Here is a 57349-nt window from a genome sequence, read left to right on the forward strand (position 1 = left end):
CACCTTCTCCTGCAGGGCGCGCAAGGCATCGAGCCGGGCCGAGAGCTCGGACTGGCGCCGGCCTTGGGCATTGGCATCGGCCTGGGCATGGCGTCGCTGCTCGTCTTCCAGCGGCACCTGCTCCTGCAGCTCTTGCAGGCGGGCGTCGGCCATGTCGCGGGCTTCGTCGGCCGCCTCGCTCTGGCGCTTCAGCTCGGCCAGGCGATCGGCATCGGGCACGGCCAGGCCCTGGCGCTCGGCCGCCAGGCGCTCGCGCCGGGTGCGCAGCTGGCGGGCCTGCTCTTCGATGCTGCGGCTCTCGGCCGCCAGCACCTGGATCTGCTGCTGCACCTGCACGACCAGGGCGCGCTGCTCATTGGCCCGGCCTTGGGCGGCGCGCACCGCGTCTTCGCCATTGGGCAGATTGGCAGCTTGCTCCTCGGCCTGGGCGGCCAGGATCTCGCTTTGCTCCTCGGCCGTGGCGATCTGCTCGGCGATGGTTTCCAGCTCCTCCTGGGCCTGGACCGAGCGCTCCTGCCACTGGGTGTTCTGGGCCTGCAGCTCGATCAGGCGCGATTCCACCCGCTGGCGGCCCTCGACCACATAGCGGATGCGCTCCTCCAGGCGGCTGACTTCCAGCTGCGCCTCGGCATAACGGCCTTGTGAAGCGTGCAGCTCGTCACCTGCAGCGTAATGGGCCTGGCGCACGGTCTCCAGCTCCGCCTCGACCTGGCGCAGCTCGGCCATGCGCGATTCCAGCGCATTGACGGCCTCCAGGTGCTCGGCCTTGACCCGGCCTTGCTCGGAGGTGGCGTCGCGGTGCTTGAGGAACCAGAGCTGGTGCAGCTTGAGCGTGCCAGCGTCTTGCAGGGCGCGGTAGCTGGCCGCCACCTCGGCCTGCTTTTCCAGCTTTTCGAGGTTGTTGTTGAGCTCGCGCAGGATGTCGTCGACGCGGGTCAGGTTTTCGCGCGTGTCCTTGAGCCGGTTCTCGGTCTCTCGGCGGCGTTCCTTGTACTTGGAGACGCCGGCCGCCTCCTCCAGGAACATGCGCATCTCTTCCGGCTTGGATTCGATGATGCGGCTGATGGTGCCCTGGCCGATGATGGCGTAGGCGCGCGGACCCAGGCCGGTGCCCAGGAACACGTCCTGCACATCGCGGCGGCGCACCGGCTGGTTGTTGATGAAGTAGCTGGAGGTCCCGTCGCGTGTCAGCACGCGCTTGACGGCGATTTCCGAGAACTGGTTCCACTGGCCACCGGCGCGGCCGTCTTCATTGGCGAACACCAGCTCCACGCTGGAGCGGCTGGCCGGCTTGCGGTTGCCCGAGCCGTTGAAGATCACGTCCTGCATGGACTCGCCGCGCAGCTCGCTGGCCTTGCTCTCGCCCAGCACCCAGCGCACTGCGTCCATGATGTTGGACTTGCCACAGCCATTGGGCCCGACCACGCCGACCAGCTGCCCGGGCAGCTGAAACACCGTGGGATCGGCGAAGGACTTGAAGCCCGAGAGCTTGATCGAGTTCAGACGCATGGGCGCAAGACCATTCTTACCCGCCGGGCGCGGCCGCTCGATTTGCACCGGCAGCGGCTCCCGACGAGCCTCCTAAGCTGTTGATTTATTTGAACAAAAGCCCTTAAACCTGGGGCTTGAGCGGGCCTGGATGATACCATCCGCCCTTCCCCATCTTTTGGCACGCCGTCGCGTTGTTTCGACGCGGTGGCCGCCCTGCATTGACGCCATGGCCAAGTCCTCGCCCTCCACTTCGTCCAAGACCCCCACCGCTACGACCGCCGCCAAAGCCGCCGCCCCCCGACGCAAGGCCGCCGCGCCTGCGCTGCTGCCCGCCGAGGCTTACAAGGACCCGATCAAAGCAGCCGCAAAGCCCGCAGCCAAATCTGCGGCCGCCAAGCCCGCGCCCAAGATGCGCGAAATGCCGCCCAACCCGCCCTCGGCCCCGAGCAAAGAGCTGCACGTCTTCCCCAACCCGGCTCCCGAGCGCGACTATGTGATCCAGTTCCAGGTGCCCGAGTTCACCTGCCACTGCCCGCTGACCGGCCAGCCCGACTTTGCGCACTTCACCATCGACATGATTGCGGACCAGTACTGCGTCGAGCTGAAGAGCCTGAAGATGTATTTCTGGAGCTACCGCGACGAGGGCGCCTTCCACGAGAAGGTGACCAACACCATCCTGGAAGACATCGTCAAGGTCACCGACCCGCGCTTCATCCGCATCACCGCCAAGTGGTATGTGCGCGGCGGCATCTACACCAATGTGGTGGTCGAGCACCGCAAGAAAGGCTGGAAGCAGCAGCCGCGCGTGGACCTGCCGGCCCACGGCTTCGAATCCGGCCTGCTGCGCTGAATCAAGCGCGCGTGATCCTGCCTGCTTGAGCGTCTCGCCGCCTTGGCCCTCGCCTCGCATCCGGCTTACCAGCTGATCGAAGTCACGGTGCGGCGCAGCCGCATCGATGGCTTCGGCGTGTTTGCGGCCGAGCCTGTGCCCGCGGGCGCCAAGATCGGCGCGCTCACCGGCGAGGCCATCAGCGTGGCCGAGGCCCGGCGCCGGGCCCAGGGCCGCCAGCGCATCATGCTGGTCGAGCTGTCCAGCAGCCGGGCGGTGGACGCCACCCGCTCCAGCGACCCCATGCGCTTCACCAACCACAGCTGCCGGCCCAATGCCCGCATCGCCGTGGAAGACGGCGCCATCGAGTTCTTCGCCCTGCAGGAGATTGCCGTGGGCGAGGAGATCACCGTGGCCTACGGCGCCACCCACCACGAAGGCAGGCTTGCCTGTCGCTGTAGCCAGCCGGGGTGCCTGGGCTGGCTATGATGCCGGCGATCCCCTCACCCGCTGTCATGAACGCTGCTGCCGCCTCTTCCGTGCCCCACAACCCGCTGCTGGACAAGCTGCACCCCTATCCGTTCGAGCGCCTGCGGGCCCTGAACGCGGGCATCACACCCAACCCCGCCTACCGGGCCATCAGCCTGGGCATCGGCGAGCCCAAGCATCCGGCACCGAAGCTGATCGAAGACGCCCTGATGGCCAGCCTCAAGGGCTTGTCGGGCTACCCTGCCACGGCCGGCGAGCCGGCGCTGCGCGAAGCCATCTGCTCCTGGCTGCAGCGCCGCTACGGCCTCAGCCTCAACCCGGCCACCCAGGTGCTGCCGGTCAATGGCTCGCGCGAAGCGCTGTTCGCCCTGGCGCAAACCGTGATCGACCCCAGCCGCGCCGGCGCCACCGTGGTCTGCCCGAATCCCTTCTACCAAATCTACGAAGGCGCCGCCCTGCTGGCCGGCGCGCAGACCGCCTTTGCCAACAGCGACCCGGCCAAGAACTTCGCCGCCGACTGGTCACAGATCGACGAGGCCACCTGGGCCCGCACCCAGCTGCTCTACGTCTGCTCGCCCGGCAACCCGACTGGCGCGGTCATGCCGCTGGACGAATGGCGCATGCTCTTCGAGCTCAGCGATCGCCACGGCTTTGTGATCGCCTCGGACGAGTGCTACTCGGAGATCTACTTCCGCGAGGAAGCGCCGCTGGGCGGCCTGGAAGCGGCAGCCCGCCTGGGCCGCGCGGACTTCAAGAACCTGATCGCCTTCACCAGCCTGTCCAAGCGCAGCAATGTGCCGGGCATGCGCTCGGGCTTTGTCGCCGGCGACGCGGCGCTGCTGAAGAAGTTTCTGCTCTACCGCACCTACCACGGCAGCGCCATGAGCCCCATCGTCCAAGCCGCCAGCGTGGCCGCCTGGAACGACGAAGCCCATGTGGTGGAGAACCGTGCGCAGTACCGCGCCAAGTTCGCCGCCGTCACGCCGCTGCTGGCCGCCCATATGGACGTGGCCCTGCCCGATGCGGGCTTCTACCTCTGGTGCGGCGTGCCGCGCCACATCCACGGCGGCGATGACATCGCCTTCGCTCAAGGCCTGCTGGCTCAATACAATGTGGCCGTGTTGCCCGGCAGCCTGCTGGCGCGCGAGGCCCACGGCATGAACCCTGGCGCCGGCCGCATCCGGCTGGCCCTGGTGGCCGAAAGCGCGGAATGCCTTGAAGCGGCCCAGCGCATCGTCACCTACATCGAATCGTTCCCGTCTCCTTCCTCTTCTTTCTCCTCCTGACTGGCACCCGCTGCCGCGAGCTTTCACTCATGACACAAGCCCATTTGCAATCGACCATCGAACTGGCCTGGGACAACCGCGCCAACCTCAACCCGGCCAATGCCCCCGAGGTGCGCGAGGCGGTCGAACATGTGCTGGCCGATCTGGACGCCGGCCGCCTGCGCGTGGCCGAGCGCCAGGCTGTGGGCCAGTGGACGGTGCACCAGTGGGTCAAGAAGGCCGTGCTGCTGTCTTTCCGCCTGAACGACAACCGCCTGATGGGCGCCGGCGACATGACCTTCTTCGACAAGGTGCCGACCAAGTTCGGCGGCCTGAGCGAAGAAGCCATCCGTGCCACCGGCGTGCGCGTGGTGCCGCCCGCCGTGGCGCGCCGCGGCAGCTTCCTTGCCAAGAACGTGATCCTGATGCCCAGCTACGTCAACATCGGCGCCTACGTCGATGAAGGCACCATGGTCGACACCTGGGCGACAGTCGGCAGCTGCGCCCAGATCGGCAAGAACGTGCATCTGAGCGGCGGCGTCGGCATCGGCGGCGTGCTCGAGCCCCTGCAGGCCAACCCCACCATCATCGAAGACAACTGCTTCATCGGCGCCCGCTCGGAAGTGGTGGAAGGCGTGATCGTGGAAGAAAACTCGGTCATCTCCATGGGCGTCTACATCGGCCAGAGCACGCCGATCTATGACCGCGAGACCGACACCGTCAGCTACGGCCGCGTGCCGGCCGGCTCGGTGGTGATCAGCGGCAGCCTGCCCAAGAACGAGGGCAAGTACAGCCTGTACGCCGCCATCATCGTCAAGAAGGTCGACGCCGGCACCCGCGCCAAGACCAGCATCAACGACCTGCTGCGCGCCTGAACCGGGCAAAAAAGCACTGCCCCGGCTGAGACCGGGGCGCATCCAGCGGCTTGAAGACCAAGAACGGGGAGACAGCGGATGAGTGGAAATATGGAACGCATCCTGCGGCTGATGGCCGAGAAGGGTGCCTCCGACGCTTACCTTTCGGCCAAGATGCCGGTGCTGATCCGCCTGAACGGGCAGATCGTGCAGCTGTCGGATCAGTTGCTCGGGCCCATGCAGCCGCGTCAGCTGATCGCCGAGGTGGTGGACCCGGCCCAGATGGCCGAGCTGGACCAGAACGGCGAGCTGAACATGGCGGTGGCCATCCCAGGCGTGGGCAGCTTCCGCCTCTCGGGCTTCCGCCAGCGCGGCACCATCGCCGCAGTGTTCCGCCACATCCCGCACGTCATCCCCTCGCTGGAAGAGCTGAATCTGCCACCCATCCTGGGCAAGCTGGTACAGGAAAAGCGCGGCCTGATCCTGATGGTGGGCGCTACCGGCACGGGCAAGAGCACCACGCTGGCCTCCATGCTGGAGCTGCGCAACCAGACCATGGCCGGCCATATCCTCACCATCGAGGATCCGCTGGAGTACCTGTTCAGCAACAAGCGCTCGGTGGTCAACCAGCGCGAAGTGGGCCGCGACACGGCCTCGCTGCAGATTGCCTTGAAGAACGCGTTGCGCCAGTCGCCGGACTGCATCCTGATCGGTGAAATCCGTGACCGCGAGACCATGACGGCGGCAATTTCCTACGCCCTGTCCGGCCACCTGGTGCTGGCCACGCTGCACGGCAATAACACGTATCACGCGCTGAACCGCATCCTGTCCTTCTACACGCCCGAGTCGCGCCCGGCCCTGCTGAACGACCTGGCCGCAGGCCTGAAATCCATCATCTCGCAGCGCCTGGTGCGAGCCACGGCAGGCGGCCGCATCCCGGTGATCGAGATCATGCTCAACACCAAGCTGATCGCCGAGTTCATCGAGAAAGGTGACTTCGGCGGCGTCAAGGACGCGATGGAGAAATCCATCGCCGAAGGCTCGCAAAGCTACGAAGAGCATTTCGCCCAGCTCATCAAGGACGGCACCATCACCCGCGACGAAGGCCTGGCCTTTGCCGACTCGCCGACCAATCTGCTCTGGCGCTTGCAAAACGACAGCCCAGGCGCCCTCAAGCAAGCGCCGGCCAAGGAAGAAGCGGCAGGCGACGAAGCCAGCTTCACCGAGATCACGCTGGACGTGCGCGGCGACTGAAGTCCGTGCTGCGCTGTGCGGCGCAGCGCCTTCTCAGGCTTCTGCGCGTCTTTTTCCCCTCACCTTTCTTTTGCCCTCGCCTTCATGTCCGACACCCTCGCCCTGCTGGAAGCGCTGGTCGCCCGCCCCTCCGTCACGCCCGATGACGCCGGTTGCCTGGAGCTGATTGGCGCGCGCCTGTCCGCCCTGGGCTTCGAGCTGCAGCGCATGGACAGCGGGCCAGAGAGCTTCCGCGTCAGCAACCTGTGGGCAATCAAGCGCGGCAGCGAGGCAGACGGCCCGGTGCTGATGTTTGCCGGCCACACCGATGTGGTGCCGCCCGGGCGGCTGGACGCCTGGGCCTCAGACCCCTTTGTGCCCAGCTACCGCGAGGGCCGCATCTACGGCCGTGGCGTGGCCGATATGAAGGGCTCGCTGGCCGCCATGGTGGTGGCCGCCGAGGAATTTGTGCGCACCCATCCCGCGCACCGCGGCAGCCTGGCCTTTTTGCTGACCAGCGACGAGGAAGGCCCCTCGGTCGACGGCACCAAGGTCTGCTGCGAACGGCTCAAGGCCCAGGGCCAGCGCCTGGACTTCTGCATCGTCGGTGAGCCGACTTCGGTGGAGCAGGTCGGCGACATGATCAAGAACGGCCGCCGCGGCACGCTCTCGGGCAAGCTCAAGGTCAAGGGCGTGCAAGGCCATGTGGCCTACCCCCAGCTGGCCCGCAACCCGGTGCATCAGGCCGCCGCCGCCATTGCCGAGCTGGCGGCCGCCCGCTGGGACGAGGGCAACGACTACTTCCCGGCCACCACCTTCCAGATCTCCAACATCCACGCCGGCACCGGCGCCACCAACGTCATCCCCGGCGAGATGGTGGTGGATTTCAACTTCCGCTTCTCGACCGAGTCGACCCCGGAAGGCCTCAAGTCCCGCGTGCAATCGCTGCTGGCCCGCCACGGGCTGGAATACGCGCTCGACTGGACCCTGGGCGGCGAGCCCTTCCTGACCCCCGTGGGCACGCTGAGCGGCGCCGTCTGCGCCGCCATCGAGGCCGAGACCGGCCGCCCGACCCAGCTCTCCACCACCGGCGGCACCTCGGACGGCCGATTCATCGCCAAGATCTGCCCGCAAGTGATCGAGTTCGGCCCCATCAACGCCAGCATTCACAAGGTGGACGAGTACCTGCCGGTCGACAACCTTGAACCTTTGAAAAACATCTACCGCCGCACGCTGGAGCAGCTGCTGAACTGACCTCAAGTCCAAACTCGACGGCAGCCCAAGACCTGCAAGAGCAGGCAGTGCAGCCCGCGCAAGCACGAACGCATGCGCAAAACCAAACCAATCAGGCAGGCAGGGAGGCCATGGAGATGACAGAAGAAAGCACAGGCATGCGTGCAGCAAAGCGCTGGGCGCATCAAGCGCTCGCAGTGATCAGTGCTTTGGGCCTCTGGGTGGCCTGCGCTCAGCCCGGCTGGGCCGCCTGCAAGGTTCAGAGCCTGGAGTTGCCAGTCACGATGAAGGGCTCTCGGGCAGTGGCCACACTGGGCATCAACGGGCAGGACATTCCCCTGATCGTCGACAGCGGCGCGTTCTTCAGCACCCTCACCCATGCCGCAGCCCAGCAGCTGAAGATGAAGGTGCGTGCCCTGCCCTGGGGCATGGAAATCACAGGCGTGACCGGGCGAGACGAACACGCGGGCCTTGCCACCGCAGAACGCATCAATTTGCTTGGCGGCGAGTTGCCCAACGTCGATTTTGTGATCGGCGGCAACGACGACCGCAACGGCACCATGGGCCTTTTGGGCCGCAACATCCTGTCGGTGGCCGACACCGAATACGACCTGGCGCATGGTCTGGTTCGTCTGATGTTCCCCAACGAAGATTGCGACAAGCATGGCATGGCTTACTGGGCCGGCGACACGCCGGTTTCAGAGATCGAGCTGCTGCGCCCCGACCGCAAGACCAAGACCCCCGCCATCGAAACCATCGCCCTGATCAATGGCAAACGCCTGCGTGTGTTGTTCGACACCGGCGCCCGCACGGTGATGTCGCTCAAGGCAGCCAAGAGTGTCGGCGTCACGGATCTGAAGCCAACCGGCCGGGTGGGCGGTGTGGGCCAAGGCACGGTGGCCGGCTGGAGCGGCGCGATCGATCGCTTCGAGCTGGGGGGCGAAGTGGTGCACAACGTGCGCCTGAGCGTGGCTGACTTCGAGCTGCGCGAGATCGACATGCTGCTGGGCGTCGACTTTTTCCTTTCGCACCGCATCTATGTGTCCAAGAAGCAGCGCCGCATGTACTTCACCTACAACGGCGGCCAGGTGTTCGCGCTGAGCAAGCCCGAGCCCAAGGACGACAGCGACGAAGCCAAGTCCAGCGGCCTGCCCGAACTCGGCCCCGAAGCCAAGGCCTCGGCCTACGCCCGGCGCGGCGCGGCCTCGATGGCGCGCAAGGACTACAAAGCAGCCTTGGCCGACCTGGACCGCGCCTGCGAGATGGAGCCCCAAGCCGCCGAACACCGCGTGATTCGTGCGACCCTGCACCTGCAGATGCGGCAAGCGAAGCTGGCCAAACAAGACCTGGACGCAGCGCTGGCGGCAGACCCGGCGCACGCCGAGGCAAGGATGAAGCGGGCGACCTTGATGGCCAAGCCGAGCAAGCCGGATGCCGCGCTCCAGGACCTGGACGAACTGGATCGCCTGCTGCCCGCGCAAGCCCCGCAGCGCCTGCAGATGGCGCAGATCTACCTGCGCCTGCAGCACCTGCCCGCCGTGGTGAAGCAGCTGGACCATTGGCTCGCGGCCTACCCGCATGACCTGGCCACCGCCGACGCGCTGAACCAGCGCTGCTGGACGCGCGTGATGCTCCACAGTGACTTGACACAGGCGCTGCGGGACTGCGATCGGGCCATCGATCTGGATGCCGAGCAAGGCAAGTACTTCGACAGCCGAGGCTGGTTGCGCCTGCGGCAGGGTGAGTGGCACAAGGCCCTGGCCGATTTTGATCGTGCGTTGAAGCTGGACGACAAGCTCGCCTGGCCCCACTACGGCCGTGGCATCGCACTGGGCAAGCTGGGCGACGCCACAGGCGCCCAAGCTGCACTCGCAGCAGCGCGCGAGCACCGTCCGGAGATCGAGCAGGAGGCGGGTCGTTACGGCCTGGCGGTCGACGCGGCCGCGGCCAAGCCCACGCCAGCCTCCGCGCCCTAGGCCGACAGCCTGTGGCTGCTTGCCGGTGACGGGTTGGCAGTGACGGGTTGGCGGTAACGGGTTGGCGAGGGCGCGCGCGCCATCGGCGACAATCACGCCCTGCCCTTCACCGAGCCCCCATGAATTTACTGAACTGCATCGAGGCCCAAGCCGCCCGCCTTTCCGAGGCGGGCGTTTCGTTTGGCCATGGCACGGCTGTCGCCTTTGACGAGGCCGCCTGGCTGGCGCTCTGGGCCCTGGGGCTGCCGCTGGACCAGCTGGACGAGCACGAGGCCCTGACGCTGAGCGACGCCCAGCAAGCGCGCATCGCCGAGCTGGTCGAGCAACGCATTGCGACGCGCAAGCCTGCCGCTTACCTGACCCGCGAGGCCTGGTTGCAGGGCGTGCCGTTTTACGTCGACGAGCGCGCCATCGTGCCGCGCAGCTTCATCGCCGAGCTGATCGCCGATGCCAGCATCGATGCCTGGCTCTCCGACCAGACCACCGAGGTGCTGGATCTGTGCACCGGCAATGGCTCGCTGGCCGTGCTGGCCGCCATGGCCTGGCCCGAGGTGCAGGTGGATGGCCTGGACCTTAGCGCCGAAGCCCTGGAAGTGGCGCGCATCAATGTCGACAAGCATGGCCTGCAGTCGCGCATCCGATTGATGCAGGGCGATGGCCTGGCGCCGGCCCTGGCGGCCGGCCGCCGCTACGGCCTGATTCTGTGCAACCCGCCCTATGTCAACAGCGAGACCATGTCCCGCCTGCCGGCTGAGTACCGCGCCGAGCCCGAGATGGCCCTGGCCGGCGGCGATGACGGCATGGATTTCATCCGCCGCCTGCTGGCCGAGGCACCGGCCGTGCTCAAACCGCGCGGCGTGCTCTTGCTGGAGATCGGCAATGAGCGCCCGTTTTTTGAAGCCGCCTTCCCCGAGCTGGAGGTGGCCTGGATGGACACCTCCTCGGGGGCCGACCAGGTGCTGCTGATCACCGAAGAATCACTGAACATGATGAACGCCCACAAGAACAAGAACCCGGAAGGTCGCCCCACGCCATGATCACCCTGCGAAATATCACGCTGCGACGCGGCACCAAGGTCGTGCTCGACGACGCCAGCGTCGTGCTGCAACCGGGCGAAAAGGTCGGCCTGGTGGGCCGCAACGGCGCCGGCAAGTCCAGCCTTTTTGCGCTGTTGACCGACCGTCTGCAAAGCGACAAGGGCGAGGTGGACATCCCCCGCCAATGGGCCGTGGGTGAAGTGGCCCAGAACATGCCGGAAACCGACATGCCGGCGACCGAATTTGTGCTCGAAGGCGATGTGCGCCTGATGGCCGCGCGCCAGGCCCTGGCCGATGCGGAAGCGGCCGAGGATGGCCATGCCATGGCCGACGCCCATGCCCTGCTGATGGACGCCGGCGCCTTCGACGCGAAACCGCGCGCGCAGGCCTTGCTGATGGGCCTGGGCTTCAAGGGCGAGCAGGTCGATGCGCCGGTGAACAGCTTCTCCGGCGGCTGGCGCATGCGTTTGCAGCTGGCCCGCGCCCTGATGTGCCCGGCAGAGCTGATGCTGCTGGACGAACCGACCAACCACTTGGACCTGGACGCCCTGGTCTGGCTGGAAGCCTGGCTGCAGCGCTACGACGGCACCCTGATCGTGATCAGCCATGACCGCGAGTTCCTGGACGCCATCACCAAAGTCACCCTGCACCTGGACGAAGCCAAGCTGCACCGCTACGGCGGCAACTACACGGCCTTCGAGGCCATGCGCGCCGAGCGCATGGAGCAGCAGCAAGCCGCCTTTGGCAAGCAGCAAGAGCGCATTGCGCACCTGCAGAAGTTCATCGATCGTTTCAAGGCCAAGGCCAGCAAGGCCAAGCAGGCGCAGAGCCGGGTCAAGGCCCTGGAGCGCATGGAAAAACTGGCACCGGTGCTGGCATCAGCGGACTTCAATTTCGAGTTCCGCGAGCCCGTCAGCCTGCCCAACCCCATGCTGATGTTTGACGATGTGGCTTGCGGTTATGAGGTCGACGGCGTCGAGAACATCATCGTGCGCGGCATCGACCGCTCGGTGCTGGCCGGCCAGCGCATTGGCATCCTGGGCGCCAACGGCCAGGGCAAATCCACCGTGGTGAAAACGGTGGCCCGCATGCAGCGCGCCATGGGCGGCAAGATCACCGAAGGCAAGGGCCTGACGATCGGCTACTTTGCCCAGCAGGAAATGGACGTGCTGCGGCCGGAAGAAGGCCCGCTCTCGCACATGGTCCGCCTGGCCAAAGAGGTGAGCCCGCAGGCGCGCGAGCAGGAGCTGCGCGATTTCCTGGGCCAGTTCCGCTTTGTTGGCGACATGGTCAACCAGCAGGTGGGCAGCCTCTCGGGGGGCGAGAAGGCCCGCCTGGTGCTGGCCATGCTGGTGTGGCAGCGCCCCAATCTGCTGCTGATGGACGAGCCCACCAACCACTTGGACCTGAACACCCGAGAGGCGCTGTCGATTGCGCTCAACGAGTTCGAAGGCACGGTGATGCTGGTGAGCCACGATCGCGCCCTGCTGCGCGAGGTCTGCGACGAGTTCTGGCTGGTCAGCAAGGGCGTGGTGTCCCCGTTCGACGGCGACCTGGACGATTACCAGCGCTGGCTGCTGGACCAGTCCAAGGAAGCAGCCAAGGCCGCCAAGGATGCCGCCAAGGCCCTGGCCAAAGCCGGCAAGTCAGGCAGCACGGTGGCGGCAGCCACCCCGGCTCCAGTTGCTGCAGCCGCCCCTGCCCCGACCCCGGCCCCGGCCGCGCGCGAGGACCGCAAACTCAGCGGCCAAGCTCGCCAAAAGCTTGCCGACCAAACCCGCCCGCTTCGCAAGGAGATGGACGCCATCGACGCCAAGCTCAACAAGCTGGCCGATGAACGCACGGCCCTGGAGGCCCAACTGGCGGAAGGCAAGGCGACACCGGCTCAGATCGTTGAAGCCGGCAAGCGCCTCAAGGCCATCCACGACGAGTTGGAAAGCGCCGAGCTGCGCTGGCTTGAGCTCAGCGCCGAGGTCGACGCGATTCACGCGGCGGCTTGATCGCAAGCGCAGCCCCTACGCACCGATGAAAAGGGCCCGAGATTTCTCGGGCCCTTTTTTGTTTTCTGGCGCAGGGCTTCAGACGTTCATGTCAGCAAAACCAGGGCCGCAGCCAGCGCCGCCGGCAGCGCCTGCACGAACAGAATCTTCTTGCCCACCGTGGCGGCGCCGAACACGCCGGCCACCACCACGCAGCCCAGGAAGAACAGCTGCGTCGGCACACCGGCCGCGCCCTGCAGCAGGCCCCACACCAGGCCGGCACTCAGAAAGCCGTTGTACAGGCCCTGATTGGCCGCCAAGGTCTTGCTGGCCTCAGCAAACTCCGGCGTCAGGCGAAACACGCGCCGACCCAAAGGCTTGGTCCAGAAGAACATCTCCAGCACCAAAAAATACAGGTGCAAGGCGGCCACCAAGGCCACCAAACCATTCGCCACCATGCTCATCGCCATCTTGTGCTCGCTTTCAGGACACCGGGTCTGCTTGGCCCTGCGCTGCTGAATCGCAAACGTCTAGCAGCAAGACCCTTAGTCACATAAATTGTGTGCAATTAAATTGAGGACTACATTATCGCCCATGTCACGCCCATCCAACTGTCCCCAGCCCGACATGCCGCAGCTTGCCCCGGCGGCCGCCGCAAACGAGGACTGGCTGCGTCTGGACCAGCAGCTGTGCTTTGCGCTCTACGCCAGCTCTCTGGCCATGACCAAGCTGTACAAGCCCTTGCTGGAGCCCTTGAGCCTGACCTACCCGCAGTACCTGGTGATGTTGGTGCTTTGGGAGCAGGACGGCATCAGCGTTTCCACCCTGGGGCAACGCCTGTCGCTCGACTCCGGAACGCTCACGCCCCTGCTCAAACGCATGGAAACGGCGGGTTTTGTGAAACGGCAGCGCGCCGCGCAAGATGAACGGCGTGTCGACATCCTGCTCACGCCCATGGGCCTGGCCCTGAAGGTGCAAGCCCAAAAGATTCCACCGCGACTGGCCTGTGCGGCCGCCTGCTCTTTGGAAGAACTGAGTTCCCTGACCCGACGCCTGCATGAGCTGCGACAGCAGCTGGCGGTCGCCGAACTTTCACCCACCACCCCTGATTGATAGGAAGCACATCACCATGGCACTCGACAAAGTCCTCTACACCGCTCGCGCCACCTCCACCGGCGGCCGCCAAGGCAGCTCATCCAGCTCGGACGGCGCGCTGAACGTGCAACTTTCGACACCCAAGGAATTGGGCGGCGCCGGCGGCCCGGGCACCAACCCCGAACAGCTGTTCGCAGCCGGCTATTCGGCCTGCTTCATCGGTGCCCTCAAGCATGTCGCCATGATGAAGAAGGTCGCCCTGCCGGCCGACGTGTCCATCACCGCCGATGTGGGCATCGGCCCCATCCCGGCCGGCTTCGGCATCCAGGTGGCCCTGAACATCTCGGTGCCCGGCGTGGAGCGCAGCGTGGCCCAAGACCTGGTAGACGCCGCCCACCAGGTCTGCCCCTACTCGAACGCCACCCGCGGCAATATCGACGTCACGCTGACCCTGGCCTGAGTCGACCGAGCAAGGCCAGAGGCGCGAATCAGCGCGGCACGGGGCTTGAAAGCAAGTCCAGCAGCAGCTCGATTCGCGCCTTCACCGGGCTCAGCGCTCCCGCGCTGGGCAAGGCCTCGGCCGAGGCAGTGACCGGCCCGGCATCGCAGCGCGTGCTTCGCAGCACGCGCACGCCTTGCTGCTGCGCCTCGCGCAAAGCTGCCTCCAGGGCGTGCGACAGGCTGCCATTGCCGGTACCGGCCACCACCAGCCCATCCACACCCTGCGCCAACAAGGCTCGAACCACCGAGCCATCGGCGCCGACATGGTTGAGCACGATCTGCACCCGTGGCCAGCTCAGGTCGCCTTGGGGCAAGTGGGCAAGACCCACCACCGGCTGCGCACCGCACTGCGGACCCGCGGCGAACCAGCGCACCACTCCCTCCTCCACCGCCCCCAGACGCGCGCCGTCGGCTGACGCGAATGCATCGACCCGGTAGCTGTGTACCTTGCGCACCTGCTCGGCGGAATGGATGCTGCCGGCGAACATCACGAACACACCAGGCACCCCTCCCTCCGCAGCGAGAGTGACTGCATCCAGCAGGTTCTGCGGACCATCGGTCTGAAGGGCGGTCGCGGGCCGCATGGCCGCGGTGATCACCACGGGCTTGCCGGGTGCCAGGACGCGCTGCAGGAAATAGGCGGTCTCTTCCAAGGTATCCGTGCCGTGGGTGATGACCACGCCGGCCACTTCTGGACGCGCCAGATGCGCCGCGACCCGTTCAGCCAGCAGACGCCAGGTCGCGAAATCCATGTCCTTGCTGTCCAGCTGCACAACTTGTTCGGCCTCCAGCGCACGGCGGGCGAGCGGCGGGATCGCCGCAATCAGCTGTGCGACACCGAGCTGCGCGGCCTGATAACCGACATTGTCCGAGGCATCGGCCGCCGTACCGGCGATGGTGCCACCGGTTCCGAGAATCACGACCAGCCCCGATTTCGCTTCAAACACCGGCGCATTCACGGCAATTGTTTCTTGCTTGCTTTGCAATTTTGAATTTCCTGGATGAAAATACAGTCACTGGATAAATATTCAGGCAATCAAGCCCCAGGGCCCCAAGCAGAGGACGACCACCGTGGAAGACAGCCCGAAACTCACCGCGCGCCAACAGCAGATTCTCGATCTGGTGCGAGCCGCCATCGAACGCACCGGCGCTCCACCGACCCGGGCCGAAATCGCCGCCGAGCTCGGTTTTCGTTCTGCCAACGCCGCCGAAGAGCATTTGCAGGCCCTGGCTCGCAAAGGCGCGATCGAACTGGTCGGCGGCACCTCGCGCGGCATCCGCCTGAAGTCTGACACATTGAGAGCGCTCAACTCCGCACGCGATGCCCGCGAGTCAAAAGAGGCGCGCGAGTTTCAAGCCGGATATGCGCGCGGCCGCGCCGCACCCCGCGGCAGCGATCGGCAGCAACTCGATTTCCCTTTGGCCAGCCTGGCCCAGCTGAATCTCCCGCTGATTGGGCGCGTGGCCGCCGGCCACCCCATCCTGGCGCAGGAGCACATCGAGCAAAACTACGCCGTCGAAGCCAGCATGTTCGCCAAGAAGCCCGACTTTTTGCTCAAAGTGAAAGGCATGAGCATGAAAGACATCGGCATCATGGATGGCGATCTCTTGGCCGTGCAGAAAGCCTCGGACGCCAAGAACGGCCAGATCGTGGTCGCCCGAATCGGCGACGAAGTGACCGTCAAGCGATTCAAGCGCGGCCGCAGTGGCATTGAGTTGCTGCCCGAGAACACCGATTTCGAACCGATTCAGGTGGCCGCCGATGACGACAGCTTTGCCATCGAGGGGCTGGCGGTGGGCCTGATCCGCAATCAGATGTTCAGTTGATCCCCCGACCGCACGATGTGCAACCCTTGCCCGGGTCGGGCCTACTTGCTCCGCCCGTCGATAGACAGCCAACGACGCGTCTGAATCGCTCGCCGCCTCATGTCGCGGAAGACCCAGCACATACGAAAGAGCCTCCAATGCAGGCTCTTTTGTTTATTCACATTGGTCCTGAACGGGCGGACGCTTGATCAAACATTCGTCCGATCACGAGTTGTGTGGCTGGAACAAAGCAATCTGCACCAGACCCAAAAGAGGCGCCGCCTGAACGCGCAGGAACCTTGCCAAACCCCGTATCGAACCCTTGCATTACTGCAGCTGAATACCTCACAGACGAGGCGCCATCGCTGATGGTTTGATCTCCAATGGAGATTTCGAGACTGAACCGCCGGAATGACAAGGAAATGTCGTGCAGGTATTGATCAAATAGTCCGTTTTCATCAACAGCGCAAAGCCACGAATATCGAACGGAAAAGAAAAAACCCCGCAAACTTTCGTTTGCGGGGTTTCTCAATATGTTGGCGGAGTGGACGGGACTCGAACCCGCGACCCCCGGCGTGACAGGCCGGTATTCTAACCAACTGAACTACCACTCCAGATGAGACACAATATCGAAATCGATATTGCGCTGCACCGGACAAGTTACGCAGTATTCATTCAAACACTGCCAAGCCTTGTCAAACTTGGCGTCCCCTAGGGGATTCGAACCCCTGTAGTCACCGTGAAAGGGTGGTGTCCTAGGCCTCTAGACGAAGGGGACTCAACCTTCTAGCCTGATCACATCCTGAATCGCGCGCCACTTCCAAACAAAATTTGGTGGTGGAGGTAAGCGGGATCGAACCGCTGACCTCTTGCATGCCATGCAAGCGCTCTCCCAGCTGAGCTATACCCCCAGATCCTTGCGAATCTCGGTCGCCGCGCCATTCAAGCGTGTCAAACCTCAAACAACTTCACAAATAACAGCGGCCAATCTCTTGGCCGCCTTTGAAATCTACCGCAGCAGATTTCTTCAACGCAGACAAAGACATTTCAATCTTTGCCTCAAAGCTGGCGGAGTGGACGGGACTCGAACCCGCGACCCCCGGCGTGACAGGCCGGTATTCTAACCAACTGAACTACCACTCCAGATGATGATTTAAATTATATACACAATTTAAATCACATCAAACAAGTTTGCAGCTATTTTTCAATAACTACCAAGCCTTGTCAAACTTGGCGTCCCCTAGGGGATTCGAACCCCTGTAGTCACCGTGAAAGGGTGGTGTCCTAGGCCTCTAGACGAAGGGGACTAAACCTTCTTATTAACTGCCGCATAGTATACAGCAATTAACTCTATATATTCAAGCTCTGCAGTATATCGCAAAACTTTTGCATCTGAACCGCGCGCCACACAAACTCAATTTGAATTTGGTGGAGGTAAGCGGGATCGAACCGCTGACCTCTTGCATGCCATGCAAGCGCTCTCCCAGCTGAGCTATACCCCCGACGATTCTTATCAGTACTTCAGACTGCCTAGCCGCTCCTTGCGGATCGACTCGCCTTCCAAAGCACCGCGAGACATCTAAAGTTTCGCGCTGTTCAAGCAAGACATAGATTATAGGACGCTTTTTACAAGGAGCGCAAGCGTTTCACAACAATTTCTTGTTCGAACAGTTCCAGCACCGCGTCGACGCTGGGCGTTTGCACACGCCCGCACACCAATGCCCGCACCGGCATGGCCAGCTGAGGCATCTTCAGGCCATGCGCGCCGATGGTTTCCTTGATGGCGGCGGCAATGACGGGCTTGCTCCACTCAGGCAGTGCTTCAAGCTTGTCCGCCAGCGCAGCCAGGGCCGGCTTCACCGCGTCCGTGACATGCGCCGCCAGATCCTCGGCCGAGGGGCTGACCGGGCCGAAGTACATGGCCAGCCAGTCGGCCAGAGCCACGGTCGTCGAACAACGGTCCTTGAACAGGCTGCACATGGGCGCGAGATTGGCGGCATCCACCTGCACGCCGCGTGCAGCGAAATGCGCCGCCACCAGCGCAGCCAGACGGCTGTCATCTGCCTGCTTGATGTATTGGCTGTTGACCCATTCCAGCTTGGCCGGGTCCCATTGCGCGGGGCTCTTGTTCAGATGGCTGCCATCGAACCAGGACACCAGTTGCTCGCGGCTGAACAGCTCGTCATCGCCGTGGCTCCATCCCAGGCGAGAGAGGTAGTTCAGCATGGCCTCGGGCAGGTAACCCCCCTCTTCGTAAGCCGTGACACTGACCGCGCCGCGGCGCTTGGACAGCTTCTGACCATCGTCACCCAGAATCACCGGCACATGGCCAAAGGCCGGCAGCGGCGCGCCGAGGGCACGGAAGATATTGATCTGCCAGGGCGTGTTGTTGACATGCTCATCACCGCGGAACACATGGCTGATCTGCATGTCCCAGTCGTCCACCACCACGGCGAAGTTGTAGGTCGGCACACCCAGGCTGCCGGCCGGCGCGTCTTCAGCGGCGGGACGCACGATGATCAGGTCGTCAATCTCGCGGTTGTTGATGGTGATGGGGCCCTTGACCAGATCATCCCAGGTGACGTCACCGTCCAGCGGATTCTTGAAACGCACCACCGGTGTCACACCGGCCGGCACGGGCGGCAGCACCTTGCCGGGCTCCGGGCGCCAGCGGCCGTCGTAACGGGTTTTCTCGCCGCGCGCGCGTTGAGCCTCGCGCATCTCGTCCAGCTCGGCGGGCGTGCAGTAGCAGCGGTAGGCCTTGCCTTCAGCGATCAATTGCTCGGCCACCGCGTGGTAGCGCTCCAGGCGCTGCATCTGGTAGATCGGGCCTTCGTCGTAGTCCAGGCCCAACCATTTCATCGAAGCCAGGATCTGCTCCACCGAATCCTGGGTGGAACGTGCCACATCGGTGTCCTCTATGCGCAGCACGAACTTGCCACCGTAGTGGCGGGCATAGGCCCAGGAGTACAGGGCTGTGCGGGCCGTGCCCAGGTGCAGAAAACCGGTCGGCGACGGCGCAATGCGGGTGCGCACGGGAGTGTTGGCGTGTTGGCTCATAAGCTGTTCAAAGTGGAGAGGCCGCGGTTCAGGTCATCGGTGATGTCGTCGACATGCTCAAGACCGACGGCCAGACGGATCAAGCCCTGGCTGATGCCGGCGGCCTGGCGCTGGGCCTCGCTGAGGCGACCATGCGAGGTGGTGGCTGGGTGGGTGATGATGGATTTGGTGTCGCCCAGATTGGTGGCGATGCTGAGCACCCGGGTGCTGTTGATCACATGGAAGGCCGCGGCTCGCGCGGCCTCGGGCGTGTCGGCCTTCAGCTCGAAAGACAGGACCGCCCCGCCCTGCCCCGACTGCTGACGCATGGCCAGTTCATGCTGGGGATGCGAGGGCAAAGCCGGGCAGTACACCCGTGCCACCTCGGGCCGGGCCTCCAGCCAGCGGGCCACGGCCAGGGCTTGTTCGCTCTGGGCCTTCATGCGCAGGCTCAAGGTCTCCAGGCCTTTCAAAATGACCCAGGCGTTGAAAGGCGAGAGCACCATGCCGGCCGTGCGCATTACCGGGCCGAACATGTCCTTGATCAGGCGATTGGGGCCACACAGCGCACCGCCCATGACCCGGCCTTGGCCGTCCATGTACTTGGTGGCCGAGTGCATGACCAAGTCGGCGCCAAAGCGCGTGGGCTGCTGCAGCGCCGGCGTCGAATAGGTGTTGTCCACCACCAGCAGCGCACCGGCACCATGGGCGATATCGGCCAGGGCGCGGATGTCGCAGACCTCGGTCAGCGGGTTGGTCGGCGTCTCGGCGAACAGCAGCCGGGTGTTGGGGCGCAGGGCCGCGCGCCATTCGGCTAGCTCGGTCTGCGAAACGAACGTCGTCTCCACCCCGAACTTGCCAAACTCCTTGGCGAACAGATTGATGGTGGTGCCGAAAACCGAGCGCGAGCACAGCACATGGTCGCCCGCCTTGAGCAAGCCCATGCAGAGCAGCAGGATGGCGCTCATGCCGGTGGCGGTGGCGATGGCGCCTTCGGTGCCTTCCATGGCGGCCAGGCGCGCTTCCAGGCTGCGCACCGTCGGGTTGCTGGTGCGCGAGTAGGTGAAGTCTTCCGAGTCGGCAAAGCGCTGGGCCGAGGTGGCTGCGTCCGGCTGCACATAGGCGCTGGTCAGGAACAGGCCTTCTGAGTTTTCGCAATGCTGGCTGGGCGGCAAGGCCGTGCGCACGGCCAGAGTCTCGGGGCGCAGGCCCTCGGGCAGCGTGGCGCGGGCGATGCGGCGGGCTTCCTCGCTCATGCTCATTGGCCCTCGCCCCCGCTTTGCAGGGCCAGGCGGGTGCGGGCCGGGCCGTCTTCTTCGTCGCCCTGGGCGCGGCGCTGGGCTTCAAGCTTGGCGAAGTCTTCGGCGGTCACATCGCCGGTGATGTAGCGGCCGTCGAAGCAGGACGCTTCAAAGCCTTGCAGATTCGGCTGCAGGGCCGCGACCACGCGCTTCATTGCATCCACATCCTGGTAGATCAGCGCATCGGCGCCGATGAAAGCGCGGATCTCTTCGATACTGCGGTTGTGCGCCACCAGCTCTTCGCTGGTCGGCATGTCGATGCCGTAGACATTGCGGAAGCGCACCGGCGGCGCGGCCGAGGCCAGATAGACCTTGCGCGCACCGGCCTCGCGGGCCATCTGCACGATCTCCTTGGAGGTGGTGCCGCGCACGATGGAGTCATCGACCAGCAGCACATTGCGGCCCTTGAACTCCAGGCCGATGGCGTTGAGCTTTTGGCGCACCGACTTCTTGCGCGCGCCCTGTCCCGGCATGATGAAGGTTCGGCCGACGTAGCGGTTCTTCACAAAGCCTTCGCGGTAGGGCTTGCCGATGCGATGGGCCAGCTGCATGGCCGAGGGGCGGCTCGATTCCGGGATCGGGATCACCACATCGATGTCGCTGGGCGGCATGGTCGAGATCAGGCGCTGCGCCAGCGTCTCGCCCATGTTCAGACGGGCCTGGTAGACCGAGATGCCGTCCATCACCGAATCCGGGCGGGCCAGGTAGACGAACTCGAACATGCAGGGGTTCAGCGTCGGGTTCTCGGCGCATTGCTGGGTGTGCAGCGTGCCGTTCATGTCGATGAACAAGGCCTCGCCGGGCGCCACATCGCGCACCAGCTGGAAGCCGTTGCCTTCCAACGCCACGCTCTCGCTGGCCACCATGAATTCGCCATCGGCCGCCTGGCCGAAGCACAGTGGGCGGATGCCGAAGGGGTCGCGGAACGCCAGCAAGCCATGGCCGGCGATCAGGGCGATCACGGCATAGCTGCCCTTGATGCGCTTGTGCACGGCACGCACGGCCTGGAACACGGCCTCGGGGCTCAGCGGCAGGTCGCGCGCGACCTGCTCCAGCTCATGCGCCAGCACATTGAGCAGCACCTCGGAGTCGCTCTCGGTGTTGATGTGGCGGCGGTCGATGTCGAACAGCTCGGTCTTCAGGCCTTGCGCATTGGTCAGGTTGCCGTTGTGCACCAGCACCAGGCCGAAGGGCGCGTTGACGTAGAAGGGCTGGGCCTCTTCCTCGTTGTAGGCATTGCCGGCAGTCGGGTAGCGCACCTGGCCCAGGCCGATGCTGCCTGGCAGCGCGCGCATATTGCGGGTGCGGAAGACGTCGCGCACCATGCCGCGCGCCTTGTGCATGAAGCACTTGTTGCCCTGCATCGTGACGATGCCCGCCGCATCCTGACCGCGGTGCTGCAGCAGCAGCAAGGCGTCATAAATCAGCTGATTGACAGGGGAACGGGAGATGACGCCAACGATGCCGCACATGGCTTTTCCTTCTCTGGATGAGACTTTTCTACGCAATACCCAGCGGCGCCACGAGGCACCGCTCCAACTCACACCGGCCCGAGCTTGTGGCTCAGGCCGGCAATCGATTCACCACCGCCTCCGGCAGCAGCGGCCGCAAGGCGCTCAGCACCTGATGCAGCTGCGGCGCCAGCCGCGATTCCTGCCAGGCCGGCCACTGGGCCGCCGGCGTCATCTGCACCAGCACCACCAGCAACAAGGCCAGCAACAGCCCCCGCAGCGCGCCGAATCCGGCGCCCGCCAGGCGGTCCAACACACTCAACGGCGAGGCCTGGATCAAGGCCCGCAGCAGTTTCGCACCCAGGCCCCAGAGCAACAAGACCAGGGCAAAGCTCAGCACCAGGCCCAAGCCCGCGCTCAAGCTCGGCCCCAGACGCTGCTGGGGCAACCAGGCCTGCAGCCAGGGCGACACATGCGGCGCGGCCAGGTAGGCCACCAGCCAGCCAGCCAGCGACAGCAACTCGAACACCAAACCCCGCCACAGGCCAACCAACACGGACAGCAGCAAAAGGCTCAACAGGGTCAGGTCCACCCAGCTCATGGTGCACCGTGCTCCCGCGCAAGCCGCGCATGCCCCAGCAAGGCGACCTTGTGCAGCATCAAAGTGTCAGCACCGCGGCCGACAAACCGGCGGACTTGAGCTTGGCGGCGGCCTTGTCGGCCTCCTCGCGGCTGGCAAACGGGCCAAGGCGCACGCGGATGCGCTTGCCTGCGGCCGTGTCCACAGCCTGGGTGTAGGTCTTGAGGCCCAGACGCTCGACCTTCATGCGAACCTCCTGCGCCGATTTGCTGTCGGCGTAGGCGCCGATCTGCAAGATGTGGCGTGCGCCGGCCGCGGCCTCGCCGGGCTTGCTGGCCGATGCGGCGCTGCGGCCCTCGAGCAAGGCCTGCACACGGGCGGCCTCAGGGCTGTGGTTGCTGCTGCTGGCGGCGGCATTGCGCTTGTCGGCGGCCCTTTCGGCAGCCTTGTCTGCGGCCTTGTCGGCAGGCTTTTCTGCGCTCGGCTTGGTGCTGGCCTTGTCGGCGTGCTTGTCAGCCAGCTTCTCGGCGGGCTTGTCGACCAGTCGCTCGATCGGCTTGACCGGAGGCTTCTCGGCCACCTTTTCTGCCGCCTTTTCGATCGCCTTTTCAGCCACCTTGGCCGGAGCGGGAACCGGCAGCGGGGTCGGCGCCGCGTTGGACGCCACCTTGCCCTCGCTGGCACGGCTACTGCCTGCTGCGGTGTTGGCGGAAGACTTGGCCACCTCGAATTCGTCCTCGGAGGCCAGTGTCGGCAGGCTTTGCTGGGGCAGCTGCTGAGCCTGTGCCGGACGCGCTTGCGGAATCGCCAGCGGCGCCGCGCCGTCCTTGCTGGGGATCTGGATCGGCAGGTCCACCGGGATGGGCCGCGGCTGGGTCTCAAACACCAGCGGGAAGCCGATCACACCCACACCCACCAGCACCGCGGCACCGATCAAGCGATGGCGTGCGCGCAGGCGCAGCTGCTGCACCGCATCGGCCGAATCCGACACCCGCTTGGCAGCCGGTGCGGCCTTGTCGCGCTTGAAAAAGGACAGCAAACCCATGGCAAGAAATCCGGCCTGCGCCGAGGTGAAGGAGGACAGCGTTGACGATGGAAAGCGAAGCACCGGAGCGGGTGAGGCGTCCGGCCTCGGCGCTTCAGCGCCGCACCGCCCCCCCCGCCCGGCCGCCCGGCGAATCTGGCGACCCAGCCCGATCAGGCGGTGGGGAATTGCGGTGGCGGCACCGCTTCTGACGGCGGTTTGTGGGACTGCAAACGGGGGACACCGTTCTTGAGTACGCCACCCACTGTGTAGAAGGAACCGAAGACCAGAATTCTATCAGCGGGGTCTGCCTCGGCCGCCGCTGCCGCCAGGGCGTCGAGCGGCTGCGCATGGGTGTGCAGGCACACCTGAGGCGGCGCCTTCAGGCGCCCTTCGGCCTGCAGGGCGGCGAACTGGGCCTGCAAATCGGCGGCGCTGGCGGCACGGGGCAATTCCAGATTGCAGAAATGCCAGACGTCAACCAGCGGGGCCATCCGTTGAAAGATGCCGGCCAGGTCTTTGTCGACCATGGCGCCAAAGACAGCGTGCGTGCGCGGGTAGAAGCCCATCTGGTCCAGATTCTGGGCCAGGGCTGCCACGGCATGCGGGTTGTGCGCCACGTCCAGCACCAGAGCTGGCTGGCCGGCCACGACCTGGAAGCGCCCAGGCAATTCGACCAAGGCTAAGCCGGTGCGCACCGCCTGCGCGCTGATCGGCAGGCGCTCGTACAAGGCCTCGAACACCGCCAGCACGCCCGCCGCATTGAGCAGCTGATTGACGCCGCGCAGCGCCGGATAAGCAAGGCCGCTGAAGCGGCGCTCGCGGCCTGACCATTGCCACTGCTGGCGGTCGCCGCTGTAGCTGAAATCAACGCCCAGCTGGCGCAGATCGGCGCCGATCTCGGCCGCACGTGCCGCCAGGCTGTCCGGCGGCATGGGGTCGCTGACGATCACGGTGCGGCCGGCGCGCATGATGCCGGCCTTCTCGCGGCCCACCGACTCACGGTCCGGCCCCAGGTACTCGGTGTGATCCAGGTCGATGCTGGTGATGACGGCACAGTCGCCGTCGATGCAATTGACGGCATCCAGGCGCCCGCCCAGACCCACCTCAAGAATCACCAGATCCAGGGGCTCGGCCGCCAGGCGGCGCATGATGGCCAGGGTGGTGAACTCGAAGTAGCTCAGCGTCATATCCCCACGTGCCGCTTCCACGGCCGCGAAATGCGGCAGCAGGCTCTCGGCCTCCACCGGCGCCCCGCCCACCCGGCAGCGCTCCTGGAAATGAACCAGGTGCGGCTTGATGTAGAGGCCCACGCGGTACCCCGCCTGCAGGGCGATGGACTCCAGCATGGCACAGGTCGAGCCCTTGCCATTGGTGCCCGCCACCACCACCACCGGCGGCTCGAAGTTCAAGCCCAGGCGCTCGCGCAAGGTAGTGACCCGGTCCAGGGTCATGTCGATGGTCTTGGGATGCAGGCGTTCGCAATGGGCCAGCCAATCGTCCAGAGTGGCAGGCACGGGCGTGAGGTTCTGAGAGGTCATGGCGAGGAAAACGCTTCCAGCAAAGAAAGACGGCCAGACCTTGTGGGCCTGGCCGTGTGGGGTGAGGAGCGAGGGCTCAGACAGCGGCTGCCAAGGCAGCTCAGGCCACGGCGTCCGAGCTCTGGCGTTGCAGCATGGCCAGCGAGCGGGCGATGGTCTCGCGCAGTTCGCGGCGGTCCACGATCATGTCCACGGCGCCCTTTTCCATCAGGAACTCGGCGCGCTGGAAGCCAGCGGGCAGCTTTTCGCGCACGGTGTTCTCGATCACGCGCGGGCCGGCGAAGCCGATCAGCGCCTTGGGCTCGGCGATCACCACGTCACCGACGAAAGCAAAGGAGGCCGACACGCCGCCCATGGTCGGGTCGGTCAGCACGCTGATGTAAGGCAGTTTGGCTTTGGCCAATCGGGTCAGGGCCGCATTGGTCTTGGCCATCTGCATCAGGCTCAGAAGGCCTTCTTGCATGCGGGCGCCGCCGGTGGCGGTGTAGCAGATGAACGGAGTCTTTTGCTCGATGGCGGTTTCCACGCCACGCACAAAGCGCTCACCGACCACCGAACCCATGGAGCCGCCCATGAAGTTGAACTCGAAGCAGGCCACCACCACCGGCAGCGTCATCACGGCGCCGCCCATGACGATCAGCGCGTCGGTTTCGCCAGTGTGCTCCAGCGCTTCCTTCAGGCGATCGGGGTACTTCTTGCTGTCCTTGAACTTCAGCGCGTCCACCGGCAACACTTCCTGGCCGATCTCGTAGCGGCCTTCGCCGTCGAGGAAGGCATCCAGGCGAGCCCGGGCACCGATGCGGTGGTGGTGGCTGCACTTGGGGCAGACGTTGACGTTCTTTTCCAGATCGGTCTTGTAGAGCACCGTCTCGCAGGACGGGCACTTGATCCACAAACCTTCCGGCACCATGCGGCGCTCGGTCGGGTCGGTTTGCTGCATCTTGGGCGGCAACAGTTTCTCAAGCCAACTCACAAGCAGACTCCTTTGTTCTGGTTCTCAGGTCAGGCTACGCGTCGAGCGCAGCACGGATCTCGCGGATGAACTGGGCACCCGTCAAAGCGACATTATCGCGTGTCTGCGTCTCCAGCAGCTCGACCAGGCGAGAACCGATCACCACCGCGTCCGAAACATCGGCCACGGCCCGGGCGGTGGCCGCATCGCGGATGCCAAAACCCACGCCCACCGGCACGCTGACATGCTGACGAATGCGCGGGATCATCTCGGCCACGGCCGCGGTGTTCAGGTGGCCCGCGCCGGTCACGCCCTTGAGGGAGACGTAGTAGACATAGCCGCTGGCGATCTTGCCGATGCGGGCCATGCGCGCCTCGGTCGAGGTGGGCGCCAACAAGAAGATCGGGTCCAGGCCGCGCGCCTGCAGCAGGGCGGCAAAGGTTTCGCATTCCTCGGGCGGATAGTCCACCACCAGCACGCCGTCGACACCGGCCGCCGCCGCATCGTCGACGAAACGGGCTATGCCGTAGCGTTCGATCGGATTGGCGTAGCCCATCAGCACCACCGGCGTGACATCGTCGGCCTGGCGGAATTCGCGCACATCGGCCAGCACGCGGGCCAAGCCTATGCCTTTTTGCAAGGCCCGCTCGGCCGCGCGCTGGATCACCGGGCCGTCGGCCATGGGGTCAGAAAACGGCACGCCGAGCTCGATCACATCGGCGCCGGCCTCGGCCATGGCGCGCATCAGCGGCACCGTGGTTTCGGGGTAAGGATCACCGGTGTGGACGAAGGGGATCAAGGCCTTGCGGCCTTGTTCGGCCAAACGGGCGAAAGTGGCTTGGATGCGGCTCATCACAGGCCTCCTTTCGAGCTCAGCACATGGACCGGCTGCTCGCCGCCCTTGACCGACTGCCCCTTGCAGGACGGCCGGCAGTAGAACTCGGCCTTGGACAGATCGGCCACGGTGCCAATGTCCTTGTCGCCACGGCCGGACAGGTTCACCAGCAGGTGCTGGTCGGGCCGCATCGTCGGCGCCAGCTTCATGGCATGGGCCACCGCATGGCTGGACTCCAGCGCCGGGATGATGCCCTCGGTGCGGCACAGATGATGGAAGGCGGCCAGCGCTTCCGCATCGGTCACGCCCACATACTCGGCGCGGCCGATGTCCTTGAGGTAGGCATGCTCGGGGCCGACGCCGGGGTAGTCCAGACCGGCCGAGATCGAATGGGTCTCGATGATCTGGCCGTTGTCGTCTTGAAGCAGGTAGGTGCGGTTGCCATGCAGCACGCCAGGGCTGCCGGCGCTCAGCGTGGCCGCATGCTTGCCGCTGTCCATGCCCTCCCCGGCGGCCTCCACGCCGATCAGGCGGGTACCGGCATGGGGGATGTAGGGGTAGAAAATGCCCATGGCATTGCTGCCGCCGCCCACACAGGCAATCACCGCATCGGGCTGGCGGCCGATCATCTCGGGCATCTGCGTCAGACACTCGTCACCGATCACGCGCTGGAAGTCGCGCACCAGCATCGGATACGGATGCGGGCCGGCCACGGTGCCGATGATGTAGAAGGTCGACTCGACGTTGGTGACCCAGTCGCGCATGGCCTCGTTGAGCGCGTCTTTCAACGTCTTGGAGCCCGACTCCACCGGCACCACGCGGGCGCCCAGCAAATGCATGCGGTAAACGTTGGGGCTCTGTCGCTTGACGTCCTCGCTGCCCATGTACACCACGCATTCCATGCCGTAACGGGCGCAGATGGTGGCCGTGGCCACGCCGTGCTGGCCGGCGCCGGTCTCGGCAATGATGCGCTTCTTGCCCATGCGCTTGGCGAGCAGGGCCTGGCCGATGGTGTTGTTGATCTTGTGCGCGCCGGTGTGGTTCAAGTCCTCGCGCTTGAGGTAGACCTGGGCTCCACCGAGCTCGCGGCTCAGGCGATCGGCGTGATAAATCGGGCTCGGGCGGCCGACAAAATGAGCCAGCTCACGCTTGAACTCCTTGATGAATTCCGGGTCCTTGCTGAAATGAGCGTAGGCCTCTTTCAACTCGTCGAGTGCGTGAACCAGGGTCTCGGCAACAAAGCTGCCGCCGTAGGTTTGGCCATGGATGGGGCCGAAATGCCCCTGGGCATCGGGCTGTGTGTAGTCTTGCATGGTGGGAATCGTGCTTCTCTTCAGGCGCAGTTCTGGCGAGCCGCTTGGGCATCGATCTGCTGATCGATTTGGGCATCGGCCTCGCGCACGGCGGCGCAGAACTGCTGGATCAGGGCGGCGTCCTTCAGGCCCTTGGCCTGTTCGACGCCGGAACTCACATCAACGGCCGTGGGCCGGACCTGGAGCACGCCAGTCAGCACATTTCCGGCATGCAACCCACCAGACAAAACGACTGGAGAGGGCACGTTTTTTGGAATGAGTGACCAATCGAAAACCTTTCCACCACCGCCATAGCCTTCGACGTGGGCGTCGAGCAGGATGGCTTGTGCTGTTGAGAACTGTTGGGCGTAGTCTAGCAAATCGAAGCCCGGCTCCATGCGCGCAGCGCGCAGATAGGGGCGACCGTAACGCTCGCAATCCGCCGCGCTTTCATCGCCGTGGAACTGCAGCAGCATGTTCGGCAGTGCCGCCAGCGCCGCCTGCACCTCAGCCTCGCTGGCGTTGACGAACAAGCCCACCGGCGTGACGAACGGTGGCAGCAGGCGCGCCAACTCGGCCGCCCGCGCCGGGCTGACAAAGCGTGCGCTCTTGGCGTAGAACACGAAGCCGATGGCATCGGCTCCAGCCGCCACTGCAGCCAGCACATCGGCCTCGCGGGTCAGGCCACAGATCTTGATTCGGGTACGGCTCATGCGCAGGCGCCTCAGCGGAAACAGGAACGTAGAAAACTGAGTCAGATGGTGCTCAGGGTAGCCAATCCATGGCCGCGGTGCGGGTCGGGATGGCCAACTCCGCGTCGTAGTACGGGCCATTGAAGTACAGCCCGTCCGGCGAGAAGGTCGGCGCGGCGCGACTGCGATCACGTGCCGCCAGCACCTCGGCCATCCAGCGCAGGTCGCGGTGCCCAGCGCCCACGGCCACCAGGCAGCCCATGATGTTGCGCACCATGTGATGCAAAAAGGCCGAGGCATCGAAGTCAAAGCGCCAGTAGGCGCCGCGGCGCGAGATCTCGATCGCGCGCACCGTCTTCACCGGCGACAGCGCCTGGCAGTCCGAGGAGCGGAAGCTGCTGAAATCATGTTCGCCGATCAGCAAGGCCGCGGCGGCCTGCATGGCCTCCAGATTCAGCGGACGGAACACCCAACCGACCGAGCCGGCCTCCACCGCCGGCCGCACCGGCGACTCCAGCAGCACAAAGGTGTAGCGCCGGCCGCGCGCGAGAAAGCGGGCATGAAAGTCGGCCGGCGGGAACACGCACCACTGCACCGCCACATCGGCCGGCAGGTAGCGATTGGTCCCACGAACCCAGGAGGCCGCCTCGCGCCGCACGGCCGTGTCGAAATGCACCACCTGGTTGAGCCCGTGCACGCCGGTGTCGGTGCGGCCGGCACAGATGGTGCGCACTTCGGCCGCAGCAAACTCGCTGAGCGCCCGTTCCAGCACGTCCTGCACCGTGCGGCGGTCTTTCTGGCTTTGCCAGCCGTGGTAGCCCTGGCCGCGATAACACACGCCCAGCGCCACGCGCTGCAGCGCTGTTGCGGCAGCTGCGCCCTCTTCCACCGACCCCAGCTGCACCGCCTGGTCTTGCCCCGCCTCGTCTTGCCCCGACATCAATCGCTCACTCCACAAAGAAAAAGGCGCTCGGCCAAGCCGAGCGCCTCACAGGATGCCACAAGGGCCGGTCAGCGCAGCTCGTTGAGCATGGCTTGCGCCTTGTCGCGCAGAGCGCCGCTGGTCTTGGAGATCAGCTCGGTCAGCACCTCGCGCGCACCTTCCGTGTCACCGATCTGGCGGAACTCGTCGGCCAGTTCCAGCTGACGCAGCAGCGGGTCGCCATCGTCCAGGCCCAGGTCGGCGATGTCCGGCACCACCGGCGGCGCAGCCGGCTCGGGCACCTGGTTCATCAACGCATCGAACTCAGCGGCCAGATCGGCACCCGAGGTCGACTCAGGCGCGGGAATCGGTGCGGCCGGAGCCGCGGGCGTGGCCGGCAGGTCCAGGTCGATGGACGAGAGGTCGAAGTCCAGGGCGCCGTTGCCGCTGTCCGGCGCCACGGTGGCCGGGCGCTCGTCGCTCAGGTCGTCCAGATCGAACTCCAGATCGGCGCCGCCCGCTTGCGTCGGCGTGGCCGGCGGCGAGAGGTCGAAGTCCATGGCCATGGGCGCCTGATCCACGGTGGTGGGCAAGGCTTGCGTGGCTTCCATCGAGATCGGCGACGGCGCAGGCGCTGGCGAATCCAGATCCAGATCGAGGTCCAGATCGAACACACTGGTCGGGCCGGTGTCGGGCGCGTTGCGGCCCAGCGGCTCGGTGGCCAGATGACCGCCAGCATTCACCGTGTGTGGCAGGGTGCTGGCGTCCATGGGCTCGGGATGCACTTCGCGGCCGCTGGCCGGCAGGCTCGGTGCGCCACCGGGCTGGTAGAGCGGGTTCTCGGGATCGATCTGACGGCCCAGCTCCTGAGCTTTGGCCCAGTCGTCGCCACGACCCTGGGTTTCGGCGTACAGCTGGATGGCCAGTTGCTCGAAGCCCTTGATGTCGCGGCGCTTGGCGTAAACCTCGAGCAGCTTGAGGCGGATGGCCATGCGCTCGGGATTGGCGCGCAGGGCTTCCTTGAGGATTTCCTCGGCCTGCAGATCGCGGCCGTAAGCCAGGTAGACGTCGGCTTCGGCCACGGGGTCGACATCACCGATGGCGTCCAGTTGGCTCAGCGAGTAATTCATCGACGAGGCACCGTTGGCCGCATCGCGCGTGTCCACGCGCTGGCCGCCGGTGGCGCCGAAGAAGGAATCGGGCTGCAGGCGGCTTTCCTGGAAACCCGTGTCGGACTTGGCCTGGGCCTTGCGATTGCGGAAGCGGTAGAAACCGAAACCACCGGCCGCGGCCACCAGCAGAGCCGACAGTGGCAGCAGCGGGTTGTCGAGCAGATGGTCGAGCAGGCTGGGCTCGGCCACCTCAGCGGCCGGAGCCGGCGGCAGGGCCGCGCTGGCAGGCTTGGAAACCGCCGGCGCCGCCGTGCTGGGCAGCGGTTTGGAGGCCACCGGCGAAGGTGCCGATGCCACCGGAGCCGGGGCTGGAGCGGGCGGCGTCACCACCGGAGCTGGCACGGGCGCAGCCACCACCGGCGCTGGGGCCGGAGCGGGTGCAGCGACCGGCGCAGGTGCAGGTGCAGGTGTGGCAGCGGGCTTGGCCGCACTGGAGAGCTTCTTCAGCTCTTCCACATTGCGGGTCAGCTCGGCCACGCGGGCGGCGGAATCTTTCTTCTCGGTGTCCTTGGACACGGCCGCGATCTTGCCGTCGGCGGCCTTGCTCAGGGTCAGCTTGTCCGGCGTGGGTGCTGCAGCTTGCTTGCGATCGTCCACGGCGGCCTGCACGCGGCCCTTGGCCTGGCGATCGCTCTCGTCTTGCTTGATCGTCGGCGCGGCGCCGCTGAGGCGCTGGCGGTAGGCATTGAAATCGGCGCTCTGGGCGCGGATCACCTGGCGGGCCTCGGCCGTGCTGACCGAACCCAGGCTCTCGGCCGAAGGCACTTGCAGCACGCTGCCGGCCTTCAGGCGGTTCATATTGCCGTTGATGAAGGCGTCTTCGTTGTTGCGGTAGAGACCCACCAGCATCTGGTCCAGCGAGATGCCAGCGGGCTGGGTCTTGCCTGCAATGCGCGACAGGCTGTCGCCGGGCTTGACCACATACTCGGACGCGGCCGGTGCGGCTGCAGCGCGTGGCGCCGGCGCAGGCACGGGGGCCGGAGCCGGGCGAGGCGCCGGTGCTTCAGCGCGCGGCCGGGTCGCTTCGGCCACCGCCGGTGCTGGCACGGGCGGGCGCGGGCGGCTGGCAGCGGCTGGCAAGGGCGTGGCCTCCGAAGCCGGCGAAGAAATCACCGGCGCTGCAGCCACGGCGGGCGCGGCGCTGCTGGGCTTGGGATTGGCCGGCGGATCGAACAGCAAGGTGTATTCGCGCACCAAGCGGCCGCTGGCCCAGGTCAGCTCCAGAATCACATCGACAAACGGCTCCTGCACGGCGCGATCGCTGCTGACGCGCAGCACATTGCGGCCGTCACGGCGCACCACCTGCACCTGGGTGCCGGTGAGCACGGCGTTGTACTCGACGCCGGTGGCGCGGTAAGACTCGGGCGGCGCCACGCGCACTTTGAGGGTGCCGGCCTCTTCGGCACTGATGCTGGTGATGTCAATTTCGGCCTTGAGCGTCTCGCCCAGCGCCGATTGCACGGTCAGCTTGCCTAGACCCAGGCCCCACGCTCCGCTGCTCGCGGCGGCCAACATGGCGGCAGCCACATGAGTCAGAGAAAAACGGCCCCATGTGCGGCCCAGTGCGCTACCCACGGCGCTTTTATGTAGTTTCAAGGCATCCCCCAAAGCAACAAGGCGGGCACCAAGGGGTGTCCGCCTGTTTCGACGATCACGATTCTCCGCACAACAGCACTCACGATGCCATCCTCTCGCGCCAAGTCCGCGCCAGGTCCACGGACCGGAAAACTCAATAGCGGCGAGCATATACGCTCACAAGCTCAGGCAATGCCTGAAAAGCACTTTTGCCCCCGCTGAGTTTCGCCCGTCCGCCCCAGCTTGTCGCTTGGGGGCAACGTGAATGCGGGATATCACTGAGCGGGCGCCTTGCGCACCCCGCTCAGCGAAGCCCTCCCCTCAGCGGTCCAGCAGGATGCGCAGCATGCGGCGCAGCGGTTCGGCCGCACCCCAGAGCAGCTGGTCACCGATGGTGAAAGCGCCCAGATATTCCGGGCCCATGGCCAGCTTGCGCAGGCGGCCGACGGGAATCGTCATGGTGCCGGTCACGGCCACCGGGGTCAGGTCCTTGATCGTGGCTTCGCGCGTGTTGGGCACCACCTTCACCCACTCGTTGTCGGCGGCAATCATGGCTTCGATGTCGGCCAGGGGCACGTCCTTCTTCAGCTTGAAGGTCAGGGCCTGGCTGTGGCAGCGCATGGCGCCCACGCGCACGCAGAAACCGTCCACAGGAATGGCGCTGGAACCGAAGCCCTCGCCGATGCCGAGAATCTTGTTGGTCTCGGCCATACCCTTCCACTCTTCCTTGGACATGCCGTTGCCGAGGTCCTTGTCGATCCAGGGGATCAGCGAGCCGCCCAAGGGCACACCGAAGTTGGCAGTCTCGGCGGCGCTCAAGGAACGCTGGGTGGCAATGACCTGGCGGTCGATCTCGAGGATGGCGCTCTTGGGGTCATCCAGCAAGGCACGCACGGACGCGTTCAAGGTGCCGTACTGCGTCAGCAGCTCGCGCATGTGCTGGGCACCGCCGCCGCTGGCGGCTTGGTAGGTCTGGGTGCTCATCCACTCGACCAGACCGGCCTTGTAGAGCGCGCCCACGCCCATCAGCATGCAGGACACGGTGCAGTTGCCACCGACCCAGTTCTTGCCGCCCTTGGCCAGGGCATCCTTGATGACCGGCAGATTGACCGGGTCCAGGATGATGACGGCATCGGACTCCATGCGCAGCGTCGAGGCCGCATCGATCCAGTGGCCGGTCCAGCCTGCGGCGCGCAGCTTGGGGAAAACTTCGCTGGTGTAGTCGCCACCCTGAGCGGTGATGATGATCTCGCAGCGCTTGAGCTGCTCGATGTCAAAAGCGCTCTGGAGCTTGGTTTCGTTCTTGGCCTGGGCCGGGGCGGCGCCGCCGGCGTTCGAGGTGCTGAAGAACAGCGGCTCGATCAGGTCAAAGTCTTTTTCTGCGCTCATCCGGTCCATCAGGACCGAACCCACCATGCCGCGCCAGCCTACCAATCCAACAAGTGTCGTCATCGCTGTTACCTCTATCGCCCTAAAAAAGAAAAAAGCCTCTGGACTTCTTCTCCCCCGGCTCGTGTCGCCGGGGGTGTAGGGGCGAGACGAACCGGAGCTGAACTAGCCCTTCATGGTTTTGGTCGTGGTAATCGCTGCAACTACAGCGTCACCCATCTCGCGCGTGCCCACCTTCTGGGTGCCCTCGCTCCAAATGTCTGCGGTACGCAGACCTTGGGACAACACCGAGCCCACTGCGGCTTCGATACGAGCAGCAGCTTCGGGTTGGTTGAGGGAGAACTTGAGCATCATGGCAGCGGACAGGATTGTAGCCAGAGGATTGGCAATTCCCTTGCCGGCAATGTCCGGCGCGCTGCCATGGCTGGGCTCGTACAGGCCTTTGTTGTTCTTGTCCAAAGAGGCCGAGGGCAGCATGCCGATGGAGCCGGTCAGCATGGCCGCCTCGTCCGAGAGGATGTCGCCGAACATATTGCCGGTCACCACCACGTCGAAGCGCTTGGGCGCCTTGACCAGCTGCATGGCGGCGTTGTCCACATACATGTGGTCGAGCTCGACGTCGGGGTACTGGGCGCCCACCTCAGTCACCACATCCTTCCAGAACTGGAAGGTTTCCAGCACATTGGCCTTGTCCACCGAGGTGACGCGCTTGTTGCGCTTGCGCGCGGCCTGGAAGGCGACATGGGCGATGCGCTCGATCTCCGGGCGCGAATAGCGCATGGTGTCGAAAGCTTCCTCGCTGCCCGGGAAATGCCCGTCCACCGCGGTGCGGCGGCCGCGCGGCTGACCGAAATAGATGTCGCCGGTCAGCTCGCGGATGATGAGGATGTCCAGGCCGGCCACCAGCTCGGGCTTCAGGCTCGAGGCGTGCGTCAGCTGCTCGTAGCAGATGGCCGGGCGGAAGTTGGCAAACAGGCCCAGGTGCTTGCGCAGGCCCAGGATGGCTTGCTCGGGGCGCAGGGGGCGGTCCAGCTTGTCGTACTTCCAGTCACCCACGGCGCCGAACAGGATGGCGTCGGCATCCTTGGCCAGCTGCAGGGTGGAGTCCGGCAAGGGATGGCCGGCCGCCTCGTAAGCGGCGCCGCCCACCGGCGCGGTTTCCATCTCCAGCGGCAGGTCCAGGACCTTGAGCACCTTGACGGCTTCGGCGACGATTTCGGTGCCAATGCCGTCACCGGGGAGGATTGCGATCTTCATATCTGTCCTTGGAAAAATTCGCGTGGCGCTCAGGCCGACAACTGGTGCTTGAGCCAGGGCTTGGCGGCCAGGCGCTCGGCCTCGAAGGCCTTGATCTTGTCGGCATGGCGCAGGGTCAGGCCGATGTCGTCGAAACCGCCCAGCAAGCAGAACTTGCGGAAGGCCTGCACCTCGAAGGGCAGCTCCGTGCCGTCCGGCTTGACTACCACCTGGCGCGGCAGATCGATGCTCAGCTGGTAGCCCGGGAAGGCATGCACTTCGTCGAACAGCCGCGCCACTTGCGACTCGGGCAAGACGATGGGCAGGATGCCGTTCTTGAAGCAGTTGTTGAAGAAGATGTCGGCGAAGCTGGGCGCGATCAGGGCGCGAAAGCCGTACTGCTCCAGCGCCCAGGGCGCATGCTCGCGGCTGGAGCCGCAGCCGAAATTGGCGCGCGCCAACAGCACCGAAGCGCCGGCATAGCGCGCCTGGTTGAGCACGAAATCGGGGTTGGGGCGGCGGCTGGCCGGGTCCTGGCCGGGCTCGCCGGCATCCAGATAGCGCCACTCATCGAACAAGTTAGGGCCGAAGCCGCTGCGCTTGATGGACTTGAGGAACTGCTTGGGGATGATGGCGTCGGTGTCGACGTTCTCGCGGTCCATGGGGGCGACGAGGCCCTGGTGCAGGGTGAATTTATCCATCAGAGAAACCTTTCTCAAAATTCTTTCGTGCCCCACCCAGCAGGCACCGGCGATCCGGCTTTGCCGGTCGCGCGGTGACGCCCCCTTGAGGGGGCGCGCGAAGCGCGTAGGGGGTGGGTCATGCCAAGTGGCTGACGTCGACGAAATGGCCGCGCATGGCGGCCGCTGCGGCCATGGCCGGGCTGACCAGATGGGTGCGGCCGCCGGCGCCCTGGCGCCCTTCGAAATTGCGGTTGCTGGTGGAGGCACAGCGCTCACCGGGCTCCAGGCGGTCGGCATTCATGGCCAGGCACATGGAGCAGCCGGGCTCGCGCCACTCGAAACCTGCGGCCTTGAAGACCTGATCCAGGCCTTCAGCCTCAGCCTGCGCCTTGACCAGGCCCGAACCGGGCACGACCAGGGCCAGCTTCACATTCGAGGCCAGACGGCCGCCGATGCGGCGCACCACGGCGGCGGCCTCGCGCATGTCCTCGATGCGGCTGTTGGTGCAGGAACCGATGAAGACCTTGTCCACATGGATGTCGGCAATCGCCTTGTTGGGCTCCAGGCTCATGTACTGCAAGGCGCGTTCGATGGCGCCGCGCTTGACTGCGTCCTTTTCCTTGTCCGGGTCTGGCACGCGGGCGTTCACATCGAGCACCATCTCGGGCGAGGTGCCCCAGGTGACTTGCGGGCGGATCTGGCTGGCGTCCAGTTCGACCACCGCGTCGAAATGCGCACCGGCATCCGAATGCAGGCCGCGCCAGTACTGCACGGCCAGATCCCATTCGACGCCGGTCGGCGTGAAGGGCCGGCCCTTGACGTAGTTCAGAGTGGTCTCGTCCACGGCGATCAAGCCGGCGCGGGCGCCGGCTTCGATGGCCATATTGCAAATCGTCATGCGGCCTTCCATGGTCAGCGCGCGGATGGCCGAGCCGCCGAACTCAATGGTGTAGCCGGTGCCGCCGGCCGTGCCGATCTTGCCGATGATGGCCAGCACGATGTCCTTGGCGCCGACGCCGGGCACGACCTGACCCTCGACGCGGATCAGCATGTTCTTGGCCTTCTTGGCCAACAAGGTCTGCGTGGCCAGCACATGCTCGACCTCGGAGGTGCCGATGCCATGAGCCAGGGCACCGAATGCCCCATGCGTAGACGTGTGGCTATCCCCGCAGACGACGGTCATGCCGGGCAGCGTGGCGCCCTGCTCCGGGCCGATCACATGGACGATGCCCTGGCGCTTGTCGTTCATCTTGAACTGGGTCACGCCGTGGCGGTCGCAGTTCTGGTCCAGGGTGTCGACCTGCAGCTTGGAGATCGGGTCGGCGATGCCGCCGCTGCGGTCGGTGGTGGGCACATTGTGGTCGCTGACCGCCAGATTGGCCGACAAACGCCAGACCTTGCGCGAGGCCAGCTCCAGGCCTTCAAAGGCCTGCGGGCTGGTCACCTCGTGCAGCAGATGGCGGTCGATGTAGAGCACGGCCGTGCCGTCGTCTTCGGTGTGGACGACATGCTCATCCCAGAGCTTGTCGTAGAGCGTGCGAGCAGTCATGACAGTCTTCTTTCCTTCAATTCATTCGATGAGTTCGGTTCGGCTTGAGGGTCCATCAAGCCTTGGGCGCCGGCGGGCAGAGGCTGTCGACAAAGCGCTGCAGCACGGCCGGCAGGCGCTCCTGGCGCAGCACGCCCAGGCAGTACTCGCGCACGGCCCAGTCTTCGTCCAGTGCCAGCAGCTTGACGTCGAACACGCGCGAGAAGCGCTCGGCGGGCCCACCGGGCAGCACGGCCACGCCCAGGCCGGCCTCGACCAGTTGGGCAATCGCATCAAAGCCGCGCACCTGGATGCGGGCGTTGAGCGTGCGGCCCAGGGCCTGGGCCTGCTGGCGCATCATTTCCTGGGCCGAGGCGCCGGCATGCAGGCCGATCAGGTCGTAATCGAGGAGGTCGGCAAAGCGCACGCGGTCCTGCGCCGCCAGCGCATGGCGCTTGGGTACCAGCACGGCCAGGCGGCCCCGGGCGTAGGACCAGGTCTTCAGGCGGCTGTCCAGCAAGGGCGCGGTGAACACACCGGCATCGGCCCGGCCCTCGGCCACGGCCGCTTGCACCTCGGCGCTGGTCAGGTCTTCCAGGCTGATGCGGATCTGCGGGTGGCCCTGGCTGAAAGCCACCAGATCCGCGGGCAGGCATTCGGCAATCGCGCCGCTGTTGGCGGCAATGCGCAGATGGCCCTTGATGCCGCGGGCGAACTCCACCACCTCGCTCTCAAGCGCATGCAAGGAGGCATGGAGGGAACGGATGTGGCGCACCAGGGCGCGGCAGGCCTCGGTGGGCTCGACCCCGCGCGAACGGCGCTCGAACAGCTGCACGCCCAGGCGGGCCTCCAGATCGGACACCCGCTTGCTGGCCGCGGCCAGAGCCAGATGCTCCTGCTGCGCACCGCGCGTGATGGAGCGCGTCTGCTCGATGGCCAGCACGAGGTTGAGGGTGGTCAGATCAAGGCGCATGGGTGTGTCCGAGTTCGAAGGTCCGACAAGAGCGGGAAATCAGGGTCCGTGGCGCGAAGAAAAGCAAGTTTGGTATGCGGGAACCAGCACCGATTGCAGGGCAGACCGGCGGCAATCACCCTCGAGAGACGAAATTTAGCTTTCGCCAACAAGATGCGCACACAGAGTTCAACAATTGCATCTTCGCGCCCCACGAAGTCTAAACCAGCCAGGCACGCTGTGATTCCATGTTTTTTAGCAAGCGCGAAGATGGGGCTCCGGATGTGCAGCAGGCCGCTCGGCCACAGAACTCAACCCCAGAGGCATTGGCAAAGGCCCCATCCCAGAAGAACGCCGAAAGTGTCGCGTTCACCCAGATCCGATCGCTGTCACTGTCAGGTCCACGACAGGCCGGCCGCACGCAAGTGAGAAATGAGCCCAGGAATGCACACATTCCTGCGCTTGGGCGGGCGGGGTGCGGCCTAGGATGACCCACTCACCTTCTTGATGAATCGTTCGCGATTGCCGCCCATGCCTCAACTGCACACCTCCCCCCATCGCGCCCACAAGGGCATTTTGTTCAGCCTGCTCGCATGCGGCACCCTGCTGGGCCTGTGCGCGCCGGTCCGAGCCGCCGAGGGCGGCCCCGAGAGCGTGCACATCTGCCACGAGAACGAAGACGCCTTCCCTTGGCTGCTCAAGGACAAACCCGGCTACAGCCAGATCATGATGACGCAGCTGGAGAAGCAGCTGGGCACGCCGATCAAGCTGGTGCCCATGCCCTGGAAACAATGCCTGGCCGAAGTCAAAAGCGGCAAGATCGACGGCGCCATGAACGCCAGCTTCAGCGCCGAGCGCGCTGAGTTTGCCCATTACCCGCTCAAGCTCGACGGTGAAGCCGACGCCACCAAGCGCATGTACCGCGCCACCTACGCGCTCTACAAGACCAAGGGCGCCAGCGTCAGCTGGGACGGCAAGGCCCTGTCCGGCAATGGCACCTTCGGCGCCCAGGCCGGCTTTTCCATCGTCGCGCAGCTGAAGCAGCTGGGCGTCAAGGTCGAAGACAACGCGCCCACGGCCGATGAGCTGCTGAACCGCGTGGCCTCGGGCCGCTACCTCGCCGCGGCCCTGCAGACCACCGAGGCCGAGGCCTCGCTGGCCGCCCTACCGGCGCTGCACAGCAAGATCGAGCGGATCAGCCCGCCCCTGGTCGACAAGGCCTACTTCACCATCTTCTCCAAGCCCTTCTTCGCCAAGCATGGCCAGACGGCGCGCGAGGTCTGGCGCCTGCAGGGCAAGCTGCGCGAATCGCCCGAGTTCAAGGGTCAGGTCTCGCACCTGATGAAGTCCGTGGACTGATTCGCAAGCAAGAACAAGCCTGCAACAGCAACAACAACAACAACGGCGGCCCTCGGGTCGCCGTTGTTTTTGGTGGGTGCAACTGCTCACGGCCACACGGGCTTCCCGCAGCGGGGAGCGGGCTGTTAACCTAGGCGCACACGGCCGGTCCGGCAGCGCGGGAGCAGACTTGGGCGAGGCACAGCAAGGCGACGCTGGCGCAGGGCAAGCCGCCCAGGCGCAATGGCAGCAGGACGAATCGGGTCTGCGGCTGCGCCTGAGCGGCGATTGGCGTGGCGGCCCCATCTTGCCGCCGCCCCCCGAACTGCAAAACTCGACGGAGCCGCGCGGGGCCACCCGGCCCCTGGTCCTGCCTGTCGACGGCCAGGCCCTCAGCCATTTCGACAGCCGCCTCGCCGCCCAGCTCTGGGCCTTGAGCCGCAGCCGCCAGCAGGCGCTGAACACCGAGGCCCTGCCACCCGGCTTGCGTGGCATGCTGGACTTGGCCGCCCGCCAAAGCGCCGGCGATGCACAGAACACCAAACGCCGCCCGCGCTGGCTCACGCGCATCGGCCTGGACTGGCAGGCCCGCTACCGCCGCACGCGCGACACCCTGGCTTTCACCGGCGAGCTCTTGATCGCTGTCTACCGCGCCCTGCGTGGCAGCACCGCCATGCGCGGCGAAGACCTCGCCCAGCAACTGCACGCCACCGGCCCGGCCAGCCTGCCCATCGTCACCCTGGTCAGCTTTCTGGTCGGGCTCATCATTGCCTACATGGGCGCGGCCCAGCTGCAGCGCCTGGGCGCGCAGGCCTTCATGGCCGATCTGGTGACCATCGGCGTGGTGCGCGAAATCGCAGCCCTGATGACCGGCATCATGCTGGCCGGCCGGGTCGGCGCCGCCTTTGCCGCCCAGCTGGGCAGCATGCAGGCGAATGAGGAGATCGACGCCTTGCGCGCCCTGGGTTTGAACCCGGTCGAGCACCTGGTGCTGCCGCGCGTGCTGGCCATGGCCTTGATGGCTCCCTTGCTGACCACCTTTGCCGCCGTGGTGGGCATGCTGGCGGGCTTGCTGGTGGCCGTGGGCATCTTCCATGTCGAGCTGCTGGACTACCTCTACCGCAGCTCCAAGGCCATCACCCTGGCGCATGCGGGCATCGGCCTGCTCAAGGGCACGGTCTACGGCGTGCTGGTCGCCATGGCGGGCTGCCGCCAGGGCCTGCATGCCGGCCGCAGCGCCCAGGCCGTGGGTGAAGCGACCACGGCCGCCGTCGTGCAAGCCATCATCTGGATCGTCATCGCCGCATCGGCCTTGACGATTGCCTTTCAACGTCTGGGCTGGTGATGGACGCGCAGCCGCAACAGGCCTTGCCCGTGCCCTTGCCCTCGCCCTTGCTTCGCGCCGAGGATCTGACCCTGGCCGTGCCGGGGCGCGTGCTGCAGCAAGGCATCAGCTTCGAGCTGCAGCGAGGCGAGATCCTGGTGCTGATGGGCGGCAGCGGCTGTGGCAAGAGCACCCTGCTGCGCCATCTGATCGGCCTGCAGACGCCTGCCGCGGGCCGTGTACTTTATGGCGAGCAAGACCTGGCCGAGGCCGACGACGACACGATGGCGCAGCTGCGCCGCCAGTTCGGCGTGATGTTCCAGGGCGGGGCGCTGTGGAGCTCGATGACGGTGGGCGAGAACGTGATGCTGCCGCTGACCGAGTTCAGCGAGCTGGACGAAGACGCGGCCGAGCAGATGGCCCGATTCAAGCTGGCCCTGGTCGGCATGGAAGCCGCCTTTGACGAGCTGCCCAGCGCCCTCAGCGGCGGCATGAAAAAGCGTGCCGCCATCGCCCGCGCCATGGCCCTGGACCCGCCTCTGCTCTTCCTCGATGAACCCTCGGCCGGCCTGGACCCGCTCAGCGCCGCCAGCCTGGATGAACTGATCCTCAATCTGCGCGATCATCTCGGCACCAGCATCGTGCTGGTGACGCATGAATTGAGCAGCATCTTTGCGGTAGCCGACCGCGCCCTGTTTCTCGATGCCAAGGAGAAAACCATGACCGCGCTCGATGCCCCGCGCCGTTTGCTGGAGACTGGCCCCGAGGCGGTGCGCCTGTTTTTGCGCCGCGGCGTAACGTCCGGCTCGGGAGGCCTCGCATGAGAAAGCGCCACGGCCACCCTGCCCTGCTGGGCCTGTTCGTCGTCACCGCCCTGATCCTGCTCTTCATCGCCGTGTTCGTCATCGCTGGCGGCAAGCTGCTGGGCGGCAAGGAACGGGTGGTAATGTACTTCCACGGCTCCATCTACGGCTTGCAGATCGGCGCGCCGGTGGTGTTCCGCGGCGTGCACCTGGGCAATGTCAGCGCCATCGGCGTGGCCTACAACAATGCCAGCAATGCAGTGTCCATCCCGGTGGAAGCCGAACTGGAGCGCGACATGATCGGCAATCTCAGCGGCGAACGCCTGCCGGGCAGCGGCGCCTCCTCGCTCAAAGCCCTGGTCGAGCGTGGCCTGCGGGCCCAGCTGGGTCTGCAAAGCCTGCTGACCGGGCAGCTCTATGTGGACCTGGACTTCCGACCCGACAAACCCACCGTGGGCAGCACCGTCGAGGCCAGCCGCTATGTGCAGATCCCCACCGTGGCCACGCCCTTTCAGGACCTGCGCAACCAGGTGGACGGCCTGGACATCAAGCGCCTGGTGGGCGACCTCTCGGCCATCGCCAGCACCGGCCGGCGGCTGATCGAGGGGCCCGAGCTGAGCCGCGCCCTCAAGGACATCGAGGCGGTAAGCGCCAGCCTGCGCCGCCTCAGCCAGCAGCTGGACCGCCGCGCCGGCCCGGTGGGCGACGCCGCCCTGAACGCCCTGGCCGCCACCCAGGACGCCATGGAGCGCATGAGCCGCGCGGCCGTGACCGTCAACGAATCGGCCGAGCGGGTGGGCAAGACCTTCAATCCCGAGGGCGCCGTGGTGCAGGACCTGCGCCGGGTCTCCACCGAACTGGCCCGCGCCGCCGCGGCGGTGGCCGATGTGGCACAGGACGAGGCGCCGCTGAACCAGAACCTGCAGCGCGCGCTGAGAGACATTGCCCAAGCCGCCCGTGCCCTGCGCGAGCTGGCCGACACCCTGGACCAGCAACCCGAAGCCGTACTCAAGGGCCGCGCCAAATGAGCAGATTCCTCAATCGAATGAAGGCCGTCCCCGTGCTGATCGGCCTCAGCCTGCTCGCCGCCTGCGGCAGCTCCCCCCAGGTGCAGTACTACCAGCTGCGCGCGGAACCGCCCGGTACATCATCCAGCCCAATCGCCGCCCCGGTCTCGGCCGATTCAGCCGCGTCGGCCTCCGCTGGCATCTGGGCCCTCGGCCCGGTGCAGATCCCCGAGTACCTGGACCGCGACGCCATCGTCCGCCCCAGCGGCCAGGCCATGCTGCGTCTGACCCCGAGCGAGCGCTGGGCCGAGTCCCTGCGCGACGCCATCCCCCGCCTGCTGCAGCAAGACCTGGCCCGCTTGCACGGCAGCGCCCGCATCTGGCGCCTGCCCCTGCCGCCTGGGCTCTCGGCCGAACGACAGCTGCGCGTGGACATCCAAAGGCTGGACGCAGACGCAGGCCCACGCCCGCTGCTGGTGCTGCTAGCACGCTGGACCTGGCTGGACCCCAGTGGCCGCCAGCCTCCCCAGGTGCACGAACAGCGCTTCGAAGTGCCGGCCGGAGACGGCAGCACCGATGCACTGGTGGCGGCGCATCGGGCCGCGCTGTGGGCGCTGGCCCAGGCCATCGGGGCACACTAGGGCCGCCCGGCTCAAGCCCCCATCAAAGCCTGACCGCACACCCGCAAGGTTTGACCCCGCACGGCGCCCGATTCCGGCAAGGCCAGGAAAGCGACGGCCTCGGCCACGTCGCGGGGCTGGCCGCCCTGGGACAGGGCGTTGAGGCGGCGGCCGGCTTCGCGGATCAGCCAGGGGACCTGGCGGGTCATGTCGGTTTCGATGAAGCCGGGGGCCACGGCATTGACGGTGGCGCCGCGGGAGGCCAGCACGGCACTGCGAGCAGCGACGTAGCCGATCAGGGCCGACTTGCTGGTGGCGTAGTTGGTCTGGCCGGCATTGCCTGCTATGCCGCTGATGGACGACAGGCAGATCTCTCGCGCGCCGGGCGCCAGCAGATCGGCCTGATCCAGCGCCGCATCGATGGCCAGGATGGCCTGCAGATTGACGGCCATGACCTGCTTCCACTCGGCCTCGCTCATCTTGAACAGGCTGCGGTCGCGGGTGATGCCGGCGTTGTGCACCAGCACATCGACCGCCAGGCCGGGGTGTTGGCGCAGCCAGTCGCAGAGCGCCGCGGGAGCTGCGGCGCTGGAGATGTCCAGAGCCAAGGCGTCGCCCTGGATGCGCCGCGCCAGCTCGCGCAAATGCGGCTCGGCCGAGGGCACGTCGATGCACAGCACGCGAGCGCCCTCCTCGGCCAGGCGCGCCGCCGTGGCAGCGCCCAATCCCCGCGCGGCACCGGTGACCACGGCCAGGCGCTCGCGCAAGCGGCCCGGCACCGAAGGGAGTTCAGGGCTCGCATAAAGAGCCTGGCCTGCATCCAAACGCAGAATCCGCCCGGACACGTAAGCGCTGCGGGCGCTGCAGAAGAAGCGCACAGGCCCCAGCAAAGCGCTCACCACTGCGACCGGCACTTGCAACGCATTGACGGTGGCGGCATGGCTGCGGCCCAGCTCCTTGGCCAGGCTGCGCACGAAACCGTCGATGCCTTGGGCGGCCGCCGCAGCCTCGGGCGAGAGGCGAGCGGCCTCCAGCGGACAGGGCGCCAGCAGCAAGAGCTTGGCGCAAGGCGCCAGGCGGCGCAGCAGGGGCGAAAAAAAGCTGCGCAGCTGGGCCAGGGACGCGAGCTCACGGCAGCCGGTGGCGTCCAGCACGGCGATGTCGACGCGGGCCGACGCATCGGCGGCCAGGTCTGTCTCCATCAGCAGGCGGGCGCCCAGTGCCTGCAGCAAGCTTCGCGCAGCTTCGCCCGCATGCCCGCCCGGCATGGCGGTCAATACCAGCTGCCGGCCACGCAGCTCGTCGCTGCGGTAGGGGCCGGCCTCGCGCCGCAGGACGCGTGGGCGCGGCAGGCCGAGCGCACGCACGAGCGGGCCCGTCAAGCGGCCAGCTGCCAGGCCGATCAAAGGATCTGAGTTCGAAGCCATGGCGGTCCGCGAAGGGATCGATCAGCCCAGCGCGGCGATGACCTCGGCCGGCGCCTGCACCAGCTCGATCAACACGCCTACACCACCGATCGGAAACTCGGCGCTGGACTTGGGGTGGATGAAGCAGATGTCGTAGCCGGCCGCACCCTTGCGGATGCCGCCCGGCGCGAAGCGCACGCCGTTCGCCGTCATCCACTCGACGGCCTTGGGCAGGTCGTCCACCCACAGGCCCACATGGTTGAGCGGCGTGGTGTGCACGGCCGGCTTCTTCTCGGGATCGAGCGGCTGCATTAGATCGACCTCGATCTTGTGCGGGCCCTGGCCGATGGCGCAGATGTCTTCGTCGACGTTCTCGCGCTCGGAGACGAAGTTGCCGGTGACCTGCAGGCCCAGCACATCGACCCAGAGCTTGCGCAAGGCCTGCTTGTCGGGGCCGCCGATGGCGATCTGCTGGATTCCGAGGATTTTGTAGGGTTTCATGTTTGGTACACCACAAAAGGAAATGTTTCAGTCGGTTTGCTGAGCAGGGGAAGAGGAAGTGAACGTGTGAACAGGTGAGCAGCGCTGCGCGCTTGGTGAACCATTCACCTGTTCACCTGTTCACCCATCAACCTCACTCAAACCTCAAAATCAGCTGATCCACCGACAGGCTCTCGCCCACCTTGGCCAGCACCTCGGCCACCTTGACGTCACGCTCGGCGATCAAGATGTTCTCCATCTTCATGGCTTCGATCACGGCCAGGCGCTCGCCGGCTTGCACGGTCTGGCCCGGATGCGCAGCGATCTGAACCAGCAGGCCCGGCATGGGCGAGAGCAGGAACTTGCTGGTGTCCGGCGGGGCCTTGAAAGGCATCAAGGCCTGCAGCTCGGCCGCGCGCGGCGAGAGCACATTGACGAGGATGGCGTAGCCGTTGTGCTGCAAGCGATAAGCCAGCGGCTGCTTGGCCGTGCCGCGCTCGGCCTGGGCCACAAAGGGCTGGCCGTTGACCGTGCCGGTCAGGCGGATGTCGTTCAGGCGCGAGTTGCAGACAATGCGGTAGCTCTTGGCCTCGGCGCCTTCACCGACGCGCACCAGCGCCTCGCCCAGGTGTCCCACAAACTCGGAGATGTGCAGGGCGTGGCGGGCCTGCTGGCCGGCCGTGCCCTCGGACACCAGGGCCACGTAGTCGTGCTCGATGCGCACCTCGTGCCCGGGCAGCTGGCCGCTGATGCCAGCCTCGCGCTCGCGCGCCTTGCGGCGGATGAAGCCAGCCAGGGCAACCAGGAACAGCGGATCGCTGTGCGGCACATCTTCGGCGCGGAAGCCGCCGCCGTAATGCTGGGCGATGAAGCCGGTGTTGAAGTTGCCGGACTTGAAGTCCTCATGCGCCAGCAGGGCCGACTGGAAGGGGATGTTGCTGGAGATGCCGCGGATGACAAAGCCATTCAAGGCTTCACGCATCTTGGCGATGGCGTCGGCACGGTCGCGGCCGTGAACGATGAGCTTGGCGATCATCGAGTCGTAGAACATCGGGATCTCGCCGCCTTCGTAGACGCCGGTGTCGACCCGAACGCCGCCCCAAGCGGTGTTCGTCACTGCCTCGCCGCCGAATGAACCTTGGGCATAACTCTCACCCTGCAGGGTCAGCGTGCCCTGCTCCAGATTGGCCTGCGGCGGCTGGTACTTGACCAGGCGACCGGTCGAGGGCAGGAAGTTGCGGAAGGGGTCTTCGGCATTGATACGGCACTCGATCGCCCAGCCTTCGCGCTTGATGTCCTCTTGCTTGAGGCTCAGCGGCTCGCCGGCGGCCACACGGATCATCTGCTCGACCAAGTCCAGGCCGGTGATGCACTCGGTCACCGGGTGCTCCACCTGCAGGCGGGTGTTCATCTCCAGGAAGTAGAAGCTCTGGTCCTTGCCGACCACGAACTCCACCGTGCCCGCGCTCTGGTAGTTCACCGCCTTGGCCAAGGCCACGGCCTGCTCGCCCATGGCCTTGCGCGTGGCTTCACTGATGAAGGGCGACGGCGCCTCTTCGATCACCTTTTGGTGGCGGCGCTGGATGGAGCATTCGCGTTCCCACAGGTAGAGCGTGTTGCCCTGGCTGTCGCCCAGCACCTGGATCTCGATGTGGCGCGGCTCTTCAACGAACTTCTCCATGAAGACGCGGTCGTCGCCAAAGCTGTTGCGCGCCTCATTGCGGCAGCTGCTGAAGCCTTCGAAGCATTCCTTGTCGTTGAAGGCCACGCGCAAGCCCTTGCCACCACCGCCGGCGCTGGCCTTGATCATCACCGGGTAGCCGATGCCTTGGGCAATCTTGACCGCCTCTTCGGGCGAGAGGATGGGCTCGTTGTGGCCCGGGATGGTATTGACCTGGGCTGCGTTGGCCAGCTTCTTGGAGGCGATCTTGTCGCCCATGGCGGCAATCGAGCCATGCTTGGGGCCGATGAAGGCGATGCCCTCCTCCTCGACCCGGCGCGCGAACTCTTCGTTCTCGCTCAGAAAGCCGTAGCCGGGGTGGATGGCCTGGGCGCCGGTCTGCTTGGCCGCCGCAATGATCTTGTCGGCCACCAGATAGGACTCGCGGCTGGGCGCCGGGCCCAGCAGCACGGCCTCATCGGCCAGCTCCACATGGCGGGCGTCCTTGTCGGCCTCGGAGTAGACGGCCACGGTCTTGATGCCCATCTTTCGGGCGGTCTTGATGACCCGGCAAGCGATCTCACCCCGGTTCGCGATCAGAATTTTCTCAAACATGATGTCTTGTCCCCATCAGTAAATTGGTTCGGTCGGCTTCAGCGCGGGTTCGAGAAACGCAGGCGCCCAGCCAGGCAGAGATCGGTCCACTCGACAACGCGGCGCTCGACCCAGGCGGCGCCCTGCCCCTTGGCCGCTGCGGCGCCCTGGTAGGCAAAGCTCAGCATGGCCGGAGCGCGCTGCGCGTACTCGCTACCGTCACTGAGCGCGCCTTCGCGTTGCAGATCGGCCAGGGCCTGGCTGCGAGACAGGCCATCGACGCGGTAGAGCAGGATCACCGGCAGGCTGGCCAGATCGTTGCTGCAGGCTTCGACGCGGCTGGCGGCCGCTGCGCCGTAGCGCTGCAAGGCGCAAGTGGCGAAGAGCTGCTGGGCCGAGGCGCTTTCCGGCGCCGACGCGGCAGAGTCCTCGGAACGCACTGAAGACGCATGAGCCTGGGCATGGGCAGCCACGCAGTCCGCCGCTGGCACAGCGGCGTGCACGCGCACATTGCCGCTCAGCAGCAAGCCCGACATCAGCAGCGCCTTCGCAGCTCTCACAGCGGAATGTTCCCGTGCTTGCGCCAGGGGTTGTCCAGCTTCTTGTCCTTGAGCATGACCAGGGAGCGGCAGATGCGCTTGCGGGTTTCATGCGGCTGAATCACATCGTCGATGAAGCCACGGGCGCCAGCGACAAAGGGGTTGGCAAAGCGGGCCTTGTACTCCGCTTCCTTGGCGGCCAGCTTCTCGGGATCGCCCTTGTCCTCGCGGAAGATGATCTCGACCGCCCCCTTGGCACCCATCACCGCGATTTCGGCGTTAGGCCAGGCGAAGTTGACGTCGCCGCGCAGATGCTTGGAGGCCATCACATCGTAGGCGCCGCCGTAGGCTTTGCGGGTGATGACGGTCACCTTGGGCACCGTGCACTCGGCGTAGGCATACAGCAGCTTGGCGCCATGCTTGATGATGCCGCCGTACTCCTGGCTGGTGCCTGGCATGAAGCCAGGCACATCGACGAAGGTGATCACCGGAATGTTGAAGGCATCGCAGAAGCGCACAAAGCGCGCGGCCTTGATGGAGCTCTTGATGTCCAGGCAGCCGGCCAGCACGAGCGGCTGGTTGGCGACGATGCCCACCGTCTGGCCTTCCATGCGTGCAAAGCCGGTCAGGATGTTCTTGGCGTAGTCGGGCTGCAGCTCGAAGAAGTCGCCATCGTCGACCGTCTTCTGGATCAGCTCCTTCATGTCGTACGGCTTGTTCGGATTGTCCGGTACCAGGGTGTCGAGCGAATGGTCGAGGCGGTTGCCGGGGTCGCCGCTGGGCCGGGTCGGCGCCTTCTCGCGGTTGTTCAGCGGCAGGTAGTTGAAGAAGCGGCGCAGCATCAGGATGGCTTCGACATCGTTTTCGAAGCTGAGGTCGGCCACACCGCTCTTGCTGGTGTGGGTGCCGGCGCCGCCGAGCTCTTCGGCCGTCACCTCTTCGTGCGTCACGGTCTTCACCACCTCAGGCCCGGTCACGAACATATAGCTCGAGTCCTTGACCATGAAGATGAAATCGGTCATGGCCGGCGAGTAGACCGCGCCGCCTGCGCAAGGGCCCATGATCATGCTGATCTGCGGGATCACGCCCGAGGCCAGCACATTCTTCTGGAACACATCGGCATAGCCGCCCAGCGAGGCCACGCCTTCCTGGATGCGCGCGCCGCCCGAGTCATTGAGGCCGATCACCGGCGCGCCGACCTTCATGGCCTGGTCCATCACCTTGCAGATCTTCTCGGCATGCGCCTCGGACAAGGCGCCGCCGAAAACGGTGAAGTCCTGGCTGAAGCTGAAGGCCAGGCGGCCGTTGATCATGCCGTAGCCGGTGACCACGCCGTCGCCGGGGATCTTGTTCTCGGCCATGCCGAAATCCACGCAGCGGTGCTCGACAAACATATCCCATTCTTCGAAGGTGCCTTCGTCGAACAGCAGCTCCAGGCGCTCGCGCGCCGTCAGCTTGCCCTTTTTGTGCTGGGCGGCGATGCGCTTTTCGCCGCCGCCCAAACGGGCCTGGGCACGTTTTTCTTCCAGTCGTTGTTGGATGTCATGCATGGGAAGTCCTTTCGTCGGGCCGTCCCAAGAAAGGACGCGCCCCCTCGGGGGGCAGCCCTGTCAATGGGCGTGGGGGTTTCATTTCTGGTCTCCAGAAAATCGATTCAAAAGCTGCCGTGCCGCGGTGGACGGGGCCAGGCGACCCTGCAGCACGTCTTCGGTGATTTCGGCAAGGCAGTCCCGCACGGCAGGCGCCTCAGCAAACTGCTGGCGCAAGCCGGCATGGATACGCTCCCACATCCAACTCTGCGCCTGTTGCTGGCGTTTGGCCAGCCAGTGGCCTTGGGTCTGCTGCAATTCGCGGTAAGCCGTCACCTGGGCCCAGAAGCGCTCCAGGCCCTCGCCCTGCTCGGGCTTGAGGGCACTGAGCTGCATCACCTGTGGGTGCCAGGTCTTGCCTGCCGTGGCGTGGTCCGTGTGGCTGTGGCCATGGAAGCCGTAGATTCGCAGGCTGGAGCCGATCTGCGCCTGGGCGCGGGTGGCGGCCGCCCAATCGAGATCGGCCTTGTTGATGACGACCAGATCGGCCAGCTCCATCACACCCTTCTTGATCGCCTGCAAATCATCACCGGCATTGGGCAGCTGCAGCAGCACATACATGTCCGTCATGCCGGCCACGGCGGTTTCGCTCTGGCCCACACCGACGGTCTCGACGATGACCACATCGAAGCCGGCCGCTTCGCAGACCAGCATGGCCTCGCGCGTCTTCTCGGCCACGCCGCCCAGGGTGCCGCTGCTGGGGCTGGGGCGGATGTAGGCGCGCTCGTCCATGGACAGGCGCTCCATGCGGGTCTTGTCGCCGAGGATGGAACCGCCCGAAACGCTGCTGCTTGGGTCCACCGCCAGCACGGCGACGCGGTGGCCGCGTGCGATCAGAAACAGGCCCAGGGCCTCGATGAAGGTGCTCTTGCCCACACCGGGCACGCCCGAGATGCCGAGGCGAAAGCTCTTGCCTGTGTGCGGCAGCAACTCGGTCAGCAAGGTGTCGGCCTGGGCGCGGTGATCACGGCGCGTCGACTCCAGCAAGGTGATGGCCTTGGCCATGGCCCGGCGCTGCTGGGGGCCGGGGCCGGCCAGCAAGGCCGGTGCCAGACTCGGGCTGGGCAACACGAGCGTCATGCGCGCCCCGATCGCTCGCCTTGAACGCCCGACCAGACTGGCGCAATGCCGTCCGGCACCTGGGCCAGGCAGGCCTCCTCACCAACGACGGGCAGGCGCCAGAGGTAGTCGATGTCGAACTCGCTCTCGCCCACCGGCTTGAAGCCATGGCGCAGATAGAAGCGGTTGGCATCGCTGAGCTTGAGGGCCGAGAGGCTGAGGTCGCGCCCCGCCCGCCGCGCCTGGTCCTTGGCCCAGCTGAGCACCCAGGAGCCGATGCCCTGGCTTTGCGCCGCGGGCTGCAGGTAGAGCTGCTCCAGACGCAAAGCTGGCGCTTCACCCGCGGGCGTTTCGCGCAGCATCAAGAACCCGACCCGCTCGCTGCCGCGGCAGATGTGGCGCATGGTCTCGGGCTCGAACAAGGCCTCAAAACGATCGCGGCTGCGCACGAGGTCGAAGCGCCCCAGTCGCTCCAGGCTGGGCCGCAAGGCCTCCATGCGCAGCTGGAACAGCGCATCCAGATCCTCGGCCGCCACCGGCTGCAACTGATAGGCACTCATGCGCGGCTCCCGGTGCCGCTCACGCCGCAGCGGCCGTCAGCGACTGGCGGATCTGCTCCAGCACATCCTTGGCGCTGGCCGGGATGGGGGTGCCGGGGCCGTAGATGCCCTTGACGCCGGCCTCATAAAGCATGTCATAGTCCTGCGCCGGGATCACGCCGCCGACGAAGACGATGATGTCATCGGCACCTTGTGCCTTCAGCGCCGCGATGATGGCCGGCACCAGGGTCTTGTGACCGGCGGCCAGGGTCGAGATGCCGACCGCATGGACGTCGTTTTCAATCGCTTGGCGGGCGCATTCCTCGGGGGTCTGGAACAAGGGGCCGATGTCCACATCAAAACCCAGGTCGGCATAGGCCGTGGCCACCACCTTGGCGCCGCGGTCGTGGCCGTCCTGGCCCAGCTTGGCCACCATCACGCGCGGGCGGCGGCCATGTTCATCGGCAAAGGCCTTGATCTCATCCTGCAACTTGGCCCAGCCCTCGGCCGAATCGTAGGCAGCGGCATAGACGCCGGTGACCTTTTGGGTGTCGGCGCGGTGGCGGCCATAGACGGCCTCCAGTGCATCGCTGATCTCGCCCACCGTGGCGCGCAGGCGCACGGCCTGGATGCTCAGGTCCAGCAGATTGCCCTGGCCGGACTTGGCGGCTTCGGTCAGGGCATGGAGCGCAGCTTGAACAGCAGCGCTGTCGCGGCTCGCCTTGATGGCCTTGAGCCGCTCAATTTGGCCGTCACGCACACGGACATTGTCGACATCGAGGATCTCGATCTTGTCTTCCTTGGCCAGCTTGTACTTGTTGACGCCGACGATGACATCGCGGCCCGAGTCGATGGCCGCCTGCTTCTCGGCAGCGCTGGCCTCGATCTTGAGCTTGGCCCAGCCGCTGTCCACCGCACGGGTCATGCCGCCCATGGCCTCAACCTCTTCGATGATGGCCCAGGCCTTGTCGGCCATGTCCTGGGTCAGAGATTCCATCATGTAGCTGCCGGCCCAGGGGTCGATCACGCTGGTGATGTGGGTCTCTTCCTGGATGATGAGCTGGGTGTTGCGGGCGATGCGCGATGAAAACTCGGTGGGCAGGGCAATCGCCTCGTCCAGCGAATTGGTGTGCAGGCTTTGCGTGCCGCCGAAGACCGCCGCCATGGCTTCGATGGTGGTTCTAACTACGTTGTTGTACGGGTCTTGCTCGGTCAGACTCCAGCCCGAGGTCTGGCTGTGCGTGCGCAGCATCAGGCTCTTGGGGTTCTTGGCCTCGAAGCCCTTCATGATCCGGCACCAGAGCAGGCGCGCCGCCCGCATCTTGGCGATCTCCAGATAGAAGTTCATGCCCACCGCCCAGAAGAAGGACAGGCGCGGCGCGAAGTCATCGACATCCAGGCCCTTGGCCAGGGCGGTCTTCACATACTCCTTGCCGTCGGCCAGGGTGAAGGCCAGCTCCAGCGCCTGGTTGGCGCCTGCTTCCTGCATGTGATAACCCGAGATCGAGATCGAGTTGAACTTGGGCATCTTCTGCGCCGTGTACTCGATGATGTCGCCGATGATCTTCATCGAGGGCTCGGGCGGGTAGATGTAGGTGTTGCGGACCATGAACTCCTTGAGGATGTCGTTCTGGATGGTGCCGCTCAACTTATCCTGCGAAACGCCCTGCTCTTCCGCCGCCACCACATAGCCCGCCAGCACCGGCAAGACAGCGCCGTTCATGGTCATGGACACGGACACCTTGTCGAGCGGGATCTCGTTGAAGAGGATCTTCATGTCCTCGACCGAATCGATCGCCACGCCGGCCTTGCCGACATCGCCGGTCACGCGCGGATGGTCGCTGTCGTAGCCGCGGTGCGTGGCCAGATCAAAAGCCACCGACACGCCCTGCCCGCCAGCCGCCAGGGCCTTGCGGTAGAAGGCGTTGCTTTCCTCGGCGGTGGAGAAGCCCGCGTACTGGCGGATGGTCCAGGGCCGCACCGCATACATGGTGGCCTGCGGGCCACGCAGAAAGGGTTCGAAGCCGGGCAAGGTGTCGGCATAGGGCAGGCCCGCCGTGTCGGCCGCGGTGTAGAGCGGCTTGACCGTCAGGCCCTCGGGCGTGTGCCAGTTCAGGGCCGAGACATCGCCCCCGGGGGCGGATTTGGCGGCGGCTTTTTCCCACTGCGCCAGCGTGGCTTGCGGGAATTCGAACGCTTGCTTCTTGGATTCAGACATCTCTTGGCTCCTGCGGACGCCCCATCATAGCGCGACCATCATTCATAATTATAAATTCAGAATTGACGCTACACTGACGGCGACGCACCCCCACCATGCCTGCCGAACCTCGCTCGATCAAGCCCAGCCCGGCACTCGGAACGGCCGCTCCGGCGCTCCCGCTTGCCCACGCACTGGCCCACCGCGCCCTCTATCAAGAGGTGGCGGAACATCTGCGCCAGCAAATCTTCAGTCGCCAGCTGGAACCCGGCGCCTGGATCGACGAACTCAAACTCTGCGGCGAACTGGGCATCAGCCGGACACCGATGCGCGAGGCGCTCAAGGTGCTGGCGGTCGAAGGCCTGGTGACCATGAAGCTGCGCCGCGGCGCCTATGTCACCGAGATGAGCGAGCGCGATGTGCGCGAGGCCTACCAGCTGCTGGCCTTGCTCGAGAGCGACGCTGCCGCCCGCGTGGCTGCCCAAGGCAGCGAGGCGGATCTGGCCGAACTGCAGGCCCTGCACGATGAGCTGGAGCGTCAGATGGACGAGCGCGACGCCTTCTTCGCCGCCAACGAGCGCTTTCACCTGCGCCTGCTGGAGATCGAGGCCAACCGCTGGCGCCAGCAGATCGTCACCGACCTGCGCCGCGTGATGAAGCTCAACCGCCACCACTCGCTGTTCAAGCAGGGCCGCTTGCAGGATTCCCTGCGCGAGCACCGCGAGCTGATGCAGGCCCTGCAAGCCCGGCGCGCCGACGAGGCCGCGCGCCTGATGCGGGCGCATTTCGACAACGGCCTGGCGGCCGCAACCGGCGCCTGAGCAACGGCGGCGTCCAAAGCCTGGAACTGGGGGCCAAGCACCCGGCTCCACCAGGGTTTTGACGGCGGCACTGCCGTGCAAACTGCACGGCATCCGGGCTCGCTGCTGCGCACGCCAGCCCCGCCTTCATCCCATCCCCGCAAGGAGCGCCCCGACATGAGCATGAGCCGCGAGCAGCTGGAACAGGCCGCCAAAGCCTGGTGGTACTACACCGTGGAACTGGCCCCGGGCCTGATCGCACCGGGCAGCTACCCCACCGACTTCCCCTACATGCCGCGCATGCTGATGCGCAATGCCCATCTGCACGGCCAGGACTGCCTGGACCTGGGCACCATGGAAGGCGTGATCCCGGTGCTGATGCACCGCAAGGGCGCCAAACGCATCGTCGCGGCCGACGCCGTGCCTCACTGCGCCGACAAGATGGCCTTGCTGCAAAGCGTCTACGGTGCAAGCTGGGATTTCCGCGAGATCGGCCTGATGTATGAGCTCTCGCAGAAGCTGGCGGCCGATGGCATGTTCGATTATGTGAACCTGTCGGGCGTGCTCTACCACGTGTTCTCGCCCATGCACACCCTGGCCAGCGCCCGCCCCCTGGTCAAGAAGAACGGCCTCTTCATGCTCTCCACCAATGTGGTGAACGAGCAGTCGGACCTGATGCACTTCAACACCGCCGGCAAGCTGCAGACCGAGCCCAACACCTTCTGGTATCCCAGCATCCCGCTGCTGGAGTACATGCTGCGCTACTTCAACTTCGCACCGATTGACTGCCTCTACAGCCGCCACCCCTCCAACAGCCCCCTGCATGTGGCGGGCAAGGAATGCGGCTTCATCTCCATCGTCTGCCGCGCGGTCGACCCCGGCACCGCCCTGCCCCCGGGCGACAGCTGGGGCCGCCACTCCATGCTGGGCAGCTGGGAATATGTGGGCCTGTCCAAGCAGAACCACGACCCGGCCCTGCCGCCCTCCACCATCGACTATGACCTGCCCGAGTCCCTGCAGGCAATGGTCGCGCAGAAAGGCTCGATCGACCTGCACCTGGCCGTCAACGAACTGGGCCGCCGCGTCGAGCGCGCCAAGCGCGTGGAAGACACCTATCTGCTGAGGCTGATGGACGAGTCCTGATGAGGGCTGCCCTCGCTCGAGGGCAGGATTGCGGGCGACCAAACTCAGTGGCTGGAGCCGGCACAGAGAAGCCCTTGAAGGTTGGGCTTGTGCCAAGGGGCATCGGGCGAGTGCTTCCGCTCATGTCCTCCGGCCTGTGCTGCGCACAGGCCTCCCCCTTTACTTCGCTTCAGCACTCACCCGACACCCCTTGTCAGTGCGACCGCTTGGCGTTTTCGCCGAAGGAGCAAGGCCGTGCTGGATCGGGTCGGCTGGGTGCTCTGCGAAGTGAAGTAAAGGAGGAGACCCCAGCCATAGGCTGGGGTCGGGGGACATGAACGGAGCAGAGCGCCCAGTCGGCCCGATCAACAACTGATTCAAGGGCCGCTTCGTGCCACAAGCTGCCCCTCACAGCGCGGCAGATTCGTCGTTAGCACCCGCACTGCGCTCATTGAGATGAGCCGCAGACCTTCTTGCTTGAACTCAGGCGCCTCCGTCCGGCCTCTCGTCCACCCGCCCCACCACCCGAGCTGGATTGCCCGCCACGATGGACAACTCAGGGGCCTGGAAATGCGGCTGCAGCACGGCGCCGGCCGCGATCACGCAGCCGCGGCCAATGCGCACGCCTTTGAGGATGGTCACGCGTGAGCCGATGAAGACCTCGTCGCCGATCACCACCTCGGCCGGTTGCGGGTCGGGCTCGCGGCGGTGGGCCAGGCGCAGGTCGTGCAGATTGCTGTCCATGACTTGCAGCTCGGCGCCGACCAGGCAGTTGGCGCCAAAGCGGATGGCTGCACCTTCCGAGATCAGGTTCAGGCGGTTGTTGAACACCGTGCCGGGGCCGATCTCGATCAGCGAATCGGGCGTGCGAGATTCCACATAGCTGCAGGCATAGCTGCCCGGCGAACGCGGCACGCCAAACACGGTGCTGGTGCTGAGCACGATGCGCCCGGCCCCCTTGAGCACCGTGGGTGTCAGGAAATTGAGGCTGCGCGAACCTGGGCCGTGGATCTCGATGCGCTGTTTGTCGGACACATGAAAGAAATAGTGCACCAGCAAGGCGCGCACCCAGGCTTCCAGCTCCAAGGGCGAGCTGCGCGAGATCAGGCCGCGCAGGCGTTCCAGTCGGTTCTGCAAGGCCATGTTCAAAACCCGTGGGATTGCAAAAAGCCATGCCAGGCTTCGACAAAGGCCGCTTCGGCCCCTTCGCTGCCCTGGCCCAACTCCAGAAGCAGGGGCACAAAGGCCATCACGTCCGGCTGATCGGCATAGTTCTTGACCAGGGCCCCGGCCATGCCGGTGGCGCACATGCGCATCTGCTCCGGCGTGACCTGGCCGATGCGGCAGCCGCCGACGGCCAGGGCCACATAGCCGAGGTAGGCGGCTTTCATGTGCGGGCCATTGCGCTGGGCCGAATGGCCCTCGCCACCGGCGCGGAAGTAACCGAGCCGGTCCTGGATGTAGCCGATCGGCGCCTGCAGGCTGGCGGCCAGGAAGAAACCCAGGTCCCACAAGCCCGCGTAGGACACGCCGCCAAAGACCGGTTGCTCCAGCAGCTCGGCGCAGCGCGCCCGGATCACGCAGTTGGAGAACTCCCCCAGCCAGTTGACGCTGCCCGGCACCGTGCTCGAGAACATGGCCTTGGGGCCCATGGACATGATGCGGCTGTTGGAGCTGGCAATCGCCTCGGGCACCGGCATGCCCTCGATGGGCTGGCCGCGTTCGTTGGCATTCCAGCGGGCGCTGATGCTGCAGGACAGCTCGGCCATCTGGTGGGTCTGCAGATGCTGGGCGTAGAAGTCCGGAAAGATGACGTCGTCGTCCAGCAGGATGTGGAAGAGCTCGCTGCGGCCCGCCCAGAGCCGCACCAGGTTCTTGAAATTCTCGTAGGCGCCGGCACGGCGGCCGACATGCAGCTCCAGCGGCAGCGTGGCCACCCAGTTGGCGTAGCGCGGGGACAGCAGCTGCTGCGTGAACTCGCCGCCGGGGCTGTCGTCGGAGATGACGATCCGATCCGGCTTGCGGGTCTGGGTCATCAAGCCGGCCAGCAGCTCTTGCAGGTATTTGGTCTTGTAGGCCGGGATCAGGGTGGTGATGTGCATGGCGCGCGACGGTCTCACCGCAGCTTGCGGCCCTGCCATTACATCGAAGACGCAGAGCGCACAGCGCGCCAAACAAGCGAGCAATGCGCCCCCTTATGCGACCTTCGTATTTCGCGCCACTTCCTAACATCGGTAGAGCCTCGAAGAACTTGAGGCTTTTTTTCACACAGAAGAACAAAACGATTCCGTTGGACACGAACCGAACCGCCATTTCACTC

Annotated in this window: 49 protein-coding genes and 6 tRNA genes (1 of these 55 cut by a window edge); 19 read left to right on the forward strand and 36 right to left on the reverse strand. The window is 65.7% G+C overall.

The window, feature by feature from the left end; all coding sequences use genetic code 11:
* Positions 1 to 1509: the beginning of a chromosome segregation protein SMC gene (gene smc / locus OOB33_RS17495; protein WP_271009609.1), read on the reverse strand. It extends 2004 nt beyond the left edge of the window; 1509 of the gene's 3513 nt are visible here — the first part of the coding sequence; the start codon lies at positions 1507 to 1509; its stop codon lies off the left edge, out of view.
* Positions 1510 to 1909: 400 nt separating this feature from the next.
* Here smc and queF point away from each other — a divergent pair, with 400 nt between their 5' ends.
* From queF to OOB33_RS17540, 9 genes are all read left to right on the forward strand, one after another.
* Complete coding sequence (gene queF, locus OOB33_RS17500) at positions 1910 to 2341, forward strand: preQ(1) synthase (RefSeq protein ID WP_102769474.1); 432 nt, start codon at positions 1910 to 1912, stop codon at positions 2339 to 2341.
* Between the two features lie 42 nt (positions 2342 to 2383).
* A complete protein-coding gene (locus tag OOB33_RS17505; RefSeq protein ID WP_171828761.1) occupies positions 2384 to 2809 on the forward strand; it encodes an SET domain-containing protein in 426 nt (141 codons plus the stop codon).
* A gap of 26 nt (positions 2810 to 2835) precedes the next feature.
* Positions 2836 to 4095 carry a succinyldiaminopimelate transaminase gene (dapC, locus tag OOB33_RS17510; protein ID WP_271009610.1) on the forward strand — a complete coding sequence of 420 codons (1260 nt, stop codon included), beginning with the start codon at positions 2836 to 2838 and terminating at the stop codon, positions 4093 to 4095.
* A 29-nt stretch (positions 4096 to 4124) separates the two neighbouring features.
* The gene (gene dapD, locus OOB33_RS17515) at positions 4125 to 4949 is read left to right on the forward strand and encodes a 2,3,4,5-tetrahydropyridine-2,6-dicarboxylate N-succinyltransferase (protein ID WP_102766876.1); all 825 of its coding nucleotides are present in this window, start codon (positions 4125 to 4127) and stop codon (positions 4947 to 4949) included.
* Between the two features lie 78 nt (positions 4950 to 5027).
* A complete protein-coding gene (locus OOB33_RS17520; RefSeq protein WP_102766877.1) occupies positions 5028 to 6182 on the forward strand; it encodes a PilT/PilU family type 4a pilus ATPase in 1155 nt (384 codons plus the stop codon).
* A gap of 84 nt (positions 6183 to 6266) precedes the next feature.
* On the forward strand, positions 6267 to 7415 hold the full coding sequence (gene dapE / locus OOB33_RS17525; RefSeq protein WP_271009611.1) for a succinyl-diaminopimelate desuccinylase: 1149 nt from the start codon (positions 6267 to 6269) through the stop codon (positions 7413 to 7415).
* Between the two features lie 137 nt (positions 7416 to 7552).
* Positions 7553 to 9370, forward strand: coding sequence for an aspartyl protease family protein (locus OOB33_RS17530; RefSeq protein WP_271009612.1), 1818 nt, complete (start codon positions 7553 to 7555; stop codon positions 9368 to 9370).
* A gap of 119 nt (positions 9371 to 9489) precedes the next feature.
* Entirely contained in the window at positions 9490 to 10407 is a 918-nt protein-coding gene (gene prmB / locus OOB33_RS17535) for a 50S ribosomal protein L3 N(5)-glutamine methyltransferase (RefSeq protein ID WP_271009613.1), read from the forward strand.
* A complete protein-coding gene (locus tag OOB33_RS17540) occupies positions 10404 to 12407 on the forward strand; it encodes an ABC-F family ATP-binding cassette domain-containing protein (RefSeq protein ID WP_102766881.1) in 2004 nt (667 codons plus the stop codon). Before prmB ends, OOB33_RS17540 begins: the two co-directional genes overlap by 4 nt.
* Positions 12408 to 12493: 86 nt before the next feature.
* Here the strand turns inward: OOB33_RS17540 and OOB33_RS17545 are convergent, their stop codons facing one another.
* Positions 12494 to 12850, reverse strand: a complete 357-nt coding sequence (locus OOB33_RS17545; RefSeq protein WP_271010077.1) for a DUF1304 domain-containing protein — start codon at positions 12848 to 12850, stop codon at positions 12494 to 12496.
* A 163-nt stretch (positions 12851 to 13013) separates the two neighbouring features.
* On the opposite strand from OOB33_RS17545, the gene OOB33_RS17550 reads away from it, so the two are divergent.
* Together OOB33_RS17550 and OOB33_RS17555 are read left to right on the forward strand one after the other, a co-directional pair.
* On the forward strand, positions 13014 to 13499 hold the full coding sequence (locus tag OOB33_RS17550; RefSeq protein WP_102766883.1) for a MarR family winged helix-turn-helix transcriptional regulator: 486 nt from the start codon (positions 13014 to 13016) through the stop codon (positions 13497 to 13499).
* Positions 13500 to 13515: 16 nt separating this feature from the next.
* Positions 13516 to 13941: an organic hydroperoxide resistance protein gene (locus OOB33_RS17555; RefSeq protein ID WP_271009614.1), complete on the forward strand. Its 426-nt coding sequence runs from the start codon at positions 13516 to 13518 to the stop codon at positions 13939 to 13941.
* 28 nt (positions 13942 to 13969) lie between these two features.
* Here the strand turns inward: OOB33_RS17555 and OOB33_RS17560 are convergent, their stop codons facing one another.
* Entirely contained in the window at positions 13970 to 14968 is a 999-nt protein-coding gene (locus tag OOB33_RS17560; protein ID WP_271009615.1) for an asparaginase, read from the reverse strand.
* Between the two features lie 85 nt (positions 14969 to 15053).
* Between OOB33_RS17560 and lexA the strand changes: the two genes are divergently transcribed.
* Positions 15054 to 15809, forward strand: a complete 756-nt coding sequence (lexA, locus tag OOB33_RS17565) for a transcriptional repressor LexA (protein ID WP_271009616.1) — start codon at positions 15054 to 15056, stop codon at positions 15807 to 15809.
* Between the two features lie 516 nt (positions 15810 to 16325).
* On the opposite strand, the gene OOB33_RS17570 is transcribed toward lexA, so the two are convergent.
* The 23 genes from OOB33_RS17570 to OOB33_RS17680 all read right to left on the reverse strand — a co-directional run bounded on the left by OOB33_RS17570 (position 16326) and on the right by OOB33_RS17680 (position 37973).
* Positions 16326 to 16402: transfer RNA gene (locus OOB33_RS17570), tRNA-Asp, on the reverse strand.
* A gap of 88 nt (positions 16403 to 16490) precedes the next feature.
* A tRNA-Glu gene (locus OOB33_RS17575) sits at positions 16491 to 16566 on the reverse strand.
* 57 nt (positions 16567 to 16623) lie between these two features.
* Positions 16624 to 16699 (reverse strand) — tRNA-Ala (locus OOB33_RS17580).
* A gap of 155 nt (positions 16700 to 16854) precedes the next feature.
* A tRNA-Asp gene (locus OOB33_RS17585) sits at positions 16855 to 16931 on the reverse strand.
* An 88-nt stretch (positions 16932 to 17019) separates the two neighbouring features.
* Positions 17020 to 17095, reverse strand: a tRNA-Glu gene (locus OOB33_RS17590).
* Positions 17096 to 17214: 119 nt separating this feature from the next.
* A tRNA-Ala gene (locus OOB33_RS17595) sits at positions 17215 to 17290 on the reverse strand.
* A gap of 124 nt (positions 17291 to 17414) precedes the next feature.
* Entirely contained in the window at positions 17415 to 18848 is a 1434-nt protein-coding gene (gltX, locus tag OOB33_RS17600) for a glutamate--tRNA ligase (protein ID WP_102766886.1), read from the reverse strand.
* Entirely contained in the window at positions 18845 to 20083 is a 1239-nt protein-coding gene (locus tag OOB33_RS17605; protein WP_271009617.1) for an O-succinylhomoserine sulfhydrylase, read from the reverse strand. The genes gltX and OOB33_RS17605 overlap by 4 nt, the downstream gene beginning before the upstream one ends.
* A gap of 2 nt (positions 20084 to 20085) precedes the next feature.
* Positions 20086 to 21600 carry an amidophosphoribosyltransferase gene (gene purF, locus OOB33_RS17610; protein ID WP_102766888.1) on the reverse strand — a complete coding sequence of 505 codons (1515 nt, stop codon included), beginning with the start codon at positions 21598 to 21600 and terminating at the stop codon, positions 20086 to 20088.
* Between the two features lie 91 nt (positions 21601 to 21691).
* Positions 21692 to 22180, reverse strand: a complete 489-nt coding sequence (locus OOB33_RS17615; protein WP_271009618.1) for a CvpA family protein — start codon at positions 22178 to 22180, stop codon at positions 21692 to 21694.
* Positions 22181 to 22238: 58 nt separating this feature from the next.
* Positions 22239 to 23204 (reverse strand): SPOR domain-containing protein, encoded by a 966-nt coding sequence (locus tag OOB33_RS17620; protein WP_271009619.1) that lies wholly within the window; start codon positions 23202 to 23204, stop codon positions 22239 to 22241.
* Positions 23205 to 23356: 152 nt separating this feature from the next.
* A complete protein-coding gene (gene folC / locus OOB33_RS17625) occupies positions 23357 to 24724 on the reverse strand; it encodes a bifunctional tetrahydrofolate synthase/dihydrofolate synthase (RefSeq protein ID WP_271009620.1) in 1368 nt (455 codons plus the stop codon).
* Between the two features lie 100 nt (positions 24725 to 24824).
* Positions 24825 to 25697 (reverse strand): acetyl-CoA carboxylase, carboxyltransferase subunit beta, encoded by an 873-nt coding sequence (accD, locus tag OOB33_RS17630; protein WP_102766892.1) that lies wholly within the window; start codon positions 25695 to 25697, stop codon positions 24825 to 24827.
* A gap of 34 nt (positions 25698 to 25731) precedes the next feature.
* Positions 25732 to 26529: a tryptophan synthase subunit alpha gene (trpA, locus tag OOB33_RS17635; protein WP_271009621.1), complete on the reverse strand. Its 798-nt coding sequence runs from the start codon at positions 26527 to 26529 to the stop codon at positions 25732 to 25734.
* Positions 26529 to 27824 carry a tryptophan synthase subunit beta gene (gene trpB, locus OOB33_RS17640; RefSeq protein WP_271009622.1) on the reverse strand — a complete coding sequence of 432 codons (1296 nt, stop codon included), beginning with the start codon at positions 27822 to 27824 and terminating at the stop codon, positions 26529 to 26531. The genes trpA and trpB overlap by 1 nt, the downstream gene beginning before the upstream one ends.
* 20 nt (positions 27825 to 27844) lie before the next feature.
* Positions 27845 to 28516, reverse strand: a complete 672-nt coding sequence (locus tag OOB33_RS17645) for a phosphoribosylanthranilate isomerase (RefSeq protein ID WP_271009623.1) — start codon at positions 28514 to 28516, stop codon at positions 27845 to 27847.
* A gap of 52 nt (positions 28517 to 28568) precedes the next feature.
* Entirely contained in the window at positions 28569 to 29354 is a 786-nt protein-coding gene (truA, locus tag OOB33_RS17650) for a tRNA pseudouridine(38-40) synthase TruA (RefSeq protein WP_223696900.1), read from the reverse strand.
* 152 nt (positions 29355 to 29506) lie between these two features.
* Complete coding sequence (locus tag OOB33_RS17655) at positions 29507 to 32104, reverse strand: FimV/HubP family polar landmark protein (protein WP_271009624.1); 2598 nt, start codon at positions 32102 to 32104, stop codon at positions 29507 to 29509.
* Between the two features lie 381 nt (positions 32105 to 32485).
* Positions 32486 to 33616, reverse strand: a complete 1131-nt coding sequence (gene asd / locus OOB33_RS17660; RefSeq protein WP_271009625.1) for an aspartate-semialdehyde dehydrogenase — start codon at positions 33614 to 33616, stop codon at positions 32486 to 32488.
* Positions 33617 to 33718: 102 nt separating this feature from the next.
* The gene (gene leuB, locus OOB33_RS17665; protein WP_271009626.1) at positions 33719 to 34810 is read right to left on the reverse strand and encodes a 3-isopropylmalate dehydrogenase; all 1092 of its coding nucleotides are present in this window, start codon (positions 34808 to 34810) and stop codon (positions 33719 to 33721) included.
* 29 nt (positions 34811 to 34839) lie between these two features.
* A complete protein-coding gene (gene leuD / locus OOB33_RS17670) occupies positions 34840 to 35490 on the reverse strand; it encodes a 3-isopropylmalate dehydratase small subunit (RefSeq protein WP_102766900.1) in 651 nt (216 codons plus the stop codon).
* A 118-nt stretch (positions 35491 to 35608) separates the two neighbouring features.
* The gene (leuC, locus tag OOB33_RS17675) at positions 35609 to 37021 is read right to left on the reverse strand and encodes a 3-isopropylmalate dehydratase large subunit (protein WP_102766901.1); all 1413 of its coding nucleotides are present in this window, start codon (positions 37019 to 37021) and stop codon (positions 35609 to 35611) included.
* Positions 37022 to 37076: 55 nt separating this feature from the next.
* Complete coding sequence (locus tag OOB33_RS17680) at positions 37077 to 37973, reverse strand: LysR family transcriptional regulator (protein ID WP_271009627.1); 897 nt, start codon at positions 37971 to 37973, stop codon at positions 37077 to 37079.
* A gap of 510 nt (positions 37974 to 38483) precedes the next feature.
* On the opposite strand from OOB33_RS17680, the gene OOB33_RS17685 reads away from it, so the two are divergent.
* From OOB33_RS17685 to OOB33_RS17705, 5 genes are all read left to right on the forward strand, one after another.
* Complete coding sequence (locus OOB33_RS17685) at positions 38484 to 39311, forward strand: substrate-binding periplasmic protein (protein WP_271009628.1); 828 nt, start codon at positions 38484 to 38486, stop codon at positions 39309 to 39311.
* A 169-nt stretch (positions 39312 to 39480) separates the two neighbouring features.
* A complete protein-coding gene (locus OOB33_RS17690; protein WP_271009629.1) occupies positions 39481 to 40635 on the forward strand; it encodes an MlaE family ABC transporter permease in 1155 nt (384 codons plus the stop codon).
* Positions 40635 to 41438, forward strand: coding sequence for an ABC transporter ATP-binding protein (locus OOB33_RS17695; protein WP_102766904.1), 804 nt, complete (start codon positions 40635 to 40637; stop codon positions 41436 to 41438). The genes OOB33_RS17690 and OOB33_RS17695 overlap by 1 nt, the downstream gene beginning before the upstream one ends.
* Entirely contained in the window at positions 41435 to 42445 is a 1011-nt protein-coding gene (locus tag OOB33_RS17700) for an MlaD family protein (RefSeq protein ID WP_102766905.1), read from the forward strand. The genes OOB33_RS17695 and OOB33_RS17700 overlap by 4 nt, the downstream gene beginning before the upstream one ends.
* A gap of 17 nt (positions 42446 to 42462) precedes the next feature.
* Positions 42463 to 43065, forward strand: a complete 603-nt coding sequence (locus OOB33_RS17705; RefSeq protein WP_271009630.1) for a PqiC family protein — start codon at positions 42463 to 42465, stop codon at positions 43063 to 43065.
* A gap of 11 nt (positions 43066 to 43076) precedes the next feature.
* Here OOB33_RS17705 and OOB33_RS17710 read toward each other — a convergent pair whose 3' ends face one another.
* The 8 genes from OOB33_RS17710 to scpA all read right to left on the reverse strand — a co-directional run bounded on the left by OOB33_RS17710 (position 43077) and on the right by scpA (position 53128).
* Positions 43077 to 44471: a 3-oxoacyl-ACP reductase gene (locus tag OOB33_RS17710; protein ID WP_271009631.1), complete on the reverse strand. Its 1395-nt coding sequence runs from the start codon at positions 44469 to 44471 to the stop codon at positions 43077 to 43079.
* Positions 44472 to 44492: 21 nt separating this feature from the next.
* Positions 44493 to 44951 carry a VOC family protein gene (locus OOB33_RS17715; protein ID WP_271009632.1) on the reverse strand — a complete coding sequence of 153 codons (459 nt, stop codon included), beginning with the start codon at positions 44949 to 44951 and terminating at the stop codon, positions 44493 to 44495.
* A gap of 133 nt (positions 44952 to 45084) precedes the next feature.
* Entirely contained in the window at positions 45085 to 47205 is a 2121-nt protein-coding gene (locus OOB33_RS17720; protein ID WP_271009633.1) for an acetyl-CoA carboxylase biotin carboxylase subunit, read from the reverse strand.
* Positions 47206 to 47243: 38 nt separating this feature from the next.
* Complete coding sequence (locus OOB33_RS17725) at positions 47244 to 47744, reverse strand: hypothetical protein (protein ID WP_271009634.1); 501 nt, start codon at positions 47742 to 47744, stop codon at positions 47244 to 47246.
* Complete coding sequence (locus OOB33_RS17730; RefSeq protein ID WP_102766911.1) at positions 47741 to 49273, reverse strand: acyl-CoA carboxylase subunit beta; 1533 nt, start codon at positions 49271 to 49273, stop codon at positions 47741 to 47743. The genes OOB33_RS17725 and OOB33_RS17730 overlap by 4 nt, the downstream gene beginning before the upstream one ends.
* A 78-nt stretch (positions 49274 to 49351) precedes the next feature.
* Complete coding sequence (gene meaB, locus OOB33_RS17735) at positions 49352 to 50392, reverse strand: methylmalonyl Co-A mutase-associated GTPase MeaB (RefSeq protein ID WP_271009635.1); 1041 nt, start codon at positions 50390 to 50392, stop codon at positions 49352 to 49354.
* Positions 50389 to 50931, reverse strand: a complete 543-nt coding sequence (locus tag OOB33_RS17740; protein WP_271009636.1) for a GNAT family N-acetyltransferase — start codon at positions 50929 to 50931, stop codon at positions 50389 to 50391. The genes meaB and OOB33_RS17740 overlap by 4 nt, the downstream gene beginning before the upstream one ends.
* A gap of 19 nt (positions 50932 to 50950) precedes the next feature.
* On the reverse strand, positions 50951 to 53128 hold the full coding sequence (gene scpA, locus OOB33_RS17745) for a methylmalonyl-CoA mutase (protein WP_271009637.1): 2178 nt from the start codon (positions 53126 to 53128) through the stop codon (positions 50951 to 50953).
* 95 nt (positions 53129 to 53223) lie between these two features.
* Here scpA and OOB33_RS17750 point away from each other — a divergent pair, with 95 nt between their 5' ends.
* Positions 53224 to 53928 carry a GntR family transcriptional regulator gene (locus OOB33_RS17750; RefSeq protein ID WP_271009638.1) on the forward strand — a complete coding sequence of 235 codons (705 nt, stop codon included), beginning with the start codon at positions 53224 to 53226 and terminating at the stop codon, positions 53926 to 53928.
* 156 nt (positions 53929 to 54084) lie between these two features.
* On the forward strand, positions 54085 to 55050 hold the full coding sequence (locus OOB33_RS17755) for a class I SAM-dependent methyltransferase (RefSeq protein ID WP_271009639.1): 966 nt from the start codon (positions 54085 to 54087) through the stop codon (positions 55048 to 55050).
* A 462-nt stretch (positions 55051 to 55512) separates the two neighbouring features.
* Here the strand turns inward: OOB33_RS17755 and OOB33_RS17760 are convergent, their stop codons facing one another.
* Both OOB33_RS17760 and OOB33_RS17765 read right to left on the reverse strand, forming a co-directional pair.
* Positions 55513 to 56172 (reverse strand): acyltransferase, encoded by a 660-nt coding sequence (locus OOB33_RS17760; RefSeq protein ID WP_271009640.1) that lies wholly within the window; start codon positions 56170 to 56172, stop codon positions 55513 to 55515.
* Between the two features lie 2 nt (positions 56173 to 56174).
* Positions 56175 to 57131 carry a glycosyltransferase family 2 protein gene (locus tag OOB33_RS17765; protein WP_271009641.1) on the reverse strand — a complete coding sequence of 319 codons (957 nt, stop codon included), beginning with the start codon at positions 57129 to 57131 and terminating at the stop codon, positions 56175 to 56177.
* Positions 57132 to 57349 lie beyond the last annotated feature (218 nt).

Source organism: Paucibacter sp. B51 (assembly GCF_027863535.1).
Taxonomy (GTDB): Bacteria; Pseudomonadota; Gammaproteobacteria; order Burkholderiales; family Burkholderiaceae_C; genus Paucibacter_A; species Paucibacter_A aquatilis.

Excerpts from the sequence above, each read along its gene's own strand:
- queF (WP_102769474.1), top strand. The coding sequence starts at position 1,910 with ATGCCGCCCAACCCGCCCTCGGCCCCGAGCAAAGAGCTGCACGTCTTC.
- dapC (WP_271009610.1), top strand. The coding sequence starts at position 2,836 with ATGAACGCTGCTGCCGCCTCTTCCGTGCCCCACAACCCGCTGCTGGAC.
- dapD (WP_102766876.1), top strand. The coding sequence starts at position 4,125 with ATGACACAAGCCCATTTGCAATCGACCATCGAACTGGCCTGGGACAAC.
- OOB33_RS17520 (WP_102766877.1), top strand. The coding sequence starts at position 5,028 with ATGAGTGGAAATATGGAACGCATCCTGCGGCTGATGGCCGAGAAGGGT.
- dapE (WP_271009611.1), top strand. The coding sequence starts at position 6,267 with ATGTCCGACACCCTCGCCCTGCTGGAAGCGCTGGTCGCCCGCCCCTCC.
- OOB33_RS17530 (WP_271009612.1), top strand. The coding sequence starts at position 7,553 with ATGCGTGCAGCAAAGCGCTGGGCGCATCAAGCGCTCGCAGTGATCAGT.
- prmB (WP_271009613.1), top strand. The coding sequence starts at position 9,490 with ATGAATTTACTGAACTGCATCGAGGCCCAAGCCGCCCGCCTTTCCGAG.
- OOB33_RS17540 (WP_102766881.1), top strand. The coding sequence starts at position 10,404 with ATGATCACCCTGCGAAATATCACGCTGCGACGCGGCACCAAGGTCGTG.
- OOB33_RS17545 (WP_271010077.1), bottom strand. The coding sequence starts at position 12,850 with ATGAGCATGGTGGCGAATGGTTTGGTGGCCTTGGTGGCCGCCTTGCAC.
- OOB33_RS17550 (WP_102766883.1), top strand. The coding sequence starts at position 13,014 with ATGCCGCAGCTTGCCCCGGCGGCCGCCGCAAACGAGGACTGGCTGCGT.
- OOB33_RS17555 (WP_271009614.1), top strand. The coding sequence starts at position 13,516 with ATGGCACTCGACAAAGTCCTCTACACCGCTCGCGCCACCTCCACCGGC.
- gltX (WP_102766886.1), bottom strand. The coding sequence starts at position 18,848 with ATGAGCCAACACGCCAACACTCCCGTGCGCACCCGCATTGCGCCGTCG.
- OOB33_RS17605 (WP_271009617.1), bottom strand. The coding sequence starts at position 20,083 with ATGAGCGAGGAAGCCCGCCGCATCGCCCGCGCCACGCTGCCCGAGGGC.
- purF (WP_102766888.1), bottom strand. The coding sequence starts at position 21,600 with ATGTGCGGCATCGTTGGCGTCATCTCCCGTTCCCCTGTCAATCAGCTG.
- OOB33_RS17615 (WP_271009618.1), bottom strand. The coding sequence starts at position 22,180 with ATGAGCTGGGTGGACCTGACCCTGTTGAGCCTTTTGCTGCTGTCCGTG.
- OOB33_RS17620 (WP_271009619.1), bottom strand. The coding sequence starts at position 23,204 with ATGGGTTTGCTGTCCTTTTTCAAGCGCGACAAGGCCGCACCGGCTGCC.
- folC (WP_271009620.1), bottom strand. The coding sequence starts at position 24,724 with ATGACCTCTCAGAACCTCACGCCCGTGCCTGCCACTCTGGACGATTGG.
- trpA (WP_271009621.1), bottom strand. The coding sequence starts at position 26,529 with ATGAGCCGCATCCAAGCCACTTTCGCCCGTTTGGCCGAACAAGGCCGC.
- trpB (WP_271009622.1), bottom strand. The coding sequence starts at position 27,824 with ATGCAAGACTACACACAGCCCGATGCCCAGGGGCATTTCGGCCCCATC.
- OOB33_RS17645 (WP_271009623.1), bottom strand. The coding sequence starts at position 28,516 with ATGAGCCGTACCCGAATCAAGATCTGTGGCCTGACCCGCGAGGCCGAT.
- OOB33_RS17655 (WP_271009624.1), bottom strand. The coding sequence starts at position 32,104 with ATGTTGGCCGCCGCGAGCAGCGGAGCGTGGGGCCTGGGTCTAGGCAAG.
- asd (WP_271009625.1), bottom strand. The coding sequence starts at position 33,616 with ATGACGACACTTGTTGGATTGGTAGGCTGGCGCGGCATGGTGGGTTCG.
- leuB (WP_271009626.1), bottom strand. The coding sequence starts at position 34,810 with ATGAAGATCGCAATCCTCCCCGGTGACGGCATTGGCACCGAAATCGTC.
- leuD (WP_102766900.1), bottom strand. The coding sequence starts at position 35,490 with ATGGATAAATTCACCCTGCACCAGGGCCTCGTCGCCCCCATGGACCGC.
- leuC (WP_102766901.1), bottom strand. The coding sequence starts at position 37,021 with ATGACTGCTCGCACGCTCTACGACAAGCTCTGGGATGAGCATGTCGTC.
- OOB33_RS17680 (WP_271009627.1), bottom strand. The coding sequence starts at position 37,973 with ATGCGCCTTGATCTGACCACCCTCAACCTCGTGCTGGCCATCGAGCAG.
- OOB33_RS17685 (WP_271009628.1), top strand. The coding sequence starts at position 38,484 with ATGCCTCAACTGCACACCTCCCCCCATCGCGCCCACAAGGGCATTTTG.
- OOB33_RS17695 (WP_102766904.1), top strand. The coding sequence starts at position 40,635 with ATGGACGCGCAGCCGCAACAGGCCTTGCCCGTGCCCTTGCCCTCGCCC.
- OOB33_RS17700 (WP_102766905.1), top strand. The coding sequence starts at position 41,435 with ATGAGAAAGCGCCACGGCCACCCTGCCCTGCTGGGCCTGTTCGTCGTC.
- OOB33_RS17705 (WP_271009630.1), top strand. The coding sequence starts at position 42,463 with ATGAAGGCCGTCCCCGTGCTGATCGGCCTCAGCCTGCTCGCCGCCTGC.
- OOB33_RS17710 (WP_271009631.1), bottom strand. The coding sequence starts at position 44,471 with ATGGCTTCGAACTCAGATCCTTTGATCGGCCTGGCAGCTGGCCGCTTG.
- OOB33_RS17715 (WP_271009632.1), bottom strand. The coding sequence starts at position 44,951 with ATGAAACCCTACAAAATCCTCGGAATCCAGCAGATCGCCATCGGCGGC.
- OOB33_RS17720 (WP_271009633.1), bottom strand. The coding sequence starts at position 47,205 with ATGTTTGAGAAAATTCTGATCGCGAACCGGGGTGAGATCGCTTGCCGG.
- OOB33_RS17730 (WP_102766911.1), bottom strand. The coding sequence starts at position 49,273 with ATGCATGACATCCAACAACGACTGGAAGAAAAACGTGCCCAGGCCCGT.
- meaB (WP_271009635.1), bottom strand. The coding sequence starts at position 50,392 with ATGACGCTCGTGTTGCCCAGCCCGAGTCTGGCACCGGCCTTGCTGGCC.
- OOB33_RS17740 (WP_271009636.1), bottom strand. The coding sequence starts at position 50,931 with ATGAGTGCCTATCAGTTGCAGCCGGTGGCGGCCGAGGATCTGGATGCG.
- scpA (WP_271009637.1), bottom strand. The coding sequence starts at position 53,128 with ATGTCTGAATCCAAGAAGCAAGCGTTCGAATTCCCGCAAGCCACGCTG.
- OOB33_RS17750 (WP_271009638.1), top strand. The coding sequence starts at position 53,224 with ATGCCTGCCGAACCTCGCTCGATCAAGCCCAGCCCGGCACTCGGAACG.
- OOB33_RS17755 (WP_271009639.1), top strand. The coding sequence starts at position 54,085 with ATGAGCATGAGCCGCGAGCAGCTGGAACAGGCCGCCAAAGCCTGGTGG.
- OOB33_RS17760 (WP_271009640.1), bottom strand. The coding sequence starts at position 56,172 with ATGGCCTTGCAGAACCGACTGGAACGCCTGCGCGGCCTGATCTCGCGC.
- OOB33_RS17765 (WP_271009641.1), bottom strand. The coding sequence starts at position 57,131 with ATGCACATCACCACCCTGATCCCGGCCTACAAGACCAAATACCTGCAA.